Origin of the sequence: Erwinia oleae, from assembly GCF_000770305.1 — a bacterium.
GTDB classification, from domain to species: domain Bacteria; phylum Pseudomonadota; class Gammaproteobacteria; order Enterobacterales; family Enterobacteriaceae; genus Erwinia; species Erwinia oleae.
Genome location: NZ_JNVB01000037.1, coordinates 1 through 45520 on the forward strand (window position 1 = coordinate 1; position 45520 = coordinate 45520).

Genomic DNA, 45520 nt, shown 5'->3' on the forward strand with positions numbered 1-45520 from the left:
TTCAGACCGTCTTTTATTTTTCCCCGTGTTTCCTACCATGGACATTTTCGCGAACATGGACACTACCGTGGACAGAAACACGCCTTACACCAGAAGGCCCTGGATCACAGCTGCACTCAGCCTGCGCTTTAACGACGCCCTGACTTACCGTGAAATCGCTGAGCAACTGAACATCAGTACTTCCTCTATGCATAAAATGTTCAAGCGTTTTCGCCGCACGGGTATTAACTGGCCGTTGCCGGAGGAATACACGCCTGAGCGCCTGGAGGAGGAGCTCTACGCCTTCAATCTTGAAACAAACCTGCCTGTCAAAAAACGCCGCCCGGACTGGCCACTGGAGTTCAAAATCCGTATGGCGGAACTGAGCCTGCAGCCGGGTGCCTGTGTGGCAGAACTGGCGCGGGAGCATGGTGTTAACGATAACCTGGTGTTTAACTGGCGTAACCTTCATCGACAGGGGCTGCTGGACCCTGCCAGCAGAGCCACTCTCATTCCGGTCACTGTGGAGCCTCTGCCGCCGCCATCCAGACACAACGGGGCCGTATCAGCAGACCTGCCACCGGTCATCAGTTGCAAGTTGACACTGCCGGGCGGCAGCCTGAGCCTGACCGGGCCACTGACGCCGGAGCTGCTGCGTGCAATGGTCAGCGAACTCAGGGATGGTGAGGCATGATTAACTTTCCGGCTGGCTCACGTATCTGGCTGGTCGCTGGCGTGACAGATATGCGCTGCAGCTTCAACGGGCTGGCGGCGAAGGTGCAGAACACGTTGCGAACGGACCCGTTCAGCGGGCACCTGTTTATCTTTCGCGGGCGGCGGGGCGACATGATAAAGGTGCTGTGGGCGGACCGGGACGGCCTGTGCCTGTTCACCAAACGCCTGGAGCGCGGGCAATTCGTCTGGCCGGTGACCCGCGACGGCAAAGTCCACCTGACGCCGGCGCAGCTGTCCATGCTGCTGGAGGGCATAAACTGGAAACATCCGCAGCGGACGGAACGCCCTGGCCTGCGGATATAACCTGCTGTAAAGTGGGTTCATGGACACCCCGCACCCTGATGAAAACGCCCGGCTCAGGGCGCAGCTGCAGGAGCAGCAGACCACCATTCGTAAAATGGCGGAGTATAACCGTCTGCTCTCGCAGCGGGTGGCGGCGTACGCCGGCGAAATTAACCGCCTGAAAGCGCTGGTTGCCAAACTGCAGCGCATGCAGTTTGGCAAAAGCTCTGAAAAGCTGCGTGAGAAAACGGCGCGCCAGGTGCGTGAAGCTGAGGAACGCATCGGTGCCCTGCAGGAGGAGATGGCAGAGGTGCTGGGTGAGCAGCATGACCCGGCGCTCCCGCAGCCGCTGCGCCAGTCTTCCGCCCGCAAACCACTTCCTGCCTCACTGCCCCGCGAAACCCGCATACTGTCCCCGGCAGAAACCGCCTGTCCGGCGTGCGGTGGGGACCTCAGCCCGCTGGGCAGCGACGTGTCGGAGCAGCTGGAGCTCATCAGCAGCGCCTTTAAGGTCATCGAAACGCAGCGGCCCAAACTGGCCTGCTGCCGCTGTGACCACATCTTTCAGGCCTCCATGCCTTCAAAACCCATCGAGCGCAGCTACGCGGGTCCCGGCCTGCTGGCCCGAATCGTCACGGCGAAGTTCGCAGAGCACACACCTCACTATCGTCAGTCGGAGATATACCGCCGTCAGGGCGTGGAGCTGAGCCGGGCCACGCTGGGGCGCTGGTCCGGCGCGGTGAGCGAACTGCTGGATCCGCTGTATGACCTGCTGAAACAGTACGTGCTGATGCCGGGCAAAGTGCACACCGACGATATCCCGGTGCCTGTTCAGGAGCCGGGCAGCGGCAAAACCCGCACGGCACGGCTGTGGGTGTACGTACGGGATGACCGCAACGCGGGTTCGCAACTGCCACCGGCGGTCTGGTTTGCGTACTCACCGGACCGTAAGGGAATGCATCCTCAGCAACACCTTGCCGGGTACAGCGGTATCCTGCAGGCAGATGCTTACGGTGGTTATAACGCGCTGTACGAAGACGGCCGCATTATCGAAGCCGCCTGCATGGCGCATGCCCGGCGAAAAATCCACGACGTTCATGTCCGTACCCCGACCGACATAACAACCGAAGCGCTGAAGCGCATCGGTGAACTGTATGCCATCGAGGCGGAGATCCGCGGCAGTCCGGCAGAGAAACGACTGGCGGTCCGGAAAGGGCGGACCGTCGCGCTTATGCAGTCGCTGTACGACTGGATACAGGCGCAGATGAAGGTGCTATCCCGTCACTCGGATACGGCGAAGGCATTCATGTATATGCTTAAGCAGTGGGATGCGCTGAACCTGTGCTGCCGTAACGGATGGGTGGAAATCGACAACAATATTGCAGAGAACGCTCTTCGTGGCGTAGCGCTTGGCCGCAAAAATTGGCTATTTGCGGGATCAGACAGCGGAGGCGAACGAGCAGCCGTATTGTATTCGCTGATCGGAACCTGCCGTCTGAACGGCGTGGAGCCGGAGGCGTGGCTTCGCTATGTCATTGCTCATATCCAGGACTGGCCGGTAAACCAGCTGCGTAATCTGTTACCCTGGAATACGAATCACCAGATTTGATCTTAGAAAGCCGGCGAAAAACATAAATTTAAATTCAGTCAGACGTTCGTGACTAAGACATTTTCTGCATCTTATTGAAAGTAAAACCTTGCTTGATAAGCTGTTTCTATTTCAATAGAATCCTCGCTTTCGGAGAAAGAAAATGTCTGTTTCAGATGCGCTTCTGGCTTACTCTTTTACCGCCCTTCTTCTGACACTTACCCCCGGGCTCGATACAGCATTAATACTACGAACCGCCTCTGCTGAAGGTGGTAAGAAGGCATTTCAGGCCGCTCTTGGTATAGACACAGGCTGTTATATCTGGGGGGCGATTGTCGCGTTTGGTCTCGGAGCCGTGCTTGCTGTATCGGAAGTCGCGTATTCTCTTCTCAAATGGTGCGGAGCTGGTTATCTGTGCTACATCGGAGTGTTACTGCTCTTCCGTCCCCGTTCCAGTTTTCGTCTGTCAGATGATCAAGTCCATGCTTCAGAAAACTGGTTTTTAAGAGGTATGCTCGGCAACGTTCTTAATCCCAAAATGGGCATCTTCTACGTGTCATTTTTGCCACAATTTATACCCTCCGGACACTCACCGTTTATCTGGACCTTTTTACTTGTATCCATACATGTTCTGATAGGTACATTATGGTCGCTCATCTTAATCATGACCACCCGCTTCGCTTCGAATTTATTAAAAAATGGAAGAGTTATCAGGTGGATGGATATATCGACAGGCGGATTGTTTGTTTTCTTCGCGGTAAGACTTGCCGCCAGTAGCAAATAAAAGTCTGAAATATAGAAATCAGAATTCAACCCGAATATATGGGTCTCCAGACTCCCCTTAATGTAATGGTAATGACCACATTGACTAATATTCATTAGTCAATGTGGTCTCTCAGACTGCAATCATTCCTTCCGGAATCTGACTTTTCAGGCATCAATAAGCCGGTTCAGTTGCTGGCTGAATACCATCAGGATGTATTACTGACATTCTATCTGAAGTCCACAGCCTCCCGGCAGGCAGCAGAAACTGTCGCGATATAGCCTGATTTTTTAAGCCCTTAACTCATCATAGGACACCATTACGTGTTCACGGAAAGCTGGTCGCTCTTTTAATCGAGAATAATAGGCATCAAGGTTTGGTAGTGGCATTCGGTCAATATTTATGTCGTAGTATCGATATAACACATGCCCAAACTGAATATCTGCGAGAGTAAATGCATCCCCGGCCAAAAATGGATGGGACATAAGTTGCTCTTCTGCAATCACAAGTTTCTTCTCTAAGGCGTTCACAGCGATTTTAATCGCGTTGTTGTCACGCTCATGAGAAGGAGTTCGAACAACCCGCCAGAAAATCGGCGCAGTAAAGAGAAGCGCAGCATTCAATTTCGACCACTCCATCCAACGATCAACATCCGCTCTGTCAAATACATCAGATGGCCAGAAGCTTCCTTTCGCGTAACAGTTAGCTAAATATCTCAGGATCGCGCCGGTTTCCCATAATGGTTTGTGATGACCATCCCTGAGGACAGGTATGGTCCTGTTTGGGTTGAGAGCGTAAAAATCGGGTGTATCTGTACCACCAAATCGGTGACCAATATCATACCGCTGATAAGGTAAATTGAGTTCACCTATGCACCACATCAATGCCTGCACATTGGACGAGGTCTTTCTTCCCCAGACTTCAAGCATGCTCGTTATTCCTTTCGCGGTTATTACGTATAAGGTTTTGCTGCAGCTCGTTAAGCGTTGCATCTACCTGCTCATTCAACTTACCAGTGCATTACTCACAAATTCAACGGCTACATGATGAACCACCATCTACCGTAAAAATGCAATACAAAACTTAATACGGTCTGTATGTGACGGTTACGAAGATACACAGGTATTACTGTCCCTTATGGCGATAGCGGTGCCAGCACCTGAGAACGAAGGTCGGTTACAGCCAGAAATTAATGGCGGTATTGAACCGGTCGGTAGAGGCCTGACTGCGAAGGGATATGAAGACGAAGCTGATGCTGAGGCAGTTGCACCACCCGGGGAGCCGAAACCAGTAGAAATACATCGCCCGGAAGACGTCTTGTTGACAGTTCAGACGCCAGCAGAGTCCGATCGTCATGCAGGCAAGTTTTGGCAGTGGTTAAGCGATGGACTGATAACCGGCGAAATCCCTGTTAACACCCCAGGCGCACGAGTACATCTGGTCTCTGGTTTTGTTTTTATCACTGTTCCCGGAATTTTTTATCTCTATCTGAAAAGTTCAGGCCTGGAGAGTAACCAGCGCGAAGCCCTTCAGGAAGATTTTGAACGGCTGGAAAAGCATCGTCGGGTCAAAGGAAAGCGTTTCTATTTTTCACACTTGTATGAAAGTTCCGATCATTCGGGGCCTTTCAAACGAACCAAAGGCTATCTCATTAAAGCGGGTTTGCTCTACCGGGGAAAAAGCGTACCTGACGATAGTCCGGTACTGGTTATTCCCTGACGGGATTATCCGTGTCGTTACATTTTAATCAGGAGGTACATCATGAATAAATTGCGTCCAATGGACTGGGAAGAATTGCTCGAAGAATACTTTTTCTCAAGGGCATTACGCCCGGATACAGAAAAAAGCTATCGTCGCGTGGTGTCGGTATTCAGAAAATATATTGGTGAGGCGGTATTGCCCGATCAGGTCACACATCGTGACCTGATTTTATGGCGCAGAGACATGTTAGGACGAGGTTTAACGACCAGTACCTGGAATAATAAAGTGCGTCATTTGCGTGCACTCTACAACCTGGGAATGAAGAAAAAATGGCTCACGCTTGAGGAAAATCCGCTTAATGAAACGCAGGTACCTTCGGGGACTAAAAGAAAGAAAATTCTCAGCCGTGACCAGCTGGTAAAGGTGAATCTGGTTTTAGAGCAATTTGACGAACGTGAAAAGGGCCGCGTGGGAAAATGTCGTCCCTGCGCGCTCTATCCGGTTTGGTACTGGCAGACGGTCATTGATGTTTTGCGTTCAACCGGTATGCGGCAGAACCAACTCTTGCACATCCGTCTGACGGACGTCGATCTGGAGGCTAACTCCATGTTGCTGTGTAAAGAGGGGAGCAAAACCCATCGCGAGTGGCTGGTACCCGTGGTCAGTTTTGTGCGCCAGCGTATGCGAATACTCGTCGAACGCGCCACAGAGCAGGGCGCTGAGCCAGAAGATTATCTGTTTGATATGAAGCGATTCCTGAATCCATCTGTAGAGGCCAGCTCAGAGCTGGCGATACAGCCTGTTCGCTCGTTCTTCTCCCGGCTAACAAAAGAGTGCGGTTTTAAGGTCAGTCCACATCGCTTCCGCCACACTCTGGCAACAGAAATGATGAAATCACCGGATCGTAATCTGGCAATGGTGAAAGGATTACTGGGGCATCGAAGTGTCAGCACGACCATGGAATACGTTGAATTAGATTTGAAGGTGACAGGACAGGCTTTAGAGGATGAATTGTCACTGTATATGGATGTGATCCCCCCCAACAGGAAGGAAGCCAGACATACCTTGACATAACTTTAACAAGCTGTAAGAATCATTAGTGATCGAGAAAAGGACGCCTGCGTCAACAGGTGTCCTTTTTGAGAGGAACCTAGCTATCAACATCGAGTGTGCAAATTCGGAAAACACTGCGATATCGACTTACCAGTTCCATTGTTCCGCCCGTTAAAGGGTTACCTCTAACCAGCGTGCTTTGATGCAAATAAGTGGTGCCCGGACTCGGAATCGAACCAAGGACACGGGGATTTTCAATCCCCGCGTAGACAAAGGTTGATTTTTAATCAGTGATTGCCATTGCCCGAATAACAAATTCGGGTGATGTATATGCATGTAATTTCTATTATTTCTACCAAAGGCGGCGAAGGTAAGTCTACTCATGCGGCTAACCTCAGTGGCTTTTGTGCAGATGCTGGTCTGAGAACGCTTCTCATTGATGGCGATTATGCCCAGCCAACAGCCTCCAGTTACTACCATCTTCAGTATGAAGCCCCTTACGGCCTGTATGAATTGCTCATGCTGACAGCCGATCTTAACCAGCCACAGCAGCTTATCTCACAAACCACTATTGCCAATCTCGATCTGATTATCTCCAACGATCCCCATGAACAACTCAAAACGGCCATGATGCATGCGCCTGATGGCCGCCTGCGTCTGCGCAATTTATTACAGCACCCTGCTTTTTCCGGATATGACGTGGTCATTATTGATTCGCAGGGTGCCCGTTCCATTATGCTGGAGCTGGTGATGCTGGCAACGAATCACTCAGCGGTCGCTATGATCAAGCCGGTGGTTCCCGACGTTCGCGAGTTTCTGCGTGGGACCATTCCCCTGATGGAGGGGCTGCTTCCGTATAAAGGATTTGGTATTGCGCTGCCGCCGGTGAGAATTCTGGTGAATTGCATGGATTACACCAATCTGGCGAAAGAAGCGCTGACGGCAATTACGAAGATTATTGATGAGGGAACCTACAGCTCAACCGATATTCCGGTCAGTATGCTGGCGACTCAGATATTCGATCTTGATGTTTATAAACTGGGACATAGTTTGTCTCAGCCTGCGCACCGGCTGGAGTATCAGACTGACCGCAGAACGCCACCTGCCGCCCAATCTATTCACGATCTGGCATGTGAGTTGTTCCCCGAGTGGACTGCTCGGTTTGATGTTGTACTGCAAAACCAGCCAAAGGGGGATAAGTAATGAAACTCTATCGTGCAACATACAGCCTCTTATCCCGAAACCGCTTGAATAAAGCATTGGCAGAATGCCGAGGTGTCGGAGGTCAACATGAATAATGCCGAACGGATATTACCTCCACATTCAATCAGTGCTGAGCAATCCGTTCTTGGCGGCCTGATGTTGGATAACGACCGCTGGGATGACATTGCCACGATAGTTTCTGCTGACAGTTTTTTCTCCCGACCACATCGCCTGATATTTATCGCGATGCAGGCGCTGTTAAGTCAGGGGAAACCCATCGATCTGATTACTGTCTCAGAATCGATGGAGCAGCAGGGAGCGCTGGAACAGTGCGGTGGTTTTGCTTATCTGGCCGAACTCTCAAAAAATACCCCCAGTGTGGCCAATATTGTTGCCTATGCGGAATACGTCGCCAGCTATGGGCAAAAACGCCAGCTTCTGGCATTAGGGCATGATCTGGCAGGACAGGCAGCAGACGTCCGTAGCGATGTTGCCGCTCTGATGGAGAAGGCAGAACAACGTCTGTTTGAGATTGCTGGCTTACAGGCTTCCGGTCAGCAGTTTGATTTGATTTCCTCGCTGGAGAGCTATCTTGATGGTCTGGAACAGCGCTGTAGTAGTGAAGACCTGATCACCGGTACTCCCACGCCTTTTGAGCAACTCAATAGTATGACCAGTGGACTCCAGGACAGCGATCTGATTCTGGTCGCTGCACGTCCTTCGATGGGCAAAACCGCGCTGGCCCTGAACCTGTGTGAAGGTGCTCTGGAAAACCGGGCAGAAAAATCAGTGCAGATCTACAGCCTGGAAATGCCGGTTGAACAGCTTTTCTCCCGCTTCATTGCCATGCTGGGTCGCGTCCCGTTGCAAAATCTGCGTAACGGCAATATGGATGATGAAGACTGGGCCAGAGTCAGCGAGGCCAGTAAAAAGCTTCTGGAGTGGAAGGATCGCCTGCTTATCAATGATGATAGCTTTATGACGCCATCGATGCTGCGCTCCCGGGTGCGGAAAAATGTGCGTAAATACGGGCATCCCTCACTGATCCTTCTGGACTACCTGCAACTGATGCGCTGTACGGGGCAGGAAAACCGCACTCAGGAAATTGCCGAGATCTCTCGCTCCCTGAAGTCACTTGCGAAAGAGATTGGCTGCCCGGTTATTGCCCTTTCACAGCTTAACCGCGCGCTGGAGAGCCGTGCAGATAAAAGACCAAACAATGGTGATCTCAGGGACTCCGGGGCGTTAGAGCAAGACGCGGATGTGATTATGTTCATCTACCGCGATGAAGTTTATGACGAGCACTCTTCGGACAAAGGTGTCGCTGAGCTTATTATCGGCAAACAGCGCAACGGCCCAACCGGTACAGTTAAAGTGAAGTATCAGGCAGAAATTACCCGGTTTGAGGATTTCCCGGGAGGTCGCTATGACTTCTAAAAAGGGGCAGGCGTTAGGAGATATGTTGTTGCAGCGTGGGCGCTCTCCGGCACCTGGCGTTGTGGCTGCGTTGCCGGTGAATGAAATGCCGATGGTGTTAACGCTGGATCAACTGCGACCAAACCCGGATAACCCGCGTACTAACCGCAACCCAAAGTATGACGACATCAAAGCATCTATTAGGGTTAAAGGATTGGGGACGGTGCCCAAAATCACCCGGAACCCCGACAGTGCTGAAGATGTATATATTTTCAGCGATGGCGGCAATACCCGTTATGCGATCCTGACTGAACTGTGGGAAGAGACACAGGACGAACGTTTCCGCCGTATCCAGTGTGTTTTCACGCCGTGGCCGGGGCGTTTGAAGTGCGTTATTGGGCATCTGGCTGAAAATGATGTGCGCGGCGATCTTCTTTTTATCGAACGGGCTTTGGGGATTGCAAAAGCTAAGGCCATTTATCAAGAAGAGACGGGGAAAATAGTATCACAGCGCGAACTTGAGCTTTTTCTGCGGACGGAAGGGTATCCCGTCAGCCAGTCAAATATCAGCCGGATGGAGTACACCCTTGAGCACTTATACCCGCATATGCCCGCCTTGTTTAATTCGGGAATTGGTCGGCCACAGGTTGCTCAGCTTGTTACTCTGCGCGGTGCAGCCCTGAAGGCGTGGAATATTTTCACCGTAGATTATCCAGTATCGGTCAGTTTTAACGAGGTATTTGGTACGGTCTGCCATTCCCTCGATGATCCTGAGCATTACACGTTTGAGACGTTAAAAGACGAGTTAATCTCGGCGTTACTCCAGGCAATGCCCGCTCCTGGAATTACCTACGATCGCTGGCTAATCGAACTTGACCCGAATGAGCAGAATAGGCGTAAGTTGTTCGGTGAACCCGCGCCGTTGCCTCAGCATATCGTTGATGCGGATAAGGGTGCTGATGCAAAGGAAGAGAGCATCGTTCCTGCGGCTACGCCGGATTCTCCAGTCAGCCTCATTTCTGAGGCTAACCATTCGGCCAACGAAAAGCCCTCTGCTGTCGTTCGCCAGCCTGATGCCGTTATTTCGCTGTCGGATAATCATGTATCCGTGGATCTGGCTGTATCACAGGAGCCGGTGGAACAAAAGGAAGAGGAGCAGCTTGATTTATATGGTGAGTCAGCTCCTTCAGTGGCGCTTCCTTTCGTATCTGATGCCGCTGCTGTGGAGCACCATGAAGCGCTACCAACTGCGCCGGTAAATAAAGTAGCGGAGTCTCCCGTTGCATTTGCCAACACCGGGTTAGAACCGGTCACGGATATCTGGCAGATTTCCGCTCTCCAGGACGATCCCGAACACTTACAGGATGCTGCTTTTCGTCTGGCGTTTGAGCTGGCTGAAGTGCTTGAGGCCGAGCAGGAGCTTAGTGAAGACAATGCGCCCGGGTCTGTGGGATATCGTCTGGAAGTGCGTGTTCAGCAGGCCTCCCCGATAACGCGACTGTTGGCGGGGCTGGCAGGCGATGCTGATGCTTCGCTGTCAGCGACGGAACTGACAAACATTGTATTCGGGACTGAGCGACCAGAAGACTGGCCTTTGCTGGATGATGTGCAGACAGTGAAGCTCTTACGTTTAATTCGTGTGATACGGCGTTTGCGTGAGCTTCAGCGTCAATGTCGGGATGAAGAGAGGCAGGGATGAATAACTCATATTTACAGCGTCAGGACTGGCCTTCAATTACGCTTGTTACTCTGTGTTTTGTGGCCTGGGGCATTAATATCGGATTACTCTGGGGAGGGCATGAATAATGAACCTGCAAACCGGTATAGCAGCAAACTCATTATTAACGCAACTCCTGATGGAGCTGAAGTCCGGCAATATCCGGCGTTGTGAAGCGATGGGGCTGACGCTGGAAGAAATTCAGGCGCTGAACCAGCTAACGGTCGAGGATTTGCATTATCTTGTAAACTCCTCCGTTTCTATCCTGACCTTTCGTATCAATCACACTAATTTGAACCTGATGCTGGTTCAGGCCCGACAGGAGCAGGTGCGCCTGCAACGTATCGATCGTGCGCTGGCCCTCGGTGGATCGATTGAAATGATGCAGTGCTATTTTGGGTTGACGGCGGCAGAGGTCAGTACGCGTCGACGCCTGGCGGGAATAGTCACCCGGCAGGGGCGTAATCAGACACCCGGCGAGGAGGAGGAGATTGCTATCTGGGAACAGTGGCAGGCGGCAAAGATCGAAAATCTCGACTCTCTGGAAGCGCTGGAAGTCATGATGCTGATTGCTGAGCAACAGGATATTGCCTTAACGTCTGTGTGGACGCTGGTAAAAAGCTGGGTTGAAGAACGACAACAGCGGAATGCAGGCTGATGGCTTTGGCACTGGATAATGTCATTGAGCACACCTTAAACAAAATGACGGCCCGGATTGTGCAGAAAGCACAGTCCGGCGCTGCGGTGAATGAGCAGAGTGGCTTGCTCTATATGGGGAATGTGCATGATGCCATTCCCCGACAGCTTTATCTGGATAACCGATTATCTCCGCTGGATAAAACGGCCTGGGTGATGATCCGGCTTTATGCCCAGCAAAATGAAGGTGCCGTCTTTCCTACCTATGAAGAGCTACAGGTGCAGCTCGCTTCTCCTCATTCTGGCAAGGCCTCCCGGGAAACCGTCAGCCGCACATTATTGATGCTGCGCCTGACCGGGTGGTTAAGCCTGTGCAAACGCGTGCGGGATAGCAGTGGCCGCGTTCGCGGCAATATCTATGCGCAACATGATGAGCCGCTGGGGTTTCGGGATGCGGAGTATTTTGACCCGGGCTGGCTCGATGCTGTGGCCCAGGCCTGCCAGCACGGCAATAAAACCATCCGGCTAACCGCATTAGCTGTACTGAATGACATTAAGCAGGACAAATCCATGCGCCATCGTCATTCCCGCGTCGCTCTAATTGAAACCCGCCTTGCTTCACCGCAAACCCCTCAAGAATTTGCCCTACGACAGGTTATTTCACCAGGTTCGGAAACCGAACTCAGTCAAAAAATTACCGATTCAGGCACCGGATCACCGAGTTCGGATTCCGAACTCAGTATAAATCAGGGGGGAAATTTACCGGGTTCGGAATCCGAACTCAGCCGGAATACAAGGGATTGCGGCAGAGTTCGGAATCCGAACCGTTACGTACGTAGTGTTACACACTGTGTAAAAGATACGTACGTAGGGAAGGGCGAGGCAAAAACCTGGCGTCTGCAATGGCCGTTAGTGCTCACCGAAAATCTGACGACGGCGGACCGGGACAATGTGGAATCCCAGCTACAGGCACTGCCGGAACTTGGGCAGCAGGTACTGGATGAAGTCGCGGAGCGGGTCAGCACGGGCGAGATAAAAAATGTGATCGCTTACCTGCTGGCAACGTTAAAGCGGGCCAGGAATGGGCAATTTAACGTGAATACAGGGGCGGCCAGGCGTAAACCGCAGTCAGCTCAACGGGTGGATAGCCCTGAACCTGTCCTACAGTCTGCTCCGCAGGTGCGCCAGAGAGCGTCCGCAGAGCATATTAGCCGAATGATGGATGAGATCCGCGAAGCCTATAATATGTAAGATTTCAGCAGTTAATAATTGAATATTGATAGGTATAAACTGATTACAGTGTAATCAGTTATAAACGATTGATCAGAGATAATTGATAGGTACAGACTGATTACAGTGTAATCAGTTATAAACGATTGATCAGAGATAATTGATAGGTACAGACTGATTACAGTGTAATCAGTTATAAGCGATTAATCAGCGACAATTGATAGGTGATATTGTTTTTGCCTTTTAAATTGTCGTAACCAGAAAAATACTTTCTCGTTGTTCGAGGGCCGGACAATCTCTGATTATTTCACTCTGCGTAGACAATCGAACAGAGGGTGTAATGACTGAGATTACTGGGAAAAGACCAGGTGCGCTTCATTCAGAATTGCGAATCGATTTGCATACTTTTTATGCCATCAGCACCTGGCAGGGGCGCGAAAAAAACGAAAATAAGGGAGCAATTATCGGTATGCCCCGATTTTTCCGTTTAGTTTCCAATATCAACAGGGATTCCCTGGTGGATAACCCTTACGCTGATGCGGTGATGTATCAGGTCGAAAAACTGATTGATGATGCACATCAGCATATCCAGCGGCAGTTAAATAAAACTGACAAGTACATGATCCAACAATTTCCTGGCATGACATTATCCAGCGTTGTATCTACCAGGCCTCTGAATATTGGTGTTCACAGCCATACTCCGGTGGGTTATCGCTGTGTGTATCTGCTGGTTGGTTTCGACCAGCTAGCATTGAAATTATTTCAGGCACACCATTATGGGTTTATTTCGCGACAGCACCGCGATCATCAATTACAGGATGGTGGGCACCAGATCCGTAAAATATTCACCACGGCGCAGCGTTACCGCTCGTTTCCTGTCAGTCGTAAAGAGCTGGCAATGGGGGGCGATGCGGTGGATCTGGCGCAACAGTATTTTGGTGAACTGGATGATGCCATATTGTCCGGCAAAAAACGTTCCCGTTTCTCACCGCCGGTCAATTCTGAAAGCCTTCGTTTATTAAATAACCGTTTGCGGCCCGAGCCTCTGGAGCATAAGGTAATGGAGGATGTTGATAAACAAGGAGATCAGGATGATTAACATAAACCAGAATAGGGTTGTGGGGGTTGCACTGTCAGCCATGCTGTTAGGCGGCTGTGCAGGGAGCGAGGTAGCTGAATGGAATAAAAAAGTGAGCGATATGAGCTATGGCTTGCTTTCGATGGGTAAGAAAACGGACGCCGGTGACAGTGGAGGGCTTCCCACTTTGTCAAAGAATGCGCCGGTGGTGAACCAGAAGACCGCACGAGATTTTGAAGTCCCGGTAGATGTGGATACTGCGGCTGCGCGTGTTAAGCGATACTACAATTTCATCTCCAGTGATGTCGTGAATACCTTAAAAGGTCAGGGACTGGAGGGGGGAATGAAGGCTGCCGCTATTACTCAGGGAGGATATGCCTGGGATGCGCAGCCGGGGGCCTATTATAAAATGGGCAGGGATTGGGGGGCGGATGAGGGTATTGAAGATAATATCCTTATTGAGCTGGAGAAAAACGGTGCGGGAAGCCGCATGTATATTACCTTCCGCTCAAGTGAAGCCTCGCACGTCAGCGAAGACTACGTGGGTAAATTATTCACCCAAATTAAACAAGTCGCTGAAGGAAAAATACGTTAGCGGCAGCTTCATTACGTGATGGCCGGTCCGGCCATCACTATATTCTCCATATTCGCCGATTTTTTATGCCTGCGCACTGCGGGCAGGGCTTAGCTCATGGTGAATATGGGGTGCAGGTTATTATGGAGAGGCGATGAAACTCTTTTTATGCGAAAAACCCAGTCAGGGGCGTGATATTGCAGCGGTGCTGGGCGCGGTGGAAAAAAAGAATGGCTATCTGTCGGGAGCGGGAGTCGCCGTTACATGGGGATTCGGACATTTACTGGAGCAGGCCAGCCCGGAGAGCTACGGCGAGCAATTCGGGAATCCGTGGAGAACGGAAGTGTTGCCGGTATTACCGACCCACTGGCAAATGCAGGTTAAGCCTGAATCCCGGGCGCAGTTTGAGGTCATCAAGAAGCTGCTGCATAGCGCTGACAGTGTGGTAATTGCTACAGATGCGGACCGTGAGGGCGAGGTGATTGCCCGTGAAATCCTGGAGTATTGTGATTATCGCGGCGGCGTCGAGCGACTCTGGTTATCGGCGCTTGATGATGCCAGCGTCCGCGCGGCCCTGAACGCGATAAAGCCGGGAAGTGTGACTTACCCTTATTATCTTGCCGGGCTTGGCCGCTCCCGGGCCGACTGGCAAATCGGCATGAATTTAACCCGCCTCTATACCGTCAAGGCGCGAGAGTGTGGTTATGGCGATGTGCTTTCCGTGGGGCGGGTTCAGAGTCCTACGCTCAATCTGATTGTTGAGCGCGATCGGGAAATTGCCGGTTTTGTGCCTAAGCCATTCTTTATTGTCACACTGGCGCTAACCGCCAGCGGCCAGCTATTTCAGGCCCAGTGGGTACCTGCTGAATCCTATTGCGACAATGAGAAGCGTTGTATCCATGAATCGATTGCCCGGCAGGTGGTGCTGCTCTGCCAGCAAACGGGCGTCGCATCGGTTATGGAGGTCGAAACCAAACGTGAAACGGTTTCCGCGCCGCTGCCTTTTGATCTCGGTTCGCTGCAACAGCAGTGCTCAAAGCGCTGGGGATTTGGTGCCCAGCAGGTGCTTGATATTGCTCAGGCACTCTATGAAACACATAAAGCCACGACCTACCCGCGTACGGACTGCGGCTTTTTACCAACCTCTATGCTGGCCGAAGCTCCCGTTGTTTTTTCAGCCCTGGAAAAAAGTGACCCGGGCGTATCTGTCTTGCTGGGGCGTTTGCAGCCAGGATACGTCTCCCGCGCCTGGAATGATAAGAAAATCACGGCGCACCACGGGATTATCCCCACCAAACAGCCCTGTGATCTCAGTAAGATGAGTGACGCAGAGCGCCAGGTTTATCAGCTAATCAGGCAGCACTATCTGGCACAGTTTCTGCCCGTTCATGAGCTGGATGCGACCCGCGTTTCTCTGAATTGCGGAGGACAGCTCTTTAAGGCCCGTGGCAATGTCGTGGTGGTGCCCGGCTGGAAGGCGTTATTTGAAAAAGAGCGTGAGGATGATAACCAGCAGGATGAGAGTGATAAAGCTACGCTGCCCGCGTTACGGCAGGGTGAACACTGTCAGGTCGCGGGAGCGGAAGTGAAGTCTCTGCAAACTAAGCCGCCTGAGCATTTTACCGAAGGAACATTAATCGCTGCGATGAAAAATGCCGCGCAGTTTGTGACCGATCCCCGGCTGAAAAAAATCCTGAAAGAGAATGCCGGTCTGGGAACAGAGGCGACCCGTGCCGGGGTTATTGAGACACTACTGGCGCGCGGCTTTATCGTGAAGAAAGGGAAATCACTCCGGGCCACCGTGGTTGCCGGTGAGCTGATGGACCTGCTACCGCTGCCGCTAAAAGATCCGGGCATGACCGCGCTGTGGGAGCAGGCGCTGGATGACATTGCCGAAGGGAAAATGTCGCTGGATGACTTCATGGCAAAGCAATCATCCTGGACAACGCAACTGGTTGATAAAGGGCGTCAGCAGGCAATCCGTCTTACGGTTGCTCCCTCTCCGCCTTGCCCGGTATGTGGCGGTACAACGCGGCAGCGAAAGGGCAAGTCCGGTCCTTTCTGGGGCTGCCTGCGTTATCCGGAATGTACGGGAGTGATAACCCCTCCCCGGCAGAACACCCGAGGCCGGGCGTCAGCTAAAAAGAAAGTACGCTGAGTGGTAGAGAATTATCCGTTGCTATCGCAACGGGGAGTTTGGTATTTTGCCGTTGCTTCTGAAGCACCTCGTCGCTACTGCGGTTATCAGTAGGGCGTATTGCTCTTTACCCGAGGAGTGGATGCGCAAGACGCAAAGACTCAGTGAGAAATGCGTCGGGTTCGAAGGCTCGGCCCCTGAGTTGAAAAATATACGATAAAACAACAGCCTGTGGTGCAGGCATGGCGGGAACAACATCTGGATGATGCGGTTCCCGTTTTTATTGGGGGGCACAGTCCCCGGTCAGTGATGAAAAGTAGAGCACAAGGATGCGATCGTGATATAACCTGATGATTCATTTGATAATCAGGGAAGCGTAGCTCAATGAATGTTTATAAGCTCTCAGTCCAGACCCAGGGCTATTTTCTTATCGAAAAGGACGACTATGAGCAGAGAACTGCGCGGCGTCCCCCGTGGTATAAAATGAGTGATGATGGTGAACCAAGGTATTTTGCCATTTGTCCAGCCTGCAATAATCCGACACAAATTATCGGCTTATATAAACTACCCGCGAATATTTATCACCCTTACGCTAAGCACTATGGCAAGCCAGTTCCTGGGGTTGGAATATATGACAGGGAAGCCTTTGAGTGGTGTCCCTATTCAAATAAAAAGCCCGCCAGCAATGAGAGTAGACCAAAGCGTTTGCCGGGCGTACTGACACAGCAAATCCTCTCCATACTGGTAAAACATTTTGACAAAGTCGTCTGGTTATTAAGCCAATCCACGGGCATCAGAATTGATGAGAAACTTGCCAAAAATATGCTTGTGCAATACAGACGGGAAGAAGGGTGGCTCTACTCCCGGGCAACCTTGATGAATATTCCCTGGGTCTTTGCCTACATGACGGATAATCAGGGCGTGCTTTTTAAAAAGTTCGGTGATAGCACGTTTGCGAATGAGCTTGTAGCCCGCGCGCAGGGCGTTCTGGAATTTACCGACAAGGGATACCTCATCAAGCCGCAAACCTGTAAGGAGTATCTTGATCTGGGTGCTTATTATACTTTGCACCGGTCTGGAGTGGTTGATGATGTACTGACTGAATCAATGGACATGGTTTTTACCCTGAAAAAAGGGTATGCGGAACCGCAGGAGATTTATCGCCAGACTATTTCCTTTGATTTCGAGCATTTTAATAATCTGGTCAATTTTGGTGAGTGGAAAACATCCCCCTGGAATGAGCAGCTTCTTCAGCTTGCCCGGGAAATCCTGGGGGATCTGATCGCTTAGCGCAATACGTTAAATTTGCTCTGGAGTGTCACCCACCATTCATCAGCAATAGGTGGTACTTCTCCCTGACGCTCGGCTTCGCGCAGGCTGAGTAAAATATTCTCCAGGGAGAGTAGAAAGGTGTGATGGTTGTCCTTCATAACAAAATGCAGTTGGGGCAATTCCGGCGAAGGGATGAGTGCACCAAGCGGGTAAGCCCAGTTGGCCGGGATAGATTTTTCAGCCGGAATGGCGGGGGCGTGCTTGTCTGACATAATGTGCTCCAGGTTGATAAAATTCCCTGCCAGTGTTCCTTTTGCGCCGCTGTTTTTCACCAGTAAATCAGATACCCGTCGAAAGGATTTCAGACAATAAGAGTTTAATATTGACATCGTTTCCACTGGTTTAAATAATAACCGGGCTTACTCGTTGTCTCAGACAACAGCCAATGTCCCGGTGATTTGAGAGGGACGCCTTCGGGCGATCACAAGCCAAAGCGACCATGACCTGAGAGGACGCGCTTTCGAGCGGTAACCCCCCTGAACCTTTGAGAGTGGGGATCGCGGTTTACTGCGATAAAGGTATATCTATCCAACTCAACAGACAGTCAGCGCTCTGACGCTGATACCCTGCGGGAAAACTTCCCCAGGGACGTTTCTCCGCTTACCGATTTATTCCCGAGGAGAAACACTATGTCTCAAACTACCCAATCTACCGCTGCTGCTACCCAGACCAGCTATTTCAATCTGCATATTGATGGTATGGGGTATCTCAGCAACATTCGCGAAGTTACTACTGCTAACAATGGCTCTTTCCTGTGCTGTGTGATTAATGCGCTGCACGGTTCGACCGATAAACCGGATTACACGCGTTTCGATGTGACCGTTTCAGGTAAAGAAGCCAGTGATTTGATCCGGCGTTGTCAGAAAGCCGTCGATGAAGAGAAGAAAGTGCTGTTAGGCTTTAAACTCAGCAATCTGACGGCAGATGTGTTTACCCTGACTAAGGGTGAACACGCAGGCGAAACGCGCCCAACCCTCAAAGCCAGACTGATAAAAATTAGCTGGATTAAAGTCGGGCAGGAGATGGTGTTTAAAGCTGAGAAATCAGCTCCAGCACCTGCGGCACCTGCAAGCGCTGAACAAAGACAGTACCCAGGCAATACGTTCTGATTTGCCCATGTAGCCCCCTTACGCCAGAGATCCTCTGGCGTTTTTTTATTTTTGAAATATGAGTTGTTGATTGAGGGAGATAGTGAAGATTCGCACAGTGAGCAGGTCTTTTTGACTGTTTACTGAGGATTTTTATGAAATCACGTTACGTTTTTTCCCTTTGCCTGCTGGCGGCCATACTGACCGGATGCGTTCAGCATCAGCAGCCTGAATCTGCTTCGCTGCTATCGGGCACTCGTCTAACCAGCAATGTTCAGCCGGCCAGTCCCGATGTTTTTGCCACTGCGCCGGAAGTGGTGCGCTACGATCGCTATCTGCTGGTCAGCACCACACCTTCTCAGGCTCAGCGGATGCCGTTGGAGCAGGTGATTGATATCCGCATTCCGGCCTCCCTTTTTCCTGCTGTGGGTGATGCCATGCGCTATGTGCTGCGCCAGTCCGGCTTCAGCCTGTGCGCGATGACGTCGGTCAACCGTGTGCTTTACAGCCAGCCGCTGCCAGCGGTGCATTACCAGCTCGGTCCCGTTCGACTGAGTGAGGCGCTGCAAATCCTGGCTGGTCCGGCCTGGCAACTGGATATCGATGCCGTGCAGCGCGTGGTGTGCCACTCTCTGCGTAAAGGTTACCGTCTCCCCCCTGAAACGACCCCTGCCAGTCAGATCACGCTTGTGCAACCTCCGGTCGTTCAGGCCGTGGCACCTCAGTCTGCATCAACTCCATTGGCTCCGGCGCCTGCCCGGCAAAGGATGTTGAAATGAGCGAGAGAACAGAAAACGTATCCTCTCGTCCGGGCAGAATGATGCGCACTTTGCGTTACGGGGCCTTCACGCTCCTGGCGCTGTGTGTTGCCGGAACGGGCGTTACCGTGATGCGTCAGTCAGCCGACATCAAATCATTACGTATCGCGGTGGGGCAGGCTCCAGGGCGCGATGCTGTGCAGCAGGAACTGGACCAACTGGGGGAGCGGGTCAGCCGCAACGACGAAGCGCTGAAAACCCTGGCGATATCGCTGGAGGCCGTGAAGGGATTGCCCGTGGTGGACACCCTGGCCTTTGAACAACTGGTGCAGCAGGTACGCCAGCTTGAGTCCCGGGAGAGTCAGGCCGCACCGTCGGGGCTTGCGGCCAAGATGGCGCTATTGCAAACCCGCGTGGATGCGCTGGAAAAGCGTGCCAGTGGTGAACAGAGCGCTCCGCCTCCATCTTCTGCCGGAGCTGTGACGCCAGCCGCGAAGAAAACCCCATCCCGGCGTACCCGGGCAATCACAGCCCCTTTTCGCGTGACCAGCATTGAGCGGCGCGGTGGTTCTGTAGTGGTCGCCGTGGCTCCGCTGCGGGCATTCCGCCTTGCCGATATCCGGTTGATAGATACGGGGGAAACGTTTCAGGGCTGGACGCTAATGTCAGCCGCAGGCAATCAGGCCCAATTCAGCGTAGCGGGCCGTACACAGTCCCTGAATGTTCAATAAAAGGAATTAGCCTGATGAAATTAATTACCCTCGTGCTGGGATTAAGTTTGTTTCCCGCCTCCCTCGCCCTGGCAGCTTCGCAAAACGGCCAATTGCAGCAGGGCCGCACGACCAGCGTGAGTACCACGTTGCAGGCGCTGGAGGAGGTGCAGTCGAAGAAAAATGCGCAGGAATGGGGATTGACCGTTGAAGAGTGGCAGCGCTATCAGGCGCTAAACAAGGGACGCCGGGGCGTTTTATCACCGGGGTTAGATCCCATTACCACCCTGGGTATCGAGGCAAGAACGGCAGAAGAGCGCCGCCGCTACGCTGAACTTTCCGTTAAACAGGACTTTCAGCGGGTCGAGTCAGAGCTGGCGTTCCAGCGAGAGATCAATGCCGCCTGGCAGCGTATCTATCCCGATATTTTGCCCGTACAGGCAACCGGTCGCTCCCTCGCTCAGGGTAATGGTCGCCTGGCGCTGTTTGTCCGGGCCGACTGTGTGCCCTGTGAGTCAAAAGTTGCCACACTGCTGGCAGGCCAGCGCCCGCTGGATATCTATCTGGTTGGTAGTGACGGTAAAGATGAGGTGGTGCGAGCCTGGGCAAAAAAACTGGCGATACCCACCGATCGCGTTCGGGCAAAAACCGTCACGCTCAATCACGACCGTGGCCAATGGTTTAAGTTCGGGCAGGGAAGAATGCCCGTAGTGCTGCAACAGGGAGAAAGCGGATGGCAAATTACCGCATTTTAGGCGCCATGATGCTGACCATCGGCAGCCCATTCAGCCAGGCCGCCGACGCGCGACAGCAAATCCCACCGGGCTATTATCAGGTTGCCATGCAGGAGCGGGTGCCTGCCGAGGCGCTGTACAGCCTGGCGCTGACCGAGTCGTCGAAGAAACTTCCCCACGGTATCAGGCCCTGGCCGTGGACTCTCAACGTTGCGGGAAAAGGTTATCGATATGCTACCCGGCAGCAGGCTTACCAGGCGCTGCTGAAGTTTATGCGTCGCTATCCGCTAAAGCGCATCGATGTGGGGATTGCCCAGGTCAATCTGGGCTGGAACGGGCAGCATTTCCGCTCCACTTGGGAAGCATTTGATCCCTACATCAATCTGCACGCCGCAGCCCGTATTTTGCGGGCCTGCTATGACAAAAAACCGGGTAGCTGGATAGCCGCAGCCGGTTGCTATCACCACCCGGCAGGTGGCAAACCTACCCGAACCTATCAGGCCATTGTGAAACGACACCTTAATCAACTGGAGCCAGCGATTGGACAGCTTGCTTCCCGGGGAGTCGCTGAACCTGCACCAGGAGCTATGCCATGAAATCCCGTTTCCTACTCTTCCTGGCGGGAAGTGTGATGCTAAGCGTAATCAGCATCACGGCCAGGGCTGAATTGACGGTTGTAGCTGATTTAGGCGGACAGCTAACGGCCAAATACTTTGAAGGTATCAATAACCAGGGGGCAGCGATTGATTCACAACCGGAATCGTCCCCGGTGCCAGCGGATGTGGCTCTCGGATTACCGATCAGCACGCTGGAAATGACGCCGGGCAGCGTGGCGGCCAGAACGCTGAAGCTGCCGGGCATGCGGCCGCTTTTTTTGGTGGGTGACGATGAGCTGTCCCGCCGCTGGCTGTCCCTGCGCCGGGATACCCTGATCCAGCTAAATGCCACCGGGCTGGTTATCAACGTTGCCAGTATGGGGGCGCTCAGAGATCTGCAACATCACGCCGCAGGGCTGGAGTTGATACCTGCTTCCGGCAGCGATCTGGCAAAGCGGCTGGGACTTTCTCATTACCCGGTACTGTTGACGGAAAAGGGCCTGGAACAATGAGAAGTTTACCGATAGAAAGCCTGGGGCCAGTGATCTGGCTGTTGCTGTTACTCAGCCTGCTGGGCTGGATACCTAAACAGCATGGTTTACTGATGACGGTACTGTGGGATATGCCGTGGCGAATTATCGGTATGCTGCTGGTTTCCCTGCTGTTCAGCCTGATAGTCGAGTATATCGGGATCGCTTTCTTATGGCCGGACCAGGGGGTAGAGCACAGCCGGGCGGTGATGGTCACCGAAAGCGGCTGGTTCGCCGGAGGCTTTACCCGCAGCCTGCTGCTGTCTGCTCCTGTGGCATCGGTCAATAGCTGGATCAGCGCCGGTTATCAGTGGTTGTTTGTAAACAGTGGCTTTATGGGCTGGCTACAGTCGGTACAGAACGTGCAGACGGGCAATTTTGTGACCGACAACCTGAACGTCAGCGGCGTCTGGCTGCTCCAGACCCTGCGTGAATACCTGATGGCCTCCGTGTATGTCACCCTTATTTTCCTGATGCGGTTGACCATTCTGGTGCTGTCGGTGCCCCTGTTTATGCTGGTGGCGCTGGTTGGTGTGGTCGATGGCATGGTCAGACGCGACCTGCGGCGCTACGGGGCGGGGTATGAGTCGAGTTTTCTTTACCATCACGCCAAGCGGTTTGTGAAACCTGCCGTCTATATCCCCTGTGTTCTCTATCTGTCAGCGCCGTTTGCAGTCTATCCGAACCTGTTGTTATTGCCTGCCGCGCTACTGATGGGGTTGGCGATATCGGTGACGATGGGTAGCTTTAAGAAATATTTGTGAAAGCATGGTGCGACCTTCCGGGAGGAAGTCGCTTTTCTCAGGGGTATTCCTGGCGGGCATGCAGAACATCAAGGACTTCAATGCACTCGGCCTGTACCCGATAGACCACCACATAATTGGGATGAGCGACAATTTCCCGTGTGCCGGGAACCCTTCCTGGACGAAATATATAGGGATGCGTCGTTGCCGGGAGGGTGGAGTCTTCAATGCGGTGAAGTAATGACTCAGCGGCGAAAGGATTCTGTTCGGCAATAAACCCGATTAATGTATAGAGTGAGATTCTGGCATTGTCAGTCCATTTGACGGGTAGCATCAGGCCTGCTTCCTTCTCGCTTTTGCCTCTTCAATAATTTTCCACGCGCCAGCCATCACTTCATCGTGAGGAATAGTGGGTTCAGTACTGTTCATCGCAGCCTCTACTTTAGCCCGAAACCAGCGATCGTAGCTGTCAGCCTGCTCCTGAGTCTCAAACTCGGACACGATCGGGGATAGTTTAGTGGTCATTTTCTTCACTCCATATGCTGCTGGACTTTTGACCAGTATAGCCCTTTGTGCTGCTCAGTCCAAGCCGGGATAAACCGGTGAAATAGCAAGCCTGCGCGTCTTTTCATCGGGTTGTCGTGGCCTGCGGGGAGCACAAGCCCGCTTGTGCCGGGGTGGCAAAGAACCCCGATGGCGCGGAACGCGCCACGCTATTGATTCACTCTGAAATTTTCAAATTCCCCATTCTGGTTGTTTGCTGACCTTTTCCTCCCTTTTCGCCAGTCTGGGCCTGCATCCATTCATAAAGGGAGGTTTATATGCTTATCACACCACTGCGGGCGTTATGCCTGGCGGGTTGCCTGTTCGCCGTGTTTTCCGTTCAGGCGGGGGAGAAAGATGAGCTGGCTCTGATCATGAAGCAACTGGATCAGCTCCAGGCCAGCCTGGAGCGCGCCCGCGTGGTGTCGGTTCAGGACGGCCATGATGGTCGTTTTTATTTTGATTACCTGCGGGCTACACAGGATCTCAACACGATGCGCCGAGGGATTGAGTTTTACCTTGAACCCTCTCGCGCTCAACCTTCGGCATCCTTCGTTTCCGGTCAGTATCGCCAGGAGCGCCGGAAATGAATGAAGCCCAGACCGCCGCATTTAAAGCCGCCACCGGCAATGTGGAGCCTGCGGTTCTGAATCTGCTGTTTATTGGTTCACTGCTCGCCCTGCTCATTCTGTGGGCGGGGTGGGGGCTGGTCCATGTTTACCGGGGGTATGCCTCCGGGAACGTTAAAGCCTCTGCGCTTCAGCGCTTTACGGTACGTGTCGTCATTTTGCTGCTGGTCAGTCTGTTCCTGTTCGCCAGTTAACTCTTCTTTTAATTTGTAAGGAAACAACGATGAATTTGCACACTCTTTTCTCCTCTGCCCATCAGATGATCCACCGTGCTTGCCAGGCAACGGCGTGGCTTGCCGTGGGCGCAGTCACCTCAGCCCGGGCGGCGCTGCCTACGGTAGAAGGGCCGAAAACCAGTACCGACAGCTCGTTCTACGGGCAGATTTCCGGTTATCTCAATGATGGCGTTGTGCTGGGCGGCCTGATCCTGGCCGCTGTAGCGCTGCTGGTTGTTGCCAACGCCATTATCGCCACCTTCTCTGAAGTACAGCAGGGTAAATCGACTTGGGCCAAATTTGGCATGCTGGTTGTGGTCGGCATTGTCCTGGTGGTCGCGGTTATCTGGCTGGCAAGCAAAGCCGCCACGGTCATTGTGGGATAAGGCAGGTACGGTATGGCGACTCTCTCGTTTTTGCCTGACAGACTGAATGCCGAACCCGTGGTGTTCAAAGGTTTTACCACGCCGGAGCTGTTTATGACGGCTGGAGCAAGCGTGCTGGGCGGCCTGGTGGTCGCCATACCTTTTGTTCCGTTGATGGGCTGGCTGGCGTTTCCCACCGTCAGCCTGCTGATGCCGCTGTTTACCGTATTCTTTGGCGGCAAGCTGATGGCCCGCTTCAAACGCGGCAAGCCTGAAAACTACCTCTATCGCCGCCTGGAACTCTGGCTCAGTCGTCAGCATATTGGCAATCCCCAACTTATACACCGCAGCCAGCGCTGGGCATTGCGTCGTTCTGCGCCGGTTGTGCGTCAGATTCAGGAGGCTCTGGATGAGTAAGTACCGAAGCGCGGTCAATGCCCGTGACCGCCATATTTCCACTCTGCGGGGAGCCTGCGGTGTGCTGCTGGTTCTGCTGATGGTGGCACTGACGGGCTGGATGATGTCACCGCGCGATTTGACTATCCATAACCCGCCAGACCTGCGTTCCGGTTCAACCCGCGCCTGGTGGGAGATCCCTCCCTCCACGGTCTACAGTTTTGCTTTTTACATTTTCCAGCAGCTTAACTCTTGGCCGAAGGATGGCAGCACTGACTATGCGTACCGCATCAACACGCTGTCTGCCTATCTGACACCCTCCTGCGAGGAGTGGCTGAAGAAGGATGAGAAGCAGCGTAAGTCTGCCGGGGAGCTGAGTGAGCGCGTCAGGGGAATTTCGGAAGTGCCGGGGCGTGGTTACCGGGATGACAGCGTCACCATCGTCAGCCGTGATAGCTGGATTGTGCGTCTGGATCTGGTGGCCGACGAGTATTACCACACTGAGCCGGTCAAACGTGCTCTGGTGCGTTATCCGCTGAAGGTTGTACGCCAGGACAAAAATCCGGAAGCGAATCCTTTCGGCCTGGCGCTGGATTGCTACGCCGATATTCCACAGCGTCTCGAAGCGGCTCCGGCCGCGCCGGTTGAGAAGAAGGGGATCTTCTGATGCGAATAAAACATCGTTATTGTCGGTTGTCGCGTTTGGTGATTGCGGCTTTGCTGGGTGCGTCAGGTGCACTGGGCATCTCTTTTCCGGTCGGGGCAATAGAACTGATGAAGTGGGAGCGTATTCCGCTTCAGGTGCCGTTGACGACCGGCCAGGAGCGCATCGTATTTGTGAACCGCAACGTCCGGGTGGGTTTTCCTCCGGAGCTGAACGGCAAACTCAGGGTGCAAAGCACCGGGGGAGCCGTGTACCTGCTGGCCCAGGCCGATTTTACCACCACGCGGGTGCAGCTTCAGGACGTTGAGAACGGAGAGCTGATCCTGCTCGATATCACCGCGTTGAAAGGCACTCAGGTGCGAGAGCCGGTGGGTCTTGTTTATCAGGGGGAGGTGTCCACGGCGACGACCAGTAACAATGCCTCGGTAAGCGCAGCGGAGTCAGGTGCGCCCGGAACCGGGGCAAAAGCATCCTCCGGAAGCAAAGCCCCGCGCATCACCACGCCGCTGCCGATTGCACTGACTCGCTATGCGGCCCAGAGCCTGTATGCGCCGCTGCGTACGGTTGAAGCGCTGCCGGGCGTCCACGCTATTTCCCACGGTCTGCCTTCATCTGTTACCTCGTTATTACCCTCGGAGCCGGTGGCGATTCGCCCGCTGACCGCCTGGGGTGTTCAGGGATACAACGTGGTGGCGCTGAAGCTGACCAATCAACGGCCGGAAAAAGTGGTGCTCGATCCGCGCCGCCTGATGGGGAACTTCTATTCGGCCACCTTTCAGCATCGTTGGCTGGGAGCGGCAGGCACGCCGGAAGATACCACAGTGCTGTATCTGGTGATGCGGGGGCGTCCGGAGGCGGCGTTTTTGCCCGAGCCTGCGCGCCCGGTGGTGAAAAACAAGGTACGTGCCTCATCGGGAGGAAAAGCCCATGCAAATTAAGTCCAATACCCTGCTGAAAGTGATGGTGCCGCTGGCGCTGTTTATCGCCATTGCTATCGGGGTGAAATCCTGTGGCTCAAAATCGGCTCCCTCTTCACCGCCACCCAGGCCCAATACTATCTCCGATCTGACGCAGGAGGAGCTACAGATCCTCGGTATTGAAGGTGATACCCCGGAAGATACTCTGCGTACCCTGGTGGGCCGTCTGAGGGTGATTCAGGATAAGCAGGATGCTCTGGAGCGTCAGAATGTCACGCTTTCGGAAGAAAACGCTAGTTTCAGGCGCAATGGGGAGAATGTGGATAACCGCATCCGGGACGCGATGAATACGGCGAAACAGGAGGAACAGCAGGCCTGGCAAAAACTTCAGGCCGGGCAGCAGCGCCTGACAAACCTGTATGAGGAACTCAAAAGCGGTAGCGGAACGCAGCCGGTAACGTCACCTGCGCAGCAGGGGGATTTACCGATAGGACTCGGGCTGGAGAGCGACGGTGGCTCAGCCGGAACCGTCAGCGGTGGCGTGATATGGTTTGAGCCGCAGGATGCGGTTCAGCTCGACCGTAACGGCAAACCGCTGGTCGGCGCTGCCATGAACGGTAGCACCGCAGGCACCGGCAGCTTTCAGTTCCCGTCCTCCTTTGCCAGCCTCAATGACAATGAGATCACCCGTCAGAAAGCTGAGCTGGATCGGGCGGCAAAAAATCAGCAGGCCATCGAGGAGGCAGCACCGGTCTATACGCTGCCGGAGAACGCAACGCTGGTCGGCAGCCGTGGCATGACGGCGTTGCTCGGGCGGGTGCCCATCGACGGTAAGGTCACCGACCCGTACCCGTTCAAGGTGCTTATCGGTAAGGAGAACCTGACGGCTAACGGCATCGAGCTGCCGGATGTTGAAGGTGCCGTGGTTTCCGGAACGGCGACCGGCGACTGGGTGCTGTCCTGCGTGCGCGGCGACGTTCACTCCATTACCTTTGTGTTTACCGATGGCACAGTGCGCACCGTGCCGTCACCGGCTAAAAACAGCGACGGCAGCAACGGTAAGTCAAACGGCGGCAGTATCGGCTGGCTCTCTGATGAAAACGGTATTCCCTGTCTCTCCGGGGAGCGGAAGTCTAATGCATCAACCTATCTGCCTACGTTGTTTGCCCTGTCCGGTGCCGGTGCGGCAGCAGATGCTATGGCAAATAGCCAGACCACCACCTCCGTAGATGGCACCACCGTGACCAGCACGCTGACCGGCAGCGCCGGACAGGCGGCACTGGGTAAAGCGCTCTCCGGAGGCACCTCTGAGCTGGCATCCTGGGTGAAAGCGCGTTATGGCCAGATGTTTGACGCCGTCTACGTCCCGCCCGGTGCCCGGGTTGCCGTCCATATCACCCGCCAGATCCCGATTGATTACGAAGAGCGGGGCCGCAAGGTCCGGTACGATGTTGATATCAGTCAGCCGCACGGGCTGGACTGAGGAGGTTTTGATGAAACAGCGACTGTTATTATTACTGTGCCTGTCCACCCTGCTGGCGGGCTGTAGCACCACCAAAGATGAGCTGCTGCCTGCCGGTGACTCCACCATGCTGGAGTTGTGGCAGAACCGGGGAATGTCGGGCCGCACGGCTACTGCGGCCCGCTCTACTCTGCGCCGGGCGCTGATCAGTGAGGACAGCGCCGCCCGCCAGGCGCTTGAAGAGAGCTATACCCGGACGGCAGAAAACGAAATCCAGCAGGTGTTCCCGCGTCTGCCCAATCCCGACATGGTGATTTATATCTACCCGCACATGAGCGGCAACGCGCCCGCGCCGGTGCCCGGCTACAGCTCAGTGTTTCCCTTTTACAGCCAGGTGCAGTATGCCCTGCCGGGCGAGCGTACGGAGGCCCTGTAATGTTCTCATTGTTTAATAAAAAGAAACCAGGCAAACGGACGCCTGCTGTTCCGGAAGAGAGCGGCGAAAGTACGCCGGTGCTGGCCCGGGAGCCGCAGCGTAAAACCGGTAAACTAACCGTCGCTGAAGAGCGCGAGCTTTATCCGAATAACCCGACATTTGTGGATTATCTGCCCTGGGCTGAATACCTGCCGCGCAGCCAGTGCCTGCTGCTCGATGACGGCGTTTCTGTCGGGGCGGTGTTTGAAATTGTGCCGGTGGGCACCGAAGGCCGCACGCCGGAGCGGCTGGAGGAGATCCGCGACGTGATGGAGGACGCGCTTCAGGACAGCTTTGAAGAGCGGGACAGCCATCCGTGGGTGGTCCAGTTCTTCTGTCAGGACGAAACCGATGTGACGGAGTATCTTGACCGGCTGCGCGGCTACGTGAAGCCCTGGGCGCAGGGGACCGCATTCACAAAGGACTATCTCGACGAGATGGAACGCCATATGCGGGGTATTGCGGTGCCTAAAGGGCTGTTCGTTGATAAAGAGGTCACCGGCGCACCCTGGCGCGGCCAGCAGCGCCGGACCCGCATGGTGATTTATCGCTATATCAACCCGAAGGTGCGGGAGCCGCATTCGCCGGAAGAGGCGTTAAACCAGGTCTGCGAACGCCTGTCCTCAGCGCTGGCCGGTGCTGGGGTGGTGGCCGCCCGCCAGAACGGCGAGCAGATCCATGCCTGGCTGCTGCGCTGGTTTAACCCCAATCCTGACTGGATCGATAAGGACATGCTGTATCGCACCGCTGCGCATCGGGATAATGAGAATGGGGTGCTGCCGGTGGAAAACGACTTCAGCGAGACGGTGCTGTTTTCACCACCGCGTTCAGACGTGGAGCGCGATATCTGGTGGTTTGATGATATTGCACACAAAGCGGTGACCATCGACCGGCTGCGCCGTCCTCCCTCGGTCGGGCACCTGACGGGAGAAACGCTCAAGGGCGATAACATCAACGCCCTGATGGATTTGATGCCGGAGGGCACGGTCGTTTCCCTCACGCTGGTTGTCCAGCCTCAGGACGTACTGGAAGAGCGGTTTAATCATCTGGCGAAGAACGCTATCGGGGAAAACACCGAGTCAGAGCGGGTCAGGGAGGACGCTGAAACGGCCAAGCGTTATCTGGGTGAAAAGCATAAGCTGTACCGGGCCAGCATGACGTTCTACCTGAAAGCGCCGTCAGTAAAGCAGCTTAATTCCCGTCAGCGCGATCTGACGGCGGTGTTGCTTAATGCCGGATTGCTGCCGGTGAAGCCGGAGTATGATGTTGCCCCGCTGAACGGCTATCTGCGGGCGCTGCCGATGTGCTTTAACCCGGCGCACGATAAAAAACACTGGTATACCCGCCTGACCTTTGTCCAGCATATGGCTAACCTGCTGCCGGTGTTTGGCCGCGATACCGGCAGCGGCCATCCGGGGTTTACCTTCTTTAATCGGGGAGGCGCGCCGCTGACGTTTGATCCTCTCAACGGTCTGGATCGCTCCAAGAATGCCCATCTGGTGCTGTTTGGCCCGACCGGCTCCGGGAAATCTGCCACGCTCAATAACCTGTTTGCGCAACTGATGGCTATCCATCGGCCCCGGTTGTTTATTGCCGAAGCCGGTAACTCATTTGGTCTGTTTGCCGATTACTGCGAAGAGCTTGAGCTGACGATTAACAAGGTCAGCATCAGGCCCGGTTGCGGTATTCCGCTGGCCCCGTTTGCCGATGCCTGGCGTCTTATCGAAACGTCGGTGGTACAGGTCAGGGAAGAAGATCTGAGCGAGAGTATTGAGACAGAAGATGAGGGGGATGAAGACGAAGAACGCGATATCCTGGGCGAGCTGGAGATTGTGGCCCGTCTGATGATAACCGGTGGTGAGGCCAAAGAAGAGGCCCGGCTGGAACGGGCCGACCGGGGCATGATGCGTGAAGCTATCCTGGCGGCGGCGAAAGCGGCCAACAGCGAAGGGCGACAGATGGTAACCGCCGACCTTCAGGCGGCATTTTACCTGTTTGCCGCTGACGCCTCACGGCCCGAAGTGCGTCGCAACCGGGCGCAGAACATGGGTGAGTCGCTGGGCGTATTCACCCAGGGATTCCTGGGCGAGTTGTTTAACCGCCCGGGCGAGAACTGGCCGGAGGCCGACGTCACGCTGATAGACTTCGGCACCCTGGCGCGCGAAGGGTACGAGGCGGCGCTGGCGGTGGCGTATACCTCGCTGGTTAACACTATCAATAACATTGCCGAACGCGACCAGTTTCTTGACCGGGAAATTGTCTTTGCCACCGACGAGGCCCATATGATCACCACCAACCCGCTGCTGGCTCCCTTTGTGGTTAAAATCGTCAAGATGTGGCGCAAGCTGGGTGCCTGGCTGTGGCTGGCAACCCAGAACCTGGAGGATTTTCCCAACACCTCGAAGAAGATGCTGAACATGATCGAATGGTGGCTGTGTCTGGTGATGCCGCCTGAAGAAGTGGAGGAGATCGCCCGCTTCAAGAAGCTGACGGCGGAGCAGAAAGCGATGCTGCTGTCAGCCACGAAGGTGCCCCGTCTTTATACCGAAGGAGTGGTGCTGGCAAGCCGCATTGAAGCGCTGTTCCGATCGGTGCCCCCCAGCCTCTATCTGGCGCTGGGGATGACGGAGAAGGATGAAAAAGCGGCCAGACGGGCGATTATGCAGGAGCAAGGCGTCAGCGAGCTGGCGGCGGCGAAGCAGATAGCGCATCAGTTAGATGTCTCCCGCGGTATCGCTAAGGCGGTAGCATGATGCAACTGAAGCATACGGCGCTGGATATTGTGGCCGGGGAAGGCAACGGCGTCGGGGTACTGTTTGAAGCCCCGCCGCAGGGCAATCCCCGCATCAGCGAAGCTCATGCTGATGAGCTGGCGGCGCTCTGCGATCAGATAAGGCTACGTATTCAGACGGTTGAGTCGATAACCTGCTCACCGCACCGGGTGGGGCATCATAGCTGCGTTGCCGTGAGGCTGGCGGGTGCTAAAGCCAGCGTCAATCTGCTGTTGACCCTCACCGGCACGCTACGCTGGCCGACGCCGCAGGATTATGCTCAGGCACCTCGCTGGTATATCAACCTGCCGGATGCCGTTGATGCGGTGTATCTGGTGACGCAACTGGCAAAATATTCGAAAACCTCAGAACAAAAAATCAGTTAATCAACATCAGGCGATATGTAGTGTTTCCACTTCATACCGCCTGTATCTTCGTTCGCTGGGTCAATGTGAAATCTTTACAGCTCCTTGCTGTAAATTGAATGCTTGGGTCATATGTCCGTCCAACTCCCCTTGCATATCGCCGATAAAGCATATTTTTGCATTTGGACGTGTTTCTTTTAATGTGGCTTTAATCTTGTTGCGCAATGGTGTCGGACCAAGTTTTAGTTCTTTGATGATCAACTGATCGTTATTGCCCAGAGGGAGATTTGCAAGCGCCTCAAGAGCAGCCTGGCCTACCAGCGTCATCTTTGGTTCACCATTCTGAATTTCTCCTCCAGACCAACAGCAATAGTATTTATGGTGATCGTAGGTAACCTCAAACACCATAAAATTCATCTGTCCCTCAGTCTGCGTCCCCATTTTTTCCTGAATAAGAGACATTGTATCTGCCTCTGGCTTTGTACCTTCAATCAAGATTGTTTTAATCGTTGGCATTTCCGTTCCTTTGGTTACGTTTCTTAATCGTTGATATTAATAATGCCTCATTTTTTTCTGTGCTGTCTTAGGTCCCGGCTAAGTTTTTTAATTTTTCCTCAATGCGTTTTGAGTTGTTTGCTGTTTTTATCAGCAGTGCGCGTCACCCTGCGGCTTTATCCCACAGGAGTGATAAGCGATGAAAAGACGTAATCTCGTGTTCCTGCTGGCTGTTGTCAGCGTTACCGCGCCGGTTCAGGCCGGTACGGTGGTGTATACCGACAGCCAGCACCCGCCCACCGGACCGGATGCCGGGTATCAGGTGGTGTACCTCGATGCCCCGGAACAGCTCCAGCGCGACATCTTTGGTGAGCTGTCGGCTGACTCCCGCCAGGCCGAGCAGCAGGCCAGAGCGGTATTGCAGTCGTCCGGCTGGCAGCAAAAAGAGCAGCAGATAGCGCAGGCGTACCAGGGCATTATCCGCGCCTGGAAAGCTGGCCTGAAGAAATATCCCGCCGTGGTGTTTGACGACCATTATGTGGTGTACGGGACGGCAGACGTGGCACTTGCCCGGGAGAAGCTGGCCGGATTTGAGGGGGTACAATGAGCATTATCCCCTTATGCCGCCACCGGCTGGCGTCAGCACTATTGTTATATAGCGCAGTGCATCCGCTGACGGCCAGCGCCATCAACTCAGCGCAAATCATTGCCAGCGCCCTTTCACCTGAGTGTCTGGAGTACCGTATCGCCGGTATCTGTTACTGGCTTTTTTGTACCCCCTTCGGTTGCACAGTCCGGACCTCCGTCAAGGTGAAGCACTATATCCCCAATGCCGTAGTTTCCAGCTATGCCCGGACGGGAGATAACCCCTGGTCAGAGGTTGCGATACTGGGAACAGGTATTCCTGGTATTGCTGAAGGCGGTGGGAATAACGAACAGAAGCGGGGGCTGCGCAAGGATAACCTGCGCTTTAAGAACGCCGACGCGATTGGTCATCCAGCGCTGGCAGCGCCGGTATTTAGCAACTTTACAGGGTCGATGGGTTACACCTGCGCCAGTTCAGCAACGGCGTTTATGCCCTATTTCCTGAGCACCCTTGATGCGCTGGTCTGGCGCAGCGGCCTGCCTGAAGGCCTCTACCCGGAAGCCTTAACGCCTGGTATGCGGGAGGTGGGTTCTGTCAGCAATATGTGGGGCAACATCTACCCGCGCAGCGGGTTTGTGACCCAGGTTGATGATTATAAAGCCGCTGCAATGGTTGCCCAGCGAGCTGCCGATATCATCACCCGTACCGGCCAGGTGCATGTCTATCAGCCCATGACGGCGAGTAAACGGGATGGCTACTGGCCTCCGGCTCCGGTGACTGAAAACACCGGCACTCGAAACCACAAATGGCAGCGCCTGGCTCCCTCCATTTCCTCTTCCTGCGCCGTGTTTCCGGACAGCAGTAATCCCGTTGCTTCAGATGGCGCTTATGCCTGGGCGCTGTGGCAACCCTACGCCTGCTGTCAGCGGCGTGGGCAGACGTTCCTCTACAGCACAGACTTTTAACTCAAGGGAGTGTACGCAATGGCATTTAAAACATTCAGGAATATCGGGGTGCTGGCAGGGGCCATCCTACTGGCATACGGCCAGCCAGCCTCTGCGGCGTTTAATATCAGTGCCGAAGAGGCGAATGCCGGTTATGGCAAGGCGATGAAAGGGGCGGTAAACGACAACCTGTTTTACTCCATCGGAGGTGGAACGGTGATATCCCAGCCACCCAGCAGCAACAATATGGAGAAGCTGGGCCTGGGGATTAGCTGGAACAATGACCTGATGTGCGGAAATTTTGATCTCAGTACCACTGTCAAAAATCAGCTTAATGGTGCGACGGACGGTTTCAAAAACATGATGGGTGATGTGATTAACGGTGCGACCGGCGCGGTTGCCAGTCTGCCTGCGATGATTATTCAGCGAGCCAATCCGGGGTTGTATGAGCTGCTGGCTAACGGGGTATTACAGGCGAATGTGGCGTTTGATAAAGCCCAGCTTAACTGCCAGACGATGTCGAAGAAACTGGCGGATTATACCCTGTCAGGCAAGTTAACCCAGACGGCTATCGGCCAGGAGTTTCAGAGCATTGTTGCCCGTACGTCGGATGCTGTGCGTGCGGATAACACCTTAAAACAATCCAGCGGTAAAGAGGGTGTTAAGTGGATTGGCGGGCAGCAACGTGGTGGTGCCGGTCAGAAAGCGATCAAGCCAACGTACGATATTGCTAAGGCTGGCTATAACATCCTCAATAAGCAGCCAGCAACGAGCGACGCAGCGGTGAGTTCATCAGCATGTAATGGTTCACTGTGTCAGAAATATAAAACCAGTGCTGAAGCAGCAGATGCTGTATCGAAAGTTTTAGGCGATCGGGCGTTACGTACTTGCGCGAGTGGCAGCGAATGCAGCAGTGGTGGGCTGGAGAATGAGCCGGGTACCTCCACCCCGGGAGAAGGTTTCTCTCCGATGCTGGAGAAAGCTACCCAGGAGAACCTGGATATTCTGGTCAAACTGGTGAACGGCAACCTGGCACCAAACGTTAAAAATCTGGCGACGTTAAAAACCGGCGATTTGGCCGTGACGCGCGGCGTTATCCAGGCGCTGAAGGACGATCCGGACAATGGTGCTCTGGTTCAGCGTCTGGCCGGGGAGCTGGCAATGGCCGACACGGTCACCACAGCGTTAGCGATGCGCCGTATGTTAATGGTGGGGCAGTCCGAACCTGGCGTTGCTGCGCAGGAGCCTGTTGTTGCCGAGTCAGATCGCCGTCTGGAGTTCCTGGACCGTGAGATTCAGGCGCTGAAGAATGAGATGGAAATCCGTAAATCCATCAGCAATAACTCCATTTTGGTAACAATCACCCGGCAGGAAGCGAGGGAGGTGGATAACAGCCTGCGTCAGGATAACCATCAGAATGACAGCGCGGTCCAGGGACTCAGCAAGCCCACGGAGGTGCAGTGATGGAGACGGTAAAAATCACAGAAAACGGGAGCCATCCTGAGAAAAGAGGGCGCAGCCGGTGGCACAGAACGATATCTGCCTTTGCCTGGATGGCCGGGGTTCTGTTGCTAGGTGGGTGTGCAACGGCTGTGGGGTTATATCTGGCTGAAAATGAGGTTGATCTGACCGCATGGCTACAACAGGTCCGGGGGCCGCTGTTTCTCTGGCGGCTGGCGTTATATACCGTGGTGGCCGCCATGTGGCTGCATCGCGTCCGGACGGTATTGTTACGTCAGGCCTCCTCACCGTGGGCGATTTGTCGCCTCGAAGTGATGATGGTCTGCCTGGCGCTGCTGATTGAGTTCACCAGTTATCGTTGGGGGATGTGATGACAACGGACAGTTATCTGGAGTTTTTCCTGGTGCTGCTGGGCTGGCTGATTAATAACGCCCTGTGGATCATTATCACCACTACCGGTCTTTTCGCGCTGCCGCTGGCCCTGAAGGTGGCCGGAGTCTGGCTGAAGGTGCGCACTGAAGGCGATGATGAAGGTAACAAGGGAGCGCTGGCACTCCCCCGCATCGAGCAGGTGTTGTACGTGGCCTTTGTGGTCATTATGTTCTGCGCGATGCCGTTTCAGGATATAGACGTGTCGGTCATGAAGTTCGACCAGACTCGCTCTCGACAGTGCGGTATCAATGTGCCCAAACCCGGGGACTCGGGTTATGGCGCGCTGCTGAGCGACTTCAATGGACAGGTGGCTAAGGTGCCGATGTGGTGGTACCTGGTGCATAACCTGTCAAAGGGGGTCACGCATGCGGCCATCGCCTCCATTCCCTGTGGTAAAGATCTACGCCAGTTGCGTTTTGAGGTGCAGCATACGCAAATGGTTGACCCGGTGATCCGTCAGGAGGTACAGGAGTTTGCCAGCCAGTGTTACGCCAAAGCTTATTTCAAACTGAAATCCATCAACAGCCAGTTGACGGATGCCACCATTAATTCGGTGGGCTGGATAGGTTCGGGATATTTCATGAACACCGGCGGTTACTATGACTATTACACATCCACGTCACCGCGCTCGCAGTGGCCGTACAGCGAGAGCCGGGACAGCGGCTATCCAGACGTGGGGCGTGGCGGATATCCGAGCTGCAAGACCTGGTGGAGCGCGCCGACTATCGGGTTGAAAGACCGGTTGTTTACCGCCTACGATCGCCGAACGGTCAATATGATGAAGTCCCGCGACCCTGACCACTGGGAGGAAAATCTGCTGCGCTGGCTGGTTAGCCCGCAAAATACCCTAATGTCGGGCGGCGGTGAAACCTATATGGCCGGAAATCAGCGCGGGACGGGGAGTGCGCTGGACACTGCCTTCAAACAACTGATCAGCGGGTTGGGGGCATTCTCTGCACAGGCCACCCAGTTACCGGCGTTTGATGCATTGCGTCAGGCGCTACCGATGGTGCATGGCATCCTGATGATGGCGCTGGTTATCTGTATTCCGCTGGTGATGCTGTTTGGCGCATATGACCCCAAAGTGGTGGTGACGCTGACGTTCGTCATGTTCGCCATCATTTTCGTGACGTTCTGGTGGGAGCTGGGAAACTGGCTGGACGACCGGCTGGTTGAAATTATCTACAGCAGCGCCCGGGGTTACTACAACTGGTTCAGTAACGTCGGTGCGGAAGGCTGGATCATGAACCTGGTACTGGGAGCGATGTATGTGGTGCTACCAGCATTTTGGTTTGGTGCCGTGAGCTGGAGCGGTGTGCAGATTGGTGGGGCTATATCATCAGCAGTTGATAAATCCAGCCAAGGATCACAGCAGGCGGGAGCTAAAGGGGCGGGAGTTGCTACTGAAGTGGTTAAAACAGTCGCAACAAAAGGAGCATCCAAGGGGAAAAATTAAACAATTCAGGCAGTGGGTAGTCGTTTCACTGCCTGTTTTTAAGCATCATTATCGAAATGTACATTTTTGTCGTCATTATGACGATAACCCGTATGCAATACTCTATCTTCTGTTGATGTGTTCGTTGAGGCAGTCGTTTTGCTCCCAGCAACAACGATGGCCGCTAAAACTGAGAACAGCATCTTAACGGCTTCAACTAACCCATTAAATATCACCGTCCAGATGTCATCCTGCTGATTTGATTTCTTATCCGTCATATCCCTTACCCCCGGCTCATGGTGTTGCTGATTTTATAGCCAACAGATTACGGCAGATACGCAATTTCAACAAGCCATTTTAAGGTTATCCATCATGCTCACATGGCGTAAAGGTCGTTAACTAAACCAGATATGTCTATCCAGGGCTGAGTCAGCCCTGGATAGCAATCATGTTGTCATGCTGACTGTTCATTAAAATACTGTTCGGTGGTACTGATAATAAATGGTTCCAGGATAATGAAGTCCTTTTTCAAATCCAAAGCGTGGCTATTTCCATAGACAGCAGAATGTTTATTACAATTTCCTTTACTTTTAATATCGTCCAGTACCTGACGCAGATCCGCTTTTTTGCTTTTGTCTTTAGCGAAGCTGGCTACCTTTGGATTCAGGAAGGAAGAGAAGTCTGTTCCATCAGTTTTACCTATTGCGGAAGACCAGCTTTCCATCAGAGACCATGCTGCCACGTAGCACATTACGGCGTGTTTTCTGAGAGAAACGGTACACAGTGAGGTATAGAGCTGCGGTAGCTTATCGCCAGGTAAGCGTGAAAAAGCATGAAGTAACGCTTCTGACATCTCTATTCTGTTATCTGGCTGAGGTTCAAATGAACCGTAGCCCCCGTTCCCTCCGCCTGATGGTGCCGGATCGAAACCTGTTGGTGCTCCGGAATTGTTGCCCCCATCTGTATTATCGGTACCACCACTTGATGTAGGGGGGGTTGCTCCTCCATTCGGTTCTTTAACAGGGGAAGACGTAGGTTTCTGCTTATCAGTATCCTCACCATTCCCGGTTTCCGGAGGTTCTTCAAATTCTTTTATATCAGCCCGGACTGGTGCTATGGTTTTCAGCATTCTTTCAACGAGTTCTTGATTCTCTGGTTTGTCTGCTTCTTTTTTTCTATATCCTGTGGCCTGTTTAATAATATTAAAATGACAATTATCGGAAAGTTGGGTGTTTATTTTTTCAAACAATTTTTTGAGATTGTCGTTGAACTGTGTTTTCATGAAGTCAACGGGGAAGTCATCCAGCTCAAGTTCACCATAGACCCTTTGTGCTGCGTATTTGTTTTTTGTTCCCAGTAATTCATTTGGAATATTAGGGTAAACTGATGTGCCTTCTATGACACGGTTGTTTCTGAGAAGGCGAATGCCTGGCTGCCCATAACCACCTGTTTCTCTGAGAAGAATAAATCCACGCACGGTTTTATTTTCTTCATAGAGAAAGTCGAGATTAATTATCCATTCTACAGGCGTTTTCCCAGTGATGAGACCCTTAGAGTTTACTTCTGGATAAATATGTGGTTCTGGAACAGTTAGAAGAAGCTTTTTACTGTTCGCTTTTAACAGTAGGTTGTTGTAATAAATTTTTAGATCGAGAAAATCGCTGAACCTGACAAAAGTCTCAAGAAGAAAAGGAATGACGGTTTCTTCGTAGTAACTTTTGCTTTCGTTACGTGTTACGTTTCTCATCGTTATCGTTGTGTAATGTGCTTCTGGTTCCTCATCTTCGATACCGACAGCTTCAGTTTCACTATGGTTTGCGAGAAGTTTCGGGAGATTAAAGTTAAAATTCAGACTGTAGGGCTCTCCCGGGACGGATGTACTGATGCTCCAGTCTTCTGAAAACCATAGAGCAGCACTCTTCATCCCTATCCCGTATACACTGAGGCTTTCTGACGGATGATTAGACTCAAAGCCTGGCTTGAGCGCGCGCTGGATGGCTTCAATACCGATGCCCCGAGCGGTATCCGTCATGGTGATGGTATCTTCACTGATGTCAATTTTTATCGAAAGACGCTCATCGAGTCCACCTCCGTCAGGGAGTTGACGCCCTTCAACATATGATTGAATGGCGTTATCTATCAATTCCGCCAGCGCTGTTTCAATTCCGTAACTGAGATGCTGTAATACCTTGTAAATTTGCATCTCTGGTGAGATATCAATCTGTAATTGCTTATCTTTATTTTTATCAGTACCCATAACACTATCCTTAATGTTTAATAAGGTTGCTTACTACCATGGAAACTATTTTTGCATTAACTGCATTACCGAATGCCTTGAATGCTGCGGAATTATTCTCCGGCAATGAAGATAAATGATGAAGATTCTGTAATTTTGCTGCTTCACGCACTGAGATATATCGCCCGAGCCAAGGAATAACCGGTACCTGAGTGGATGTCATCGAAATGAGTGATGGAGCAACATCTTTTCTGAAAACCCGGATGCCTGAAGCCCGAAATTGTACAAGATGATCGTTAATGTTCAGGTTCCGGAGATCACCTCTCCATTCCATAATTTGCCAGCTATTATTATGCCGGGGCAGACAGGTAATCCACTTATCAGCTACCGTTTTGTTTTGAATATATAGCTTGCGTGAAAAATCGACTGATTTATTAATCCAGTCCGGAACCTGCCGATTTTTCCTGACATAAGAGGGGAGTCGGTCCAGTACTTCTTTCCAGGTTGTACAACCTGTTAGTGGCTGTCCGTATGCACCTTTATATTGAACCATCTCTTTAAGCGTCAGGCGGGAGAAGTTTTTGGGATAATCGGCACCAAATTCAGGTGCTGCAATGGATATTGAATGAAGTTCGGTAATACACAATTGAGACAATAGCTTTTGCCAGTGTTTTAATAAGTCAGCTTTGGCAGGTTCAAGTAATCTGAAATCACCTTTGTGATCAAGTATGTTTTCAAGTCTGGTGCACTGAGATGTCTGTTCCGGCCATGTCAGTGCATATGCATCAGTCTTATCCCGGCAGGCTACAATAAATACACGTTGTCGGTTTTGTGGAACGCCAATATCTACTGGTGAAAGTATGCGATGGTGTAATGAATAACCGATATCATTGAATCTGGTATTCATATAACGCCAGAAATTTCCGTTGTCGATAGTGATAATGTTGGGGACATTCTCAAGTAGAACATAGCGAGGTTTATGATGTTCTGCTATACGCACCACTTCATCTATTAACTGGCCTGATTCAGGACAGGTTTGCCCTTTTTTCTTGCCAGCGAGAGAAAATGGCTGGCATGGAAAACCTGCGCATAAGATATCATGAGAGGGGACGGATTTTTCATCAACCTTTTTTATATCTCCTTCAGGAAAAACACCGAAATTACTTTCATATATTTTTCTCAAAGCATCGTCGATTTCGCAGGCAAATACGCATTTTCCTCCATTTTCAGCCATCCCGGCATGAAAGCCACCGATACCTGCAAACAGATCGACGAAACGAAATGCAGAGGTATTTTGCTTTATTACATTACTGTGTATCTCCATAGTTCCCTCTTATTAGACTCTGAGTAATTCGGTGATGTCATCCAGTAATTTAGATACTTTTTTCAGAAGTACCTGGTCATCCCGGATCAGGCTGTCAATAGTGTGTATTTTTCTGCGCAACTCATCAGACTGGGGTACATGTTCCACCGGTTGGGTCTGATCTATGTTCAGAAAGTCGCATAATTTTGCTACTCTCGGTGTGAATGATTTGAATCTTCCAGTCCTGACTCTTTGTACAAAATCTTTAGTCATAGGTTGACATTCACCGACATCAATTTGATATCGGTATTTATTATTAAATCTTTCAGAACATAGTCTTACAGTTATATTTTGTTCTGCCATGATTCTATCTACTTCACCAGAAATGAAGTTTCTGTATTGCGTTATCTGGTTCATTTCACCTCCGGATTCATTCTTTTTGTAGCATTTAAATGCTACAAAAGCAAACAAAAAAGCATGAATTTTGTACAAAAATCACAGGTTGAAATTTGACTCATTGCTGATCTAATATTTGTTAGTTGTACCGCTGTCACAGACAGCAGCCAATGCTTCAGGCGCAGGATGCGCAGGTGATCTGAGAGAAGCGCCTTCGGGTGATCACACAGCCAAAGTCATAGGGAGAGAAGCGTGGTCTGAGACTGACGCTTTCGGGCGACCACAGCCAATGCGACCATTACCTGAGAGGACGCGCTTTCGAGCGGTAACCCCACTGAACCTTTGAAAGTGGGGATCGCAGCACCGCTGCGATGAAGGTACGTTTATCCCTCAATGTATGACTTCTCCTGACTAGGAGAACGTCCCTATCAATGCAGTTTCTTTTGGATCGACGTCCAGCAATCCCGGCAACATTTGCTGCATTTTGCTATGCCAGATGGAACATTTGGCATTTGCAAAGCAGCATTTGGCGCGGGATATGTGCAGCGCGTCACTTGCGTCGAGTGAAACGAGAACCAAGTGACGCGCGAAGCGCACAACGGACAAACCCACGTAATACGGGCTTTACCAGCGTCTGCTACCCTCTGACCAACACGTAGTGCCCAGGCATAAATCCGGGCTACGCGGCGTTCAGTGTTAAAGGTGGACGTTTTTTAAACTATCGCGTCATAAAAATGGATATCCCGATGAAGACGCTTAACCATGAAATGAAGGAGAAAAATCGACTCGGTAACGATGGCAACGTCAGTCAACGCTGACGGATGGAGGTGACCTGACAACAGTCAGGAACCGGCGCAAGCCGCAAGCAGCTCAGCGAGCTGTGGATACCTCACAAGAACTCAACATTTGCCACCCCGATGCACAGTTATCAGTCGAGCCGCAGGAAGCGCAAATTAAACCGTGTCGTCGGGGCCAGGATGTTTACCGCTGTTCTGAACGTCGTTCAGAAGCGTGGGTATACATCTAAAAAAAGCAGGTCAGTGGGGTTTTCGTCTTTAAGGATGAAAGCCGCAGCGTCGTGCGTTTTTCAGGAAGAAAGGAGAGGGAAGATGTCGAGGGCGAATAAGCAGTTAACTAAGCAACTCATTACGCTGGCCCGCAAGTCGGGAGGGAGTTTTAAAACCGTTGCCGATCGCGCCAGAATTGCATCACGCTTTTCCGCCAGTATGCTGAAGCTGAATATTCAGATACGGGACGTCAGCAATATAAAAACAAATCACGTTGAGCTGTATATAAAAAGCCGTCAGTCAGAAGATATCTCTAAACGTACCATGCAGAATGAAATGGCGGCTATTCGCGCAATCTTCAATACTGCCGGAAGAACTAAACTGGCCGATCCAAATCACGAACGGTTAAGTAATTCGGCTTTAGGCTTATCGGGGGCCAGTCGGGACGGCTCTAAAGTCGCTATTTCGGACGAGCGCTATCACGCAGCGCTCGTCCATGTGCGTGATAAAGACGAAGGCGTTGCTGCCGCAATGCAATTAGCCCGTTATTTAGGATTGAGAACTGAAGAAGCGGTGCAGTCAGCCAAATCATTAAAAACCTGGCAGCAGGCATTAAATAAAGGCGATGAGCGTATCCGGATCGTATTTGGTACTAAGGGCGGCAGGCCGAGAGATACGACTATTGTTAACCGCGATATCGTTATTAGCGCCGTGAATACAGCCATAAAATATGCCGATGAACATAACGGAAAATTGATTGATAAATCCTCATTACACTCCGCTATCGACAGATATAGAAATGTATTAAAGGATGCTGGACTAACCGGACGGGAGTCGCCGCACAGTTTGCGCTATGCTTATTCACGAGAAGCGACTGATTACCATATGAATAAGGGATTAAGCCGTAAAGAGGCGGAGGCAATGGTTTCAATGGATCTGGGGCATGGAGATGGGCGCGGGCATTATGTTGCCAGAGTTTATAACCGGATAAATGAATCTGAGGAGTGACTTTGAAAAGGGCTTGTTTGGTTTGTTTGAATTATGTACGATTCCAGATGCTAAACCGTTGTCTCTGACAACAGCCAATGTCCCGGTGATTTGAGAGGGACGCCCTCGGGTAATCACAGCCAAAGCTACCTTAGCCTGAGAGGAAGCGCTTTCGAGCGGCAACCCTGCTGAACCTTTGAAAGCAGGGATCGCAGTTAATGCGATGAAGGTTTTCTTATCCACAATGCCCTGACCGGCATCCAGTCTGATTAACTCACCCTTGAGGGAATACTTTTCCCTTCAGGGGCATGGTGTTCCCTTTTTTTACAGGAGTACATCATGCATACCTTTATTCAACGCCATGTTACGCCGCTTACCAGCGGGGTTTATTCACTTCTTGAACGTTTACTGCCAGTACGTGAGTCATCCATTCATGGAGAGTGGATAACCAACCAGACGGGCCGAATGAGCTTTCGCGCTCATGTGTTTCGTCTGGACGATGGCACCTGGGACATTGCGGTCCTGAGCCGTTCAGGCCGGACTTGCAGCGATTACAGATACCAATGGTGTCGCATTGCCCTGAAGAACCGATACTGCCGTACCCGGGCGTTTCGCGAGGCAAATCGCCTGGCAGAGCAACTGGCTACGCTTCGTTATCGTTTCAGCGCGGGTTTCGCTAAATAACATAAGGAGTAATGAGACATATGGAAATGAAGAGCGAATACACCATTGACGTTGATCCCGACGTATTTCGGGAGCTGCAATATATGGTAGAGCTGTTTAAGAAACACGGATCTCTGTGCCCCGTTCAGAATGTCAGCGGCCTTATTGCTTACATCCTGGCCTCCATTGCTGACGGTTCGCGACGGCCAGGGGCATGGGAACGGCAGCTATTAACAATTTTGGGGCTTGTTGCACATTGTCCCGAACATCATACCTACCGCGGCCATTACGGATCACCGGATTAAGGCCGCATTAGCTAAAACCAGCAACCCGGCAGGGCTTTTCCTGTCGGGAAGAGTCCCTGCCTTTTATTTATGAGGATATCGCAATGGGACTTGATATTTACTTTTTTGCCAGAGAGAAAGATAGCGCTCAAACAGAACGTACCGAAGTGGGCTATTTTCGCAAAGTTAACGCCTTGATCAACTGGATAGAAAACCATGTCGGAGAGGTGGAAAATTGTGAAGAGTTGCCAATTCAGCGTACTCATCTGGAAAAGTTAAATGATGAGCTGGGAAGTCTGACAAGCCAAAACTGCACGGAAGTTTTTCCAACCTGCGAAGGTTTCTTCTTCGGTTCACAGGATTATGGTGACTGGTACTGGAGGGATGTGAGTGAAGTCAAAGCCTGGTGCAGTGGGATACTGGAGTCGTTTGATTTTGAACGGCACTCTCTGGTGTTCTGGGCCTGGTGGTAGACGAAACCGGATCGCTACCGTAGTACAAGATTGCGCAAAATTTGCGACTCACCCTTGCGGGGATTTATTCCCGCAAGGGGGTAAGTCCCCGCTTTTTATTGCGAGGACTCATCATGGCAACGAAGCGAACCAACAAGAAGGCAGCAGCAGGTCGTCAGAGCAAACCCGATCTGTTCCAGGTTGTGACGGATAAAATCATCGCGGCTCTGGAAAACGGAACACCGCCCTGGCGAAAACCGTGGCGTAATGCCGATGGCTGTACAACCGTTATCGGTGGATTACCGGCCAATGTGGTAACGGGGCGACCCTACAGCGGTATCAACGTACTGTTACTATGGATTGATACGGTGGAGAAAGGCTTTACCTCTCACCGCTGGCTGACATTCAAACAGGCGCAGGATGCCGGGGGCAATGTACGCAAAGGGGAGAAATCCACGCTGGTAACGCTGTTCAAGCCGTTCGAGAAAAAAGAAACTGATGAGAAAGGTCGGCCACTATTTGACGAACGGGGAGATGCTGTAGTTTCGCAGCGAAATTTCATGACCTGTTTTCACCTGTTCAATATTGAACAGTGTGAAAATTTACCCGCGAAGCTGCTGACACCAGTGAGCGTGTCCGGTGATGAAGCAGAAATATCGGGAGTGCATGACATTGAGCGCATTGGCCGGGCAGAGCAGGTGATTGCCCGCAGCGGTGTGCCGGTGGTGCATTTGCCCCAGAACCAGGCGTTCTACAGACCTGGCGTTGATCGTATCGTGATGCCGGAAGTCGGACAGTTCAATTGCCCGGCTGATTACTACAGTACGCTGCTGCATGAGCTGGTGCATTCCACGGGACACATTTCCCGGCTGGCGCGGAAGGGCATTACGTCTTCTTCTCGCCGATTTGGTGACCCGCTATACGCATTTGAAGAGCTGGTCGCTGAAATTGGTTCGGCATTTTTGTACGCTGAACTGGGTGTCCAGGGTGACGTTCAGCATGAAAGCTATATCGCTTACTGGCTGAACGCATTGAAAGAAGACAAGAAGGCTATCTTCCAGGCAAGCCGTTTTGCCCGGGAGGCTTTTGAATATCTTATCTTACGCGAGAAGGCGCTGGCCGCCTGAGCAATAACTCACTGAGCGCCCCGGTATTGGGGCGTTTTTTTGGAAGAGTTACTTTACAATCAAACATCCTAAACATAATGGTCTGCTATGAGCTGTGAGTTCAACGGGTCGATGCAACGCTATCCTTAATCAAGGGGGGGACGTTGCAATGAAACGAAGAACGCGCATTTACTACACGCCCGAACAGAAAGCGATTATCTGGGACAGATATAAGCAAGGTGATTCTCTGCATGATATCGCCAGAATGTTCGACAGATACCACTCTTCTATAATGCCCACTATTCACCAGACTGGTGGATACCGTCCCCCTGTCCGAAAGCGACACCG

The 45520-nt window shown here is 52.5% G+C and carries 50 protein-coding genes and 2 pseudogenes; 43 read left to right on the forward strand and 9 right to left on the reverse strand.

Going from position 1 to position 45520, the window contains the following annotated elements; all coding sequences use genetic code 11:
- The 4 genes from tnpA to GS12_RS23350 form a co-directional block, all read left to right on the forward strand.
- A partial coding sequence (gene tnpA, locus GS12_RS12830; protein WP_326929891.1) for an IS66-like element accessory protein TnpA occupies nt 1–673 on the forward strand: 673 nt, incomplete at its 5' end.
- Nucleotides 670–1017, forward strand: a complete 348-nt coding sequence (tnpB, locus tag GS12_RS12835; RefSeq protein WP_034947605.1) for an IS66 family insertion sequence element accessory protein TnpB — start codon at nt 670–672, stop codon at nt 1015–1017. The genes tnpA and tnpB, both read left to right, overlap by 4 nt.
- Nucleotides 1018–1036: 19 nt before the next feature.
- On the forward strand, nt 1037–2605 hold the full coding sequence (gene tnpC / locus GS12_RS12840; protein WP_034947609.1) for an IS66 family transposase: 1569 nt from the start codon (nt 1037–1039) through the stop codon (nt 2603–2605).
- 142 nt (nt 2606–2747) lie between these two features.
- Nucleotides 2748–3368 (forward strand): LysE family translocator, encoded by a 621-nt coding sequence (locus GS12_RS23350; RefSeq protein WP_072016886.1) that lies wholly within the window; start codon nt 2748–2750, stop codon nt 3366–3368.
- A gap of 269 nt (nt 3369–3637) precedes the next feature.
- Here the strand turns inward: GS12_RS23350 and GS12_RS12850 are convergent, their stop codons facing one another.
- Nucleotides 3638–4276, reverse strand: coding sequence for a glutathione S-transferase family protein (locus tag GS12_RS12850; protein WP_034947615.1), 639 nt, complete (start codon nt 4274–4276; stop codon nt 3638–3640).
- Between the two features lie 436 nt (nt 4277–4712).
- Between GS12_RS12850 and GS12_RS25310 the strand changes: the two are divergent.
- The 11 genes and pseudogenes from GS12_RS25310 to GS12_RS12905 form a co-directional block, all read left to right on the forward strand.
- Nucleotides 4713–5066 (forward strand): annotated as a pseudogene (locus GS12_RS25310) (conjugal transfer nickase/helicase domain-containing protein); the annotation flags it as partial.
- Between the two features lie 42 nt (nt 5067–5108).
- Complete coding sequence (locus GS12_RS12860) at nt 5109–6122, forward strand: tyrosine-type recombinase/integrase (RefSeq protein ID WP_034947618.1); 1014 nt, start codon at nt 5109–5111, stop codon at nt 6120–6122.
- Between the two features lie 309 nt (nt 6123–6431).
- Complete coding sequence (locus tag GS12_RS12865) at nt 6432–7304, forward strand: ParA family protein (RefSeq protein ID WP_034947721.1); 873 nt, start codon at nt 6432–6434, stop codon at nt 7302–7304.
- Between the two features lie 87 nt (nt 7305–7391).
- Nucleotides 7392–8741 (forward strand): SPI-7-type island replicative DNA helicase, encoded by a 1350-nt coding sequence (dnaB-PI, locus tag GS12_RS12870; RefSeq protein WP_034947724.1) that lies wholly within the window; start codon nt 7392–7394, stop codon nt 8739–8741.
- Entirely contained in the window at nt 8731–10419 is a 1689-nt protein-coding gene (locus GS12_RS12875; protein WP_034947622.1) for a ParB family protein, read from the forward strand. Before dnaB-PI ends, GS12_RS12875 begins: the two co-directional genes overlap by 11 nt.
- 106 nt (nt 10420–10525) lie before the next feature.
- On the forward strand, nt 10526–11095 hold the full coding sequence (locus GS12_RS12880) for a DUF2857 domain-containing protein (RefSeq protein WP_034947625.1): 570 nt from the start codon (nt 10526–10528) through the stop codon (nt 11093–11095).
- Nucleotides 11095–12324 (forward strand): STY4528 family pathogenicity island replication protein, encoded by a 1230-nt coding sequence (locus GS12_RS12885; protein ID WP_034947629.1) that lies wholly within the window; start codon nt 11095–11097, stop codon nt 12322–12324. The genes GS12_RS12880 and GS12_RS12885 overlap by 1 nt, the downstream gene beginning before the upstream one ends.
- Before the next feature lie 319 nt (nt 12325–12643).
- Nucleotides 12644–13402, forward strand: coding sequence for a PFL_4669 family integrating conjugative element protein (locus GS12_RS12890; RefSeq protein WP_072016887.1), 759 nt, complete (start codon nt 12644–12646; stop codon nt 13400–13402).
- A complete protein-coding gene (locus GS12_RS12895) occupies nt 13395–13976 on the forward strand; it encodes a hypothetical protein (RefSeq protein WP_034947632.1) in 582 nt (193 codons plus the stop codon). The genes GS12_RS12890 and GS12_RS12895 overlap by 8 nt, the downstream gene beginning before the upstream one ends.
- Before the next feature lie 133 nt (nt 13977–14109).
- Complete coding sequence (locus GS12_RS12900) at nt 14110–16113, forward strand: DNA topoisomerase III (RefSeq protein WP_034947635.1); 2004 nt, start codon at nt 14110–14112, stop codon at nt 16111–16113.
- A 363-nt stretch (nt 16114–16476) separates the two neighbouring features.
- Nucleotides 16477–17382 (forward strand): hypothetical protein, encoded by a 906-nt coding sequence (locus GS12_RS12905; protein ID WP_034947638.1) that lies wholly within the window; start codon nt 16477–16479, stop codon nt 17380–17382.
- Here GS12_RS12905 and GS12_RS12910 read toward each other — a convergent pair.
- A complete protein-coding gene (locus tag GS12_RS12910) occupies nt 17379–17753 on the reverse strand; it encodes a hypothetical protein (protein ID WP_235421158.1) in 375 nt (124 codons plus the stop codon). The two genes, GS12_RS12905 and GS12_RS12910, sit on opposite strands and share 4 nt — an antisense overlap.
- A gap of 300 nt (nt 17754–18053) precedes the next feature.
- Between GS12_RS12910 and GS12_RS12915 the strand changes: the two genes are divergently transcribed.
- From GS12_RS12915 to GS12_RS12945, 7 genes are all read left to right on the forward strand, one after another.
- On the forward strand, nt 18054–18533 hold the full coding sequence (locus GS12_RS12915; protein WP_034947644.1) for an STY4534 family ICE replication protein: 480 nt from the start codon (nt 18054–18056) through the stop codon (nt 18531–18533).
- Nucleotides 18534–18667: 134 nt separating this feature from the next.
- Nucleotides 18668–19291: a PFGI-1 class ICE element type IV pilus protein PilL2 gene (gene pilL2 / locus GS12_RS12920; protein ID WP_034947648.1), complete on the forward strand. Its 624-nt coding sequence runs from the start codon at nt 18668–18670 to the stop codon at nt 19289–19291.
- A complete protein-coding gene (locus tag GS12_RS23015; protein ID WP_052118450.1) occupies nt 19288–20001 on the forward strand; it encodes a hypothetical protein in 714 nt (237 codons plus the stop codon). The genes pilL2 and GS12_RS23015 overlap by 4 nt, the downstream gene beginning before the upstream one ends.
- A gap of 14 nt (nt 20002–20015) precedes the next feature.
- Nucleotides 20016–20735 (forward strand): TIGR03759 family integrating conjugative element protein, encoded by a 720-nt coding sequence (locus GS12_RS12930; RefSeq protein ID WP_034947651.1) that lies wholly within the window; start codon nt 20016–20018, stop codon nt 20733–20735.
- 5 nt (nt 20736–20740) lie between these two features.
- Nucleotides 20741–21310 (forward strand): transglycosylase SLT domain-containing protein, encoded by a 570-nt coding sequence (locus GS12_RS12935; RefSeq protein ID WP_200884522.1) that lies wholly within the window; start codon nt 20741–20743, stop codon nt 21308–21310.
- A complete protein-coding gene (locus tag GS12_RS12940; protein WP_034947654.1) occupies nt 21307–21822 on the forward strand; it encodes an integrating conjugative element protein in 516 nt (171 codons plus the stop codon). Before GS12_RS12935 ends, GS12_RS12940 begins: the two co-directional genes overlap by 4 nt.
- Nucleotides 21819–22604, forward strand: coding sequence for a TIGR03747 family integrating conjugative element membrane protein (locus GS12_RS12945; RefSeq protein ID WP_084089697.1), 786 nt, complete (start codon nt 21819–21821; stop codon nt 22602–22604). The genes GS12_RS12940 and GS12_RS12945 overlap by 4 nt, the downstream gene beginning before the upstream one ends.
- A gap of 37 nt (nt 22605–22641) precedes the next feature.
- Here GS12_RS12945 and GS12_RS12950 read toward each other — a convergent pair whose 3' ends face one another.
- On the reverse strand, nt 22642–22917 hold the full coding sequence (locus GS12_RS12950) for a type II toxin-antitoxin system RelE/ParE family toxin (RefSeq protein ID WP_034947657.1): 276 nt from the start codon (nt 22915–22917) through the stop codon (nt 22642–22644).
- A complete protein-coding gene (gene relB, locus GS12_RS12955) occupies nt 22917–23108 on the reverse strand; it encodes a type II toxin-antitoxin system RelB family antitoxin (RefSeq protein ID WP_034947660.1) in 192 nt (63 codons plus the stop codon). Before relB ends, GS12_RS12950 begins: the two co-directional genes overlap by 1 nt.
- 296 nt (nt 23109–23404) lie before the next feature.
- On the opposite strand from relB, the gene GS12_RS12960 reads away from it, so the two are divergent.
- From GS12_RS12960 to GS12_RS13005, 10 genes are all read left to right on the forward strand, one after another.
- On the forward strand, nt 23405–23716 hold the full coding sequence (locus GS12_RS12960; protein WP_034947663.1) for an integrative conjugative element protein, RAQPRD family: 312 nt from the start codon (nt 23405–23407) through the stop codon (nt 23714–23716).
- Nucleotides 23713–23949 carry a TIGR03758 family integrating conjugative element protein gene (locus GS12_RS12965; RefSeq protein ID WP_034947666.1) on the forward strand — a complete coding sequence of 79 codons (237 nt, stop codon included), beginning with the start codon at nt 23713–23715 and terminating at the stop codon, nt 23947–23949. The genes GS12_RS12960 and GS12_RS12965 overlap by 4 nt, the downstream gene beginning before the upstream one ends.
- Nucleotides 23950–23984: 35 nt before the next feature.
- Entirely contained in the window at nt 23985–24356 is a 372-nt protein-coding gene (locus GS12_RS12970; protein ID WP_034947736.1) for a TIGR03745 family integrating conjugative element membrane protein, read from the forward strand.
- A 12-nt stretch (nt 24357–24368) separates the two neighbouring features.
- On the forward strand, nt 24369–24752 hold the full coding sequence (locus tag GS12_RS12975; protein WP_034947669.1) for a TIGR03750 family conjugal transfer protein: 384 nt from the start codon (nt 24369–24371) through the stop codon (nt 24750–24752).
- Nucleotides 24745–25398, forward strand: a complete 654-nt coding sequence (locus GS12_RS12980; RefSeq protein ID WP_034947672.1) for a PFL_4703 family integrating conjugative element protein — start codon at nt 24745–24747, stop codon at nt 25396–25398. Before GS12_RS12975 ends, GS12_RS12980 begins: the two co-directional genes overlap by 8 nt.
- A gap of 107 nt (nt 25399–25505) precedes the next feature.
- Nucleotides 25506–26333, forward strand: a complete 828-nt coding sequence (locus GS12_RS12985; RefSeq protein WP_235421169.1) for a TIGR03749 family integrating conjugative element protein — start codon at nt 25506–25508, stop codon at nt 26331–26333.
- Nucleotides 26323–27795 (forward strand): TIGR03752 family integrating conjugative element protein, encoded by a 1473-nt coding sequence (locus GS12_RS12990; protein ID WP_034947675.1) that lies wholly within the window; start codon nt 26323–26325, stop codon nt 27793–27795. Before GS12_RS12985 ends, GS12_RS12990 begins: the two co-directional genes overlap by 11 nt.
- Nucleotides 27796–27805: 10 nt before the next feature.
- Nucleotides 27806–28210 (forward strand): TIGR03751 family conjugal transfer lipoprotein, encoded by a 405-nt coding sequence (locus GS12_RS12995; RefSeq protein ID WP_034947678.1) that lies wholly within the window; start codon nt 27806–27808, stop codon nt 28208–28210.
- The gene (locus GS12_RS13000) at nt 28210–31002 is read left to right on the forward strand and encodes a conjugative transfer ATPase (protein ID WP_034947681.1); all 2793 of its coding nucleotides are present in this window, start codon (nt 28210–28212) and stop codon (nt 31000–31002) included. The genes GS12_RS12995 and GS12_RS13000 overlap by 1 nt, the downstream gene beginning before the upstream one ends.
- Nucleotides 30999–31406 carry a hypothetical protein gene (locus tag GS12_RS13005; RefSeq protein ID WP_034947684.1) on the forward strand — a complete coding sequence of 136 codons (408 nt, stop codon included), beginning with the start codon at nt 30999–31001 and terminating at the stop codon, nt 31404–31406. The genes GS12_RS13000 and GS12_RS13005 overlap by 4 nt, the downstream gene beginning before the upstream one ends.
- Before the next feature lie 60 nt (nt 31407–31466).
- Here the strand turns inward: GS12_RS13005 and GS12_RS13010 are convergent, their stop codons facing one another.
- The gene (locus tag GS12_RS13010) at nt 31467–31901 is read right to left on the reverse strand and encodes a hypothetical protein (RefSeq protein ID WP_034947687.1); all 435 of its coding nucleotides are present in this window, start codon (nt 31899–31901) and stop codon (nt 31467–31469) included.
- Nucleotides 31902–32079: 178 nt separating this feature from the next.
- On the opposite strand from GS12_RS13010, the gene GS12_RS13015 reads away from it, so the two are divergent.
- Genes GS12_RS13015 through GS12_RS13035 form a run of 5 tightly spaced genes read left to right on the forward strand, consistent with a single transcriptional unit; the run spans nt 32080 to nt 36759 of the window.
- The gene (locus GS12_RS13015) at nt 32080–32487 is read left to right on the forward strand and encodes a TIGR03757 family integrating conjugative element protein (protein ID WP_034947690.1); all 408 of its coding nucleotides are present in this window, start codon (nt 32080–32082) and stop codon (nt 32485–32487) included.
- A complete protein-coding gene (locus tag GS12_RS13020) occupies nt 32484–33431 on the forward strand; it encodes a TIGR03756 family integrating conjugative element protein (RefSeq protein ID WP_034947693.1) in 948 nt (315 codons plus the stop codon). The genes GS12_RS13015 and GS12_RS13020 overlap by 4 nt, the downstream gene beginning before the upstream one ends.
- An 18-nt stretch (nt 33432–33449) precedes the next feature.
- Nucleotides 33450–34874 (forward strand): integrating conjugative element protein, encoded by a 1425-nt coding sequence (locus GS12_RS13025; protein WP_034947696.1) that lies wholly within the window; start codon nt 33450–33452, stop codon nt 34872–34874.
- Nucleotides 34874–35242 carry a hypothetical protein gene (locus GS12_RS13030; RefSeq protein ID WP_052118452.1) on the forward strand — a complete coding sequence of 123 codons (369 nt, stop codon included), beginning with the start codon at nt 34874–34876 and terminating at the stop codon, nt 35240–35242. The genes GS12_RS13025 and GS12_RS13030 overlap by 1 nt, the downstream gene beginning before the upstream one ends.
- Nucleotides 35242–36759, forward strand: a complete 1518-nt coding sequence (locus GS12_RS13035; RefSeq protein WP_034947699.1) for a conjugal transfer protein TraG N-terminal domain-containing protein — start codon at nt 35242–35244, stop codon at nt 36757–36759. The genes GS12_RS13030 and GS12_RS13035 overlap by 1 nt, the downstream gene beginning before the upstream one ends.
- Nucleotides 36760–36797: 38 nt before the next feature.
- Here GS12_RS13035 and GS12_RS13040 read toward each other — a convergent pair whose 3' ends face one another.
- The 4 genes from GS12_RS13040 to GS12_RS13055 form a co-directional block, all read right to left on the reverse strand.
- On the reverse strand, nt 36798–37016 hold the full coding sequence (locus GS12_RS13040) for a hypothetical protein (RefSeq protein WP_034947702.1): 219 nt from the start codon (nt 37014–37016) through the stop codon (nt 36798–36800).
- Between the two features lie 176 nt (nt 37017–37192).
- Nucleotides 37193–38995 (reverse strand): ATP-binding protein, encoded by a 1803-nt coding sequence (locus GS12_RS13045; RefSeq protein WP_034947705.1) that lies wholly within the window; start codon nt 38993–38995, stop codon nt 37193–37195.
- Nucleotides 38996–39005: 10 nt separating this feature from the next.
- Nucleotides 39006–40298, reverse strand: a complete 1293-nt coding sequence (locus GS12_RS13050) for a DNA cytosine methyltransferase (RefSeq protein ID WP_052118453.1) — start codon at nt 40296–40298, stop codon at nt 39006–39008.
- 12 nt (nt 40299–40310) lie between these two features.
- Nucleotides 40311–40694, reverse strand: coding sequence for a hypothetical protein (locus GS12_RS13055; protein WP_034947708.1), 384 nt, complete (start codon nt 40692–40694; stop codon nt 40311–40313).
- Between the two features lie 1088 nt (nt 40695–41782).
- Between GS12_RS13055 and GS12_RS13060 the strand changes: the two genes are divergently transcribed.
- From GS12_RS13060 to GS12_RS24330, 6 genes and pseudogenes are all read left to right on the forward strand, one after another.
- A complete protein-coding gene (locus GS12_RS13060) occupies nt 41783–42688 on the forward strand; it encodes an integrase domain-containing protein (protein ID WP_034947741.1) in 906 nt (301 codons plus the stop codon).
- A 318-nt stretch (nt 42689–43006) separates the two neighbouring features.
- Nucleotides 43007–43351, forward strand: a complete 345-nt coding sequence (locus tag GS12_RS13065) for a hypothetical protein (protein ID WP_052118454.1) — start codon at nt 43007–43009, stop codon at nt 43349–43351.
- Nucleotides 43352–43371: 20 nt separating this feature from the next.
- Nucleotides 43372–43635, forward strand: coding sequence for a hypothetical protein (locus GS12_RS13070; RefSeq protein WP_235421159.1), 264 nt, complete (start codon nt 43372–43374; stop codon nt 43633–43635).
- Between the two features lie 83 nt (nt 43636–43718).
- Entirely contained in the window at nt 43719–44087 is a 369-nt protein-coding gene (locus tag GS12_RS13075; RefSeq protein WP_034947710.1) for a hypothetical protein, read from the forward strand.
- 113 nt (nt 44088–44200) lie between these two features.
- Nucleotides 44201–45193, forward strand: coding sequence for an ArdC family protein (locus GS12_RS13080; protein WP_034947713.1), 993 nt, complete (start codon nt 44201–44203; stop codon nt 45191–45193).
- Between the two features lie 148 nt (nt 45194–45341).
- A pseudogene (locus tag GS12_RS24330) lies at nt 45342–45520 on the forward strand (IS30 family transposase); the annotation flags it as partial.

Bases quoted from the DNA above. Each gene is read 5' to 3' on its own strand.
- tnpB (WP_034947605.1), top strand. From the start codon at position 670: ATGATTAACTTTCCGGCTGGCTCACGTATCTGGCTGGTCGCTGGCGTG.
- tnpC (WP_034947609.1), top strand. From the start codon at position 1,037: ATGGACACCCCGCACCCTGATGAAAACGCCCGGCTCAGGGCGCAGCTG.
- GS12_RS23350 (WP_072016886.1), top strand. From the start codon at position 2,748: ATGTCTGTTTCAGATGCGCTTCTGGCTTACTCTTTTACCGCCCTTCTT.
- GS12_RS12850 (WP_034947615.1), bottom strand. From the start codon at position 4,276: ATGCTTGAAGTCTGGGGAAGAAAGACCTCGTCCAATGTGCAGGCATTG.
- GS12_RS12860 (WP_034947618.1), top strand. From the start codon at position 5,109: ATGAATAAATTGCGTCCAATGGACTGGGAAGAATTGCTCGAAGAATAC.
- GS12_RS12865 (WP_034947721.1), top strand. From the start codon at position 6,432: ATGCATGTAATTTCTATTATTTCTACCAAAGGCGGCGAAGGTAAGTCT.
- dnaB-PI (WP_034947724.1), top strand. From the start codon at position 7,392: ATGAATAATGCCGAACGGATATTACCTCCACATTCAATCAGTGCTGAG.
- GS12_RS12875 (WP_034947622.1), top strand. From the start codon at position 8,731: ATGACTTCTAAAAAGGGGCAGGCGTTAGGAGATATGTTGTTGCAGCGT.
- GS12_RS12880 (WP_034947625.1), top strand. From the start codon at position 10,526: ATGAACCTGCAAACCGGTATAGCAGCAAACTCATTATTAACGCAACTC.
- GS12_RS12885 (WP_034947629.1), top strand. From the start codon at position 11,095: ATGGCTTTGGCACTGGATAATGTCATTGAGCACACCTTAAACAAAATG.
- GS12_RS12890 (WP_072016887.1), top strand. From the start codon at position 12,644: ATGACTGAGATTACTGGGAAAAGACCAGGTGCGCTTCATTCAGAATTG.
- GS12_RS12895 (WP_034947632.1), top strand. From the start codon at position 13,395: ATGATTAACATAAACCAGAATAGGGTTGTGGGGGTTGCACTGTCAGCC.
- GS12_RS12900 (WP_034947635.1), top strand. From the start codon at position 14,110: ATGAAACTCTTTTTATGCGAAAAACCCAGTCAGGGGCGTGATATTGCA.
- GS12_RS12905 (WP_034947638.1), top strand. From the start codon at position 16,477: ATGAATGTTTATAAGCTCTCAGTCCAGACCCAGGGCTATTTTCTTATC.
- GS12_RS12910 (WP_235421158.1), bottom strand. From the start codon at position 17,753: ATGTCAATATTAAACTCTTATTGTCTGAAATCCTTTCGACGGGTATCT.
- GS12_RS12915 (WP_034947644.1), top strand. From the start codon at position 18,054: ATGTCTCAAACTACCCAATCTACCGCTGCTGCTACCCAGACCAGCTAT.
- pilL2 (WP_034947648.1), top strand. From the start codon at position 18,668: ATGAAATCACGTTACGTTTTTTCCCTTTGCCTGCTGGCGGCCATACTG.
- GS12_RS23015 (WP_052118450.1), top strand. From the start codon at position 19,288: ATGAGCGAGAGAACAGAAAACGTATCCTCTCGTCCGGGCAGAATGATG.
- GS12_RS12930 (WP_034947651.1), top strand. From the start codon at position 20,016: ATGAAATTAATTACCCTCGTGCTGGGATTAAGTTTGTTTCCCGCCTCC.
- GS12_RS12935 (WP_200884522.1), top strand. From the start codon at position 20,741: ATGATGCTGACCATCGGCAGCCCATTCAGCCAGGCCGCCGACGCGCGA.
- GS12_RS12940 (WP_034947654.1), top strand. From the start codon at position 21,307: ATGAAATCCCGTTTCCTACTCTTCCTGGCGGGAAGTGTGATGCTAAGC.
- GS12_RS12945 (WP_084089697.1), top strand. From the start codon at position 21,819: ATGAGAAGTTTACCGATAGAAAGCCTGGGGCCAGTGATCTGGCTGTTG.
- GS12_RS12950 (WP_034947657.1), bottom strand. From the start codon at position 22,917: ATGCTACCCGTCAAATGGACTGACAATGCCAGAATCTCACTCTATACA.
- relB (WP_034947660.1), bottom strand. From the start codon at position 23,108: ATGACCACTAAACTATCCCCGATCGTGTCCGAGTTTGAGACTCAGGAG.
- GS12_RS12960 (WP_034947663.1), top strand. From the start codon at position 23,405: ATGCTTATCACACCACTGCGGGCGTTATGCCTGGCGGGTTGCCTGTTC.
- GS12_RS12965 (WP_034947666.1), top strand. From the start codon at position 23,713: ATGAATGAAGCCCAGACCGCCGCATTTAAAGCCGCCACCGGCAATGTG.
- GS12_RS12975 (WP_034947669.1), top strand. From the start codon at position 24,369: ATGGCGACTCTCTCGTTTTTGCCTGACAGACTGAATGCCGAACCCGTG.
- GS12_RS12980 (WP_034947672.1), top strand. From the start codon at position 24,745: ATGAGTAAGTACCGAAGCGCGGTCAATGCCCGTGACCGCCATATTTCC.
- GS12_RS12985 (WP_235421169.1), top strand. From the start codon at position 25,506: ATGAAGTGGGAGCGTATTCCGCTTCAGGTGCCGTTGACGACCGGCCAG.
- GS12_RS12990 (WP_034947675.1), top strand. From the start codon at position 26,323: ATGCAAATTAAGTCCAATACCCTGCTGAAAGTGATGGTGCCGCTGGCG.
- GS12_RS12995 (WP_034947678.1), top strand. From the start codon at position 27,806: ATGAAACAGCGACTGTTATTATTACTGTGCCTGTCCACCCTGCTGGCG.
- GS12_RS13000 (WP_034947681.1), top strand. From the start codon at position 28,210: ATGTTCTCATTGTTTAATAAAAAGAAACCAGGCAAACGGACGCCTGCT.
- GS12_RS13005 (WP_034947684.1), top strand. From the start codon at position 30,999: ATGATGCAACTGAAGCATACGGCGCTGGATATTGTGGCCGGGGAAGGC.
- GS12_RS13010 (WP_034947687.1), bottom strand. From the start codon at position 31,901: ATGCCAACGATTAAAACAATCTTGATTGAAGGTACAAAGCCAGAGGCA.
- GS12_RS13015 (WP_034947690.1), top strand. From the start codon at position 32,080: ATGAAAAGACGTAATCTCGTGTTCCTGCTGGCTGTTGTCAGCGTTACC.
- GS12_RS13020 (WP_034947693.1), top strand. From the start codon at position 32,484: ATGAGCATTATCCCCTTATGCCGCCACCGGCTGGCGTCAGCACTATTG.
- GS12_RS13025 (WP_034947696.1), top strand. From the start codon at position 33,450: ATGGCATTTAAAACATTCAGGAATATCGGGGTGCTGGCAGGGGCCATC.
- GS12_RS13030 (WP_052118452.1), top strand. From the start codon at position 34,874: ATGGAGACGGTAAAAATCACAGAAAACGGGAGCCATCCTGAGAAAAGA.
- GS12_RS13035 (WP_034947699.1), top strand. From the start codon at position 35,242: ATGACAACGGACAGTTATCTGGAGTTTTTCCTGGTGCTGCTGGGCTGG.
- GS12_RS13040 (WP_034947702.1), bottom strand. From the start codon at position 37,016: ATGACGGATAAGAAATCAAATCAGCAGGATGACATCTGGACGGTGATA.
- GS12_RS13045 (WP_034947705.1), bottom strand. From the start codon at position 38,995: ATGGGTACTGATAAAAATAAAGATAAGCAATTACAGATTGATATCTCA.
- GS12_RS13050 (WP_052118453.1), bottom strand. From the start codon at position 40,298: ATGGAGATACACAGTAATGTAATAAAGCAAAATACCTCTGCATTTCGT.
- GS12_RS13055 (WP_034947708.1), bottom strand. From the start codon at position 40,694: ATGAACCAGATAACGCAATACAGAAACTTCATTTCTGGTGAAGTAGAT.
- GS12_RS13060 (WP_034947741.1), top strand. From the start codon at position 41,783: ATGTCGAGGGCGAATAAGCAGTTAACTAAGCAACTCATTACGCTGGCC.
- GS12_RS13065 (WP_052118454.1), top strand. From the start codon at position 43,007: ATGCATACCTTTATTCAACGCCATGTTACGCCGCTTACCAGCGGGGTT.
- GS12_RS13070 (WP_235421159.1), top strand. From the start codon at position 43,372: ATGGAAATGAAGAGCGAATACACCATTGACGTTGATCCCGACGTATTT.
- GS12_RS13075 (WP_034947710.1), top strand. From the start codon at position 43,719: ATGGGACTTGATATTTACTTTTTTGCCAGAGAGAAAGATAGCGCTCAA.
- GS12_RS13080 (WP_034947713.1), top strand. From the start codon at position 44,201: ATGGCAACGAAGCGAACCAACAAGAAGGCAGCAGCAGGTCGTCAGAGC.